Origin of the sequence: Exiguobacterium sp. s21 (genome assembly GCF_018617975.1) — a bacterium.
Taxonomy (GTDB): domain Bacteria; phylum Bacillota; class Bacilli; order Exiguobacteriales; family Exiguobacteriaceae; genus Exiguobacterium; species Exiguobacterium mexicanum_A.
This window is the reverse complement of sequence record NZ_JACSLF010000009.1, coordinates 1-57,671: the sequence shown is the minus strand read 5'-3', so window position 1 is coordinate 57,671 and position 57,671 is coordinate 1. Positions and strand designations below refer to the sequence as shown.

47 protein-coding genes, 2 tRNA genes and 2 rRNA genes (1 of these 51 running past the window's edge) are annotated in these 57,671 nt (G+C 45.8%); 19 read left to right on the top strand and 32 right to left on the bottom strand.

Annotation, left to right across the window (positions count from 1 at the left end; all coding sequences use genetic code 11):
* The 4 genes from KNP06_RS10920 to KNP06_RS10905 form a co-directional block, all read right to left on the bottom strand.
* Window positions 1-35 carry the 5' portion of an ATP-binding domain-containing protein gene (locus KNP06_RS10920; RefSeq protein WP_214788945.1) on the bottom strand. The gene continues 2,005 nt to the left of window position 1, outside the view, so only the first 35 of its 2,040 coding nucleotides appear in the window; the start codon lies at window positions 33-35; its stop codon lies off the left edge, out of view.
* 162 nt (window positions 36-197) lie between these two features.
* A complete protein-coding gene (locus KNP06_RS10915) occupies window positions 198-1,403 on the bottom strand; it encodes a hypothetical protein (protein WP_214788942.1) in 1,206 nt (401 codons plus the stop codon).
* Window positions 1,404-1,421: 18 nt separating this feature from the next.
* Window positions 1,422-2,120 carry a CBS domain-containing protein gene (locus tag KNP06_RS10910; RefSeq protein ID WP_214788939.1) on the bottom strand — a complete coding sequence of 233 codons (699 nt, stop codon included), beginning with the start codon at window positions 2,118-2,120 and terminating at the stop codon, window positions 1,422-1,424.
* Between the two features lie 29 nt (window positions 2,121-2,149).
* Entirely contained in the window at window positions 2,150-4,480 is a 2,331-nt protein-coding gene (locus KNP06_RS10905) for a hypothetical protein (protein WP_214788938.1), read from the bottom strand.
* A gap of 62 nt (window positions 4,481-4,542) precedes the next feature.
* On the opposite strand from KNP06_RS10905, the gene drmA reads away from it, so the two are divergent.
* The 8 genes from drmA to KNP06_RS10865 all read left to right on the top strand — a co-directional run bounded on the left by drmA (window position 4,543) and on the right by KNP06_RS10865 (window position 22,563).
* Entirely contained in the window at window positions 4,543-7,953 is a 3,411-nt protein-coding gene (drmA, locus tag KNP06_RS10900) for a DISARM system helicase DrmA (RefSeq protein WP_214788934.1), read from the top strand.
* Window positions 7,940-9,694: a DUF1998 domain-containing protein gene (drmB, locus tag KNP06_RS10895; RefSeq protein ID WP_214788931.1), complete on the top strand. Its 1,755-nt coding sequence runs from the start codon at window positions 7,940-7,942 to the stop codon at window positions 9,692-9,694. Before drmA ends, drmB begins: the two co-directional genes overlap by 14 nt.
* 133 nt (window positions 9,695-9,827) lie before the next feature.
* Window positions 9,828-10,277 carry a BREX-3 system P-loop-containing protein BrxF gene (gene brxF, locus KNP06_RS10890; RefSeq protein ID WP_214788928.1) on the top strand — a complete coding sequence of 150 codons (450 nt, stop codon included), beginning with the start codon at window positions 9,828-9,830 and terminating at the stop codon, window positions 10,275-10,277.
* 21 nt (window positions 10,278-10,298) lie between these two features.
* Entirely contained in the window at window positions 10,299-14,003 is a 3,705-nt protein-coding gene (locus KNP06_RS10885) for a DUF6079 family protein (RefSeq protein WP_214788925.1), read from the top strand.
* 12 nt (window positions 14,004-14,015) lie between these two features.
* On the top strand, window positions 14,016-16,781 hold the full coding sequence (locus KNP06_RS10880) for a DNA methyltransferase (RefSeq protein WP_251131580.1): 2,766 nt from the start codon (window positions 14,016-14,018) through the stop codon (window positions 16,779-16,781).
* A gap of 15 nt (window positions 16,782-16,796) precedes the next feature.
* Window positions 16,797-18,686 (top strand): BREX-3 system phosphatase PglZ, encoded by a 1,890-nt coding sequence (gene pglZ, locus KNP06_RS10875; protein ID WP_214788919.1) that lies wholly within the window; start codon window positions 16,797-16,799, stop codon window positions 18,684-18,686.
* An 18-nt stretch (window positions 18,687-18,704) separates the two neighbouring features.
* Window positions 18,705-19,367, top strand: coding sequence for a hypothetical protein (locus KNP06_RS10870; protein ID WP_214788916.1), 663 nt, complete (start codon window positions 18,705-18,707; stop codon window positions 19,365-19,367).
* 49 nt (window positions 19,368-19,416) lie between these two features.
* Window positions 19,417-22,563, top strand: coding sequence for a DEAD/DEAH box helicase (locus KNP06_RS10865; protein WP_214788913.1), 3,147 nt, complete (start codon window positions 19,417-19,419; stop codon window positions 22,561-22,563).
* Window positions 22,564-22,569: 6 nt separating this feature from the next.
* Here KNP06_RS10865 and KNP06_RS10860 read toward each other — a convergent pair whose 3' ends face one another.
* The 8 genes from KNP06_RS10860 to groES all read right to left on the bottom strand — a co-directional run bounded on the left by KNP06_RS10860 (window position 22,570) and on the right by groES (window position 36,638).
* Entirely contained in the window at window positions 22,570-24,462 is a 1,893-nt protein-coding gene (locus tag KNP06_RS10860; RefSeq protein WP_214788910.1) for a DUF2075 domain-containing protein, read from the bottom strand.
* Between the two features lie 3 nt (window positions 24,463-24,465).
* The gene (locus KNP06_RS10855; RefSeq protein WP_214788907.1) at window positions 24,466-25,740 is read right to left on the bottom strand and encodes a TIGR02679 family protein; all 1,275 of its coding nucleotides are present in this window, start codon (window positions 25,738-25,740) and stop codon (window positions 24,466-24,468) included.
* On the bottom strand, window positions 25,737-29,831 hold the full coding sequence (locus tag KNP06_RS10850) for a TIGR02680 family protein (protein WP_214788904.1): 4,095 nt from the start codon (window positions 29,829-29,831) through the stop codon (window positions 25,737-25,739). The genes KNP06_RS10855 and KNP06_RS10850 overlap by 4 nt, the downstream gene beginning before the upstream one ends.
* Window positions 29,828-30,982, bottom strand: a complete 1,155-nt coding sequence (locus tag KNP06_RS10845; RefSeq protein ID WP_214788901.1) for a TIGR02678 family protein — start codon at window positions 30,980-30,982, stop codon at window positions 29,828-29,830. Before KNP06_RS10845 ends, KNP06_RS10850 begins: the two co-directional genes overlap by 4 nt.
* On the bottom strand, window positions 30,979-32,454 hold the full coding sequence (locus KNP06_RS10840) for a TIGR02677 family protein (protein WP_214788898.1): 1,476 nt from the start codon (window positions 32,452-32,454) through the stop codon (window positions 30,979-30,981). Before KNP06_RS10840 ends, KNP06_RS10845 begins: the two co-directional genes overlap by 4 nt.
* A 189-nt stretch (window positions 32,455-32,643) precedes the next feature.
* Entirely contained in the window at window positions 32,644-34,062 is a 1,419-nt protein-coding gene (locus tag KNP06_RS10835) for an RNA-binding domain-containing protein (RefSeq protein ID WP_214788896.1), read from the bottom strand.
* Window positions 34,063-34,669: 607 nt separating this feature from the next.
* A complete protein-coding gene (groL, locus tag KNP06_RS10830; RefSeq protein ID WP_131472786.1) occupies window positions 34,670-36,310 on the bottom strand; it encodes a chaperonin GroEL in 1,641 nt (546 codons plus the stop codon).
* 43 nt (window positions 36,311-36,353) lie between these two features.
* Window positions 36,354-36,638 (bottom strand): co-chaperone GroES, encoded by a 285-nt coding sequence (gene groES / locus KNP06_RS10825; RefSeq protein WP_021065365.1) that lies wholly within the window; start codon window positions 36,636-36,638, stop codon window positions 36,354-36,356.
* A 214-nt stretch (window positions 36,639-36,852) separates the two neighbouring features.
* Between groES and KNP06_RS10820 the strand changes: the two genes are divergently transcribed.
* Window positions 36,853-37,548 (top strand): CPBP family intramembrane glutamic endopeptidase, encoded by a 696-nt coding sequence (locus KNP06_RS10820; protein ID WP_251131579.1) that lies wholly within the window; start codon window positions 36,853-36,855, stop codon window positions 37,546-37,548.
* 16 nt (window positions 37,549-37,564) lie between these two features.
* Complete coding sequence (locus tag KNP06_RS10815) at window positions 37,565-37,774, top strand: YdiK family protein (protein WP_131472784.1); 210 nt, start codon at window positions 37,565-37,567, stop codon at window positions 37,772-37,774.
* Between the two features lie 76 nt (window positions 37,775-37,850).
* Here KNP06_RS10815 and KNP06_RS10810 read toward each other — a convergent pair whose 3' ends face one another.
* The 3 genes from KNP06_RS10810 to KNP06_RS15330 all read right to left on the bottom strand — a co-directional run bounded on the left by KNP06_RS10810 (window position 37,851) and on the right by KNP06_RS15330 (window position 39,072).
* Window positions 37,851-38,009, bottom strand: coding sequence for a hypothetical protein (locus tag KNP06_RS10810; RefSeq protein WP_199666979.1), 159 nt, complete (start codon window positions 38,007-38,009; stop codon window positions 37,851-37,853).
* 93 nt (window positions 38,010-38,102) lie between these two features.
* On the bottom strand, window positions 38,103-38,687 hold the full coding sequence (locus tag KNP06_RS10805; RefSeq protein ID WP_114166717.1) for an NADPH-dependent F420 reductase: 585 nt from the start codon (window positions 38,685-38,687) through the stop codon (window positions 38,103-38,105).
* Between the two features lie 118 nt (window positions 38,688-38,805).
* Window positions 38,806-39,072, bottom strand: coding sequence for a hypothetical protein (locus KNP06_RS15330; RefSeq protein ID WP_251129723.1), 267 nt, complete (start codon window positions 39,070-39,072; stop codon window positions 38,806-38,808).
* Between the two features lie 237 nt (window positions 39,073-39,309).
* Between KNP06_RS15330 and KNP06_RS10795 the strand changes: the two genes are divergently transcribed.
* Window positions 39,310-39,492, top strand: a complete 183-nt coding sequence (locus KNP06_RS10795; protein WP_114166718.1) for a PspC domain-containing protein — start codon at window positions 39,310-39,312, stop codon at window positions 39,490-39,492.
* 33 nt (window positions 39,493-39,525) lie between these two features.
* Here KNP06_RS10795 and KNP06_RS10790 read toward each other — a convergent pair whose 3' ends face one another.
* Window positions 39,526-40,872 carry an FAD-dependent oxidoreductase gene (locus KNP06_RS10790; RefSeq protein WP_214711917.1) on the bottom strand — a complete coding sequence of 449 codons (1,347 nt, stop codon included), beginning with the start codon at window positions 40,870-40,872 and terminating at the stop codon, window positions 39,526-39,528.
* Between the two features lie 191 nt (window positions 40,873-41,063).
* Window positions 41,064-41,357 (bottom strand): YesK family protein, encoded by a 294-nt coding sequence (locus tag KNP06_RS10785; RefSeq protein ID WP_114166720.1) that lies wholly within the window; start codon window positions 41,355-41,357, stop codon window positions 41,064-41,066.
* Window positions 41,358-41,807: 450 nt separating this feature from the next.
* Between KNP06_RS10785 and KNP06_RS10780 the strand changes: the two genes are divergently transcribed.
* From KNP06_RS10780 to KNP06_RS10765, 4 genes are read left to right on the top strand one after another with little or no spacing between them, the layout of a single operon-like run.
* Window positions 41,808-42,647, top strand: coding sequence for an SAM hydrolase/SAM-dependent halogenase family protein (locus KNP06_RS10780; protein WP_114166721.1), 840 nt, complete (start codon window positions 41,808-41,810; stop codon window positions 42,645-42,647).
* Between the two features lie 13 nt (window positions 42,648-42,660).
* Window positions 42,661-43,212, top strand: a complete 552-nt coding sequence (locus tag KNP06_RS10775; protein ID WP_114166722.1) for an ECF-type riboflavin transporter substrate-binding protein — start codon at window positions 42,661-42,663, stop codon at window positions 43,210-43,212.
* A gap of 58 nt (window positions 43,213-43,270) precedes the next feature.
* Window positions 43,271-44,968, top strand: coding sequence for an ABC transporter ATP-binding protein (locus tag KNP06_RS10770; protein ID WP_251131578.1), 1,698 nt, complete (start codon window positions 43,271-43,273; stop codon window positions 44,966-44,968).
* Window positions 44,959-45,783, top strand: a complete 825-nt coding sequence (locus KNP06_RS10765; RefSeq protein WP_128124276.1) for an energy-coupling factor transporter transmembrane component T family protein — start codon at window positions 44,959-44,961, stop codon at window positions 45,781-45,783. The genes KNP06_RS10770 and KNP06_RS10765 overlap by 10 nt, the downstream gene beginning before the upstream one ends.
* 67 nt (window positions 45,784-45,850) lie before the next feature.
* Here KNP06_RS10765 and tatC read toward each other — a convergent pair whose 3' ends face one another.
* The 3 genes from tatC to KNP06_RS10750 are packed head-to-tail and all read right to left on the bottom strand — an operon-like array spanning window position 45,851 to window position 47,517.
* Window positions 45,851-46,639, bottom strand: a complete 789-nt coding sequence (gene tatC, locus KNP06_RS10760) for a twin-arginine translocase subunit TatC (protein WP_214788889.1) — start codon at window positions 46,637-46,639, stop codon at window positions 45,851-45,853.
* Window positions 46,640-46,642: 3 nt separating this feature from the next.
* Entirely contained in the window at window positions 46,643-46,861 is a 219-nt protein-coding gene (locus KNP06_RS10755) for a twin-arginine translocase TatA/TatE family subunit (protein WP_131472774.1), read from the bottom strand.
* Window positions 46,861-47,517, bottom strand: a complete 657-nt coding sequence (locus KNP06_RS10750; protein ID WP_214788887.1) for a redox-sensing transcriptional repressor Rex — start codon at window positions 47,515-47,517, stop codon at window positions 46,861-46,863. Before KNP06_RS10750 ends, KNP06_RS10755 begins: the two co-directional genes overlap by 1 nt.
* Window positions 47,518-47,666: 149 nt before the next feature.
* Here KNP06_RS10750 and KNP06_RS10745 point away from each other — a divergent pair, with 149 nt between their 5' ends.
* The gene (locus KNP06_RS10745; protein ID WP_214788884.1) at window positions 47,667-49,568 is read left to right on the top strand and encodes an ABC-F family ATP-binding cassette domain-containing protein; all 1,902 of its coding nucleotides are present in this window, start codon (window positions 47,667-47,669) and stop codon (window positions 49,566-49,568) included.
* Window positions 49,565-49,972 carry a hypothetical protein gene (locus tag KNP06_RS10740; protein ID WP_214788882.1) on the top strand — a complete coding sequence of 136 codons (408 nt, stop codon included), beginning with the start codon at window positions 49,565-49,567 and terminating at the stop codon, window positions 49,970-49,972. Before KNP06_RS10745 ends, KNP06_RS10740 begins: the two co-directional genes overlap by 4 nt.
* Window positions 49,973-50,022: 50 nt before the next feature.
* Here KNP06_RS10740 and KNP06_RS10735 read toward each other — a convergent pair whose 3' ends face one another.
* The 7 genes from KNP06_RS10735 to KNP06_RS10705 all read right to left on the bottom strand — a co-directional run bounded on the left by KNP06_RS10735 (window position 50,023) and on the right by KNP06_RS10705 (window position 53,463).
* Window positions 50,023-50,589 carry a hypothetical protein gene (locus KNP06_RS10735; RefSeq protein WP_214788879.1) on the bottom strand — a complete coding sequence of 189 codons (567 nt, stop codon included), beginning with the start codon at window positions 50,587-50,589 and terminating at the stop codon, window positions 50,023-50,025.
* A gap of 15 nt (window positions 50,590-50,604) precedes the next feature.
* Window positions 50,605-51,627 (bottom strand): tRNA (adenosine(37)-N6)-threonylcarbamoyltransferase complex transferase subunit TsaD, encoded by a 1,023-nt coding sequence (gene tsaD, locus KNP06_RS10730; protein WP_214788876.1) that lies wholly within the window; start codon window positions 51,625-51,627, stop codon window positions 50,605-50,607.
* Window positions 51,599-52,084 carry a ribosomal protein S18-alanine N-acetyltransferase gene (rimI, locus tag KNP06_RS10725; protein ID WP_021065388.1) on the bottom strand — a complete coding sequence of 162 codons (486 nt, stop codon included), beginning with the start codon at window positions 52,082-52,084 and terminating at the stop codon, window positions 51,599-51,601. Before rimI ends, tsaD begins: the two co-directional genes overlap by 29 nt.
* The gene (gene tsaB, locus KNP06_RS10720) at window positions 52,077-52,733 is read right to left on the bottom strand and encodes a tRNA (adenosine(37)-N6)-threonylcarbamoyltransferase complex dimerization subunit type 1 TsaB (protein ID WP_214764626.1); all 657 of its coding nucleotides are present in this window, start codon (window positions 52,731-52,733) and stop codon (window positions 52,077-52,079) included. Before tsaB ends, rimI begins: the two co-directional genes overlap by 8 nt.
* Window positions 52,730-53,179 carry a tRNA (adenosine(37)-N6)-threonylcarbamoyltransferase complex ATPase subunit type 1 TsaE gene (gene tsaE, locus KNP06_RS10715; protein ID WP_214711880.1) on the bottom strand — a complete coding sequence of 150 codons (450 nt, stop codon included), beginning with the start codon at window positions 53,177-53,179 and terminating at the stop codon, window positions 52,730-52,732. Before tsaE ends, tsaB begins: the two co-directional genes overlap by 4 nt.
* A gap of 105 nt (window positions 53,180-53,284) precedes the next feature.
* A tRNA-Met gene (locus KNP06_RS10710) sits at window positions 53,285-53,361 on the bottom strand.
* Between the two features lie 25 nt (window positions 53,362-53,386).
* Window positions 53,387-53,463: transfer RNA gene (locus KNP06_RS10705), tRNA-Met, on the bottom strand.
* Window positions 53,464-53,602: 139 nt separating this feature from the next.
* Here KNP06_RS10705 and KNP06_RS10700 point away from each other — a divergent pair.
* Window positions 53,603-54,382 carry a sporulation protein gene (locus KNP06_RS10700; RefSeq protein WP_214788873.1) on the top strand — a complete coding sequence of 260 codons (780 nt, stop codon included), beginning with the start codon at window positions 53,603-53,605 and terminating at the stop codon, window positions 54,380-54,382.
* Here KNP06_RS10700 and KNP06_RS10695 read toward each other — a convergent pair.
* Window positions 54,377-55,024 carry a uridine kinase family protein gene (locus KNP06_RS10695; RefSeq protein ID WP_214709373.1) on the bottom strand — a complete coding sequence of 216 codons (648 nt, stop codon included), beginning with the start codon at window positions 55,022-55,024 and terminating at the stop codon, window positions 54,377-54,379. The genes KNP06_RS10700 and KNP06_RS10695 overlap by 6 nt on opposite strands.
* Window positions 55,025-55,075: 51 nt before the next feature.
* On the opposite strand from KNP06_RS10695, the gene KNP06_RS10690 reads away from it, so the two are divergent.
* Window positions 55,076-55,453: an HIT family protein gene (locus KNP06_RS10690; RefSeq protein ID WP_214788870.1), complete on the top strand. Its 378-nt coding sequence runs from the start codon at window positions 55,076-55,078 to the stop codon at window positions 55,451-55,453.
* 9 nt (window positions 55,454-55,462) lie between these two features.
* Here KNP06_RS10690 and KNP06_RS10685 read toward each other — a convergent pair whose 3' ends face one another.
* From KNP06_RS10685 to rrf (KNP06_RS10670), 4 genes are all read right to left on the bottom strand, one after another.
* Entirely contained in the window at window positions 55,463-56,401 is a 939-nt protein-coding gene (locus KNP06_RS10685) for a coiled-coil domain-containing protein (RefSeq protein WP_214711861.1), read from the bottom strand.
* On the bottom strand, window positions 56,394-57,266 hold the full coding sequence (locus KNP06_RS10680; RefSeq protein WP_214764620.1) for a GNAT family N-acetyltransferase: 873 nt from the start codon (window positions 57,264-57,266) through the stop codon (window positions 56,394-56,396). Before KNP06_RS10680 ends, KNP06_RS10685 begins: the two co-directional genes overlap by 8 nt.
* A gap of 109 nt (window positions 57,267-57,375) precedes the next feature.
* A 5S ribosomal RNA gene (gene rrf / locus KNP06_RS10675) occupies window positions 57,376-57,491 on the bottom strand.
* 91 nt (window positions 57,492-57,582) lie between these two features.
* Window positions 57,583-57,671: ribosomal RNA gene (rrf, locus tag KNP06_RS10670) — 5S ribosomal RNA — on the bottom strand; the annotation flags it as partial.

Below are 57,671 nucleotides of genomic sequence, written 5' to 3'. Positions count from 1 at the left end.
TCTGATTGACGTGAATGCCCCCGCATGTCTATCATTTCATAGTCGCTTGACTCAAGACCTGGTTTTTCTCTTGTAGTTTTTCCCGTTAAGTGAGATTCAATGACTGAGCAAAAATCATTCAACCGTTTTTGTTCTTGCTCTATAACAACTGTCACTCGCATTAACCCCCTCGTTTACTACTCTATCTTTCTTCTTCGTTATGTGATTACTATATGAGGCCATTTAATATTCTGGTCTTTAAAATTTCGCTGTAAATATTGCAAGTCACTCGTGTAAACAAGATGAGCATTTTTTTGATGTTTATGTAAATTTGAAATGCCAAATAATAAATCGACAGTTCTTTGAAGACCTAATTCAGGAATACATTTTCTGACTAAAATTTCTCTACGCTTTTTCATGGAAATGGATGTGACCTTAATATATCCATAAGCAGCTAATTCACTTTTTTCATTTAGTTGAAGTGGGACTTTTTTATAGAAGGTATTTTGAATCATATTTTCAATGACCACTGTTTCTCGATTCGTTAATTGCAAATAACTCAACATTTTGTCTAGCATACGACCGTTAAACTCTTTTCGGTCCCAGTCTTTTAAGAGCATCCCATATGGAGTAACAGCCCGATACGGCAATTTTAATCCGAGCATTCGTCCGTAAAAACTAATGGCATCTTGTTCGGCAGCAATTCGACTACTTTGATTGAATTTTCTTTTATACTGTTGTTTTGAAAAACATGAAAAGTAAAAACGGATGATTCTAAAATAGACAATTGGATGAATCTCTTTATGCGAATCTGGTAAATTCCGTATCACATTAAAGTTTTTGATCACCCATGTGTTAAAGGATGTATCACCCGAGTAATGGATGACTTGTAATAGTTTTAAAAAGTGATTCAGTCTTCCCTTCTGTTTATTTAATGATTTCCGTTTACCTAATAAGTCGTCCAACTCCCTCTCAATGAGAGTAAAGCGTCCGGTATCTGCGAAGGTTTGGATAAGATTTTCTATTTGGGCGTCAATAGATGTTACATTCGTATCACGTTTTAGCACCTGAGGGACTAATTCCTCTTTGTGTTCTTTATTCCGAAAGTGAATTTTATATGGCGTTTCATGCTTCGATTCGGAAATGCCAAACCTCATCTTTTTCTTCAGTTCGTCTGGATTGAAACGTACTTCCATCTCAATGAATCGTTCCTCATGGGAAATTAATATTTGAAACATATTCGAACGATGCAATGTCACTTTATCAAGAGTCGCTATATGGAATAACTGATTGTTAATAACTCTACTTTCAGTCATATTTGTAAAACAGATGCTAACCGTTCCAATTCCAATATTTACTGCTAGTTGATCTTCTACATAATGAATAGGAATTTTTCGAATAATAGACTTTTTGTATTTAGCCAAAAGTTCGCCCCCTTTCATTTAATCAAATTTCGCTAAATCCCAATGCGTCACAATCCCCAATAACGCTTGATTCGACTTCCCTGATTCCGTAATCAATAATGCTTCTAACTTTTTGCCTTTATTTGCGGCCTGTAAAAAGTAATCTTTTGCTTCATAAATGGTATTTCTTCTCGAAACAAAGCGATACGTCCTGGCAAGTTCATCAACGGAAAGAAGATCGCTCACCCTAGTCTCTTCGAATGAAATGAGATCATCCTTCACTTTTGACGCCAGCCAATTCGTGATACCGCTTTCAGTCACAAGCGAAATAAATTTTCCGTCTGAATTAAAAACAGGAAATTGGGAGTATTGGAATTGATGAACAAACTGGAGCATTTTACTCATCGAATCCGTTTCATTCAATGAATAGACGTCACAGAAGAAGTTATTCATTCGCTTTGGAGAACGTAACTTCTCTTCAATTTCAATAATCTCACTCACAATTTTCTCGTGTGGTTCCGCAATCGGCTCACCGTTCAATCCGCTCCCATGTTGAATGGCGTTGCGCAAGCGGCCAAAACTTTTGAGCCGCTCCGCTTTTTGTCGAATTAAGGGATTTTGTTTAGCCGCCTGATCCACAAGATAGGAGAAGGAGATGTGCTCTTCCTGTTTTAGCTGCTGACGTAACATTGTCTCAATGCGATGAAACCGATCTAAAAAAGTAATAGAGTTTTTCATGAGATACCTCCATGTTTGAAAACCTGATCTCAACGCACCACAAACTCTTCTTGCTTAACAGTTTTCCATGCCTCTCCGTCATACAATTTGAACAACTCGCTAGCCAATTGATAATTCCGCTCAAATGCTACGTTACCTAGATTAAAGAATGGTTTTTTAGACTCGCTCCAATTCCACAAGACACGCTTATCTTCTCGAATTGGCATTTGTCGATCTTCTAATAATGCAGTGAGCGCTTTACGTTCTATCGGTTCAGAGTATCCAAGCATCGCATAGAGGAAATATGCATACTCCGTCTCATCAAAATTCAAAACAACGACATGGGCCTTATGTTCATTAATAAACCGCATCATTATCCGATACTGTTCAAATAACAACGGTGCTAAATGCTTACTATCTGGATGGCTACCACTTAAGATTGATTTCGTTAATCGGGAACACTTCAATCGATGAGGTAACCGTAAAGCTGGGAAAGTAGGAATTGCTAGTACATTCGTTTTAACACCAGCTAGTCGAAAGAAACGTTCGATTTTTTGATCAAAAGCATGTCTTGTAGTCGAACTACTTTTTCCTCGTTCATATATGAGAGACGTCCATGTCAAAAACTGTTCTTCGTCTAAATTCTGATTAATTGATTTAGGGTTAAGGAGCATTCCACCTTCTCGGTACTCGAGTTCCTGAGTTCGGTTAAGTGGGGATTGGCCACCCCATACAATGACACGAACGTCTTCGACTTCTTGTGGGATGAAATGTGGAGCTGGTACGTTACTGCCTTCATATATGAATGGTATTAAGTCTCCCCAAATCTGAATCAATTCTTCGTTCATATTCAGCAAACTATTGGATTCTTGACGTGTATTCCAAAGACCCGGCTCAAAGCGCCATGTGTGAAGCGTATCTTGAATAAAGTAGGGATGTTTGTACAGAATCGCCTCGACCGTCTTCGGTGAATATGGATAATGCTGTTGAACCTCTTCAATTAACTTATCCACAGGAACGGGAGATTTCTGTTTCAATAAATAGTTTACTAAGAGTGAACGTGCGCTCGGATGTTCAATGGATGGATCGAGTTCATGTATTCGGTTAAGCCGCTCAGCTTCTCGCATATCCTCTGGTAGATACGGAGCCACTCTGACAGTCGCTTTGCCCTCCTGAAGATTCTCGAATATCATCTTTTGACCCGGTTTAATTCGATGTTCGAAGAGGAAATCGCTAAAGCTGTGACTTCCTGCTTGACCTTTTGCGTTCATGGTAAGGATAAAAGGACTCGACTGATGTAATACCTCTAGCTGTCCAGCGGCAAAATACTTTGTCAACTCACCAGACACCTGAAACGTAGAATTTCTTCGTTCGAGTGTAGATAAACGAACCGTCAAACGGTTATTGGCTGTACGTTCACGTTTAGTAGGTTCAGTAACTTCTATGTTCTGCTTTAGTCGTGGCGATGGGATTGGAGAAATAATTGTTTTCCCTCGCGTTTTGTTTGAAGCAAGATCTAATTCTTCAGGTTTGGAATCATCATAAATAATCGTATTCTGAGAAATAACAATATTTCGTTCCACCTTTAAAACTTGTCTCAATCCTTCGTAATAAGCAGAGAATATATTTTCATATGGCTGTTTCCGAAAATACTTTTGAATAATTTCTCGAATTTTAATCGGTGTTTCGCGATTCCGTTTCAAGTGCTCAATAATGGCACCTTTCTGTTCTTCAATTTCTTCTAGAATATCTGGTGACACAGTGATGTTGTAATCCATTGGTGGATTATCATAATCATTTAAACTAATCCGTTGATAGGACGTCTTGAAACGGGAATCTACTTTAGGGAAGAACAAGACGTTAGAATCTTGGATGTCATAGTATGATTTCACTTGCGCAACCACATCATGCCTGACGATGTTTTCGAGTTTATTCTTGTACATATAGCGATGGACCAAATCATTTAGCAATTGCCATTCGCTAAGAATGACATACTGTGCGTCTTTATGCCCGTGCTTTCCGTTTAAAACAATAAATCGAGGATCTTTATACAAACTTGCTATTTTATTTTTCAAATCTTTACTCATTAAAATAGGCTCTCGGTTTTGACGTAGTTCACGCTCAAGCGAGTCAAATTGTGACGAAGGATCATTTTTCCGTCTCACGTAATCGCCTTCGCTAATGACCGACGGTACGTTTGCTTCTAACGCTGTAGTTAAATTCCGAACAGCATCTTCTCTCTTACATCCTCGTCCTGAATCCCAAATCATCATCAAATACTCAATTAATTTCTCTCGCGTCAATACATCGGTGTGAAGTGAGTTAAATGCCAACTGAATATAACTAATATTTGAAGAGACTACTCCTGAAGATTCCATCATTTCCCCTCGCCCCTTATATTCAAATGTTTTACAATTAAATTATATAAGAAAGGGGCAAAACAATGAATGATATTATCCAACGCCTAGTTAATTTTTTATCAGGTAAAGATAATCAACAAGCCTCGATTGATGAGGCTTTAGATTTGCTTGAAGATGAGTTCATCGATTTGCGACAACTTCGACAGATTCTAGCACACCAAACAAAAATTCAAATGAATGAGGGCGTTCTCCAATTAATAAGTCAGGAGAAGCCAACTACACAAGCTAAAGCCTTTACACCTAAACAACGAACTGAACTCATTGAGAACCTAGAAAAAAGATTGATAGGACCACAAAATGGTGAACATGAAACGCTCAAAGCTGCACCAAGTTCATTCTATTTGACCGGTCGACTCTTTCCATACGGGGCCTCATCAAACGTTATTCATGAAGAAGAGACGGATCAACCTTTAAACGAAGTTGAAGGCATTACTGTGGAAGGTGAAGCCATTGAAGAAATCATTACCTCTCAAGACCAATTTCGTAACTCTAGCTTGGGTGTAAGCTTTATATTAAATGATATTGTCCCACTAACTTGTCATATCAGTTGGGCACGTTATGAATCCGTAGAAGAAGATAACTCTTTTTATTACAAACGGCAGCCGTTCTCAAAAGTTGTCTCACTGGATTTAAATCAGAGTGGTGAACTGTCAATCGACTCAGATTCAAATCTACTTTTAAAATGGTATGTTCGTTCGGGAAAATCTGGATTAGACATTAGTCTTTATCTCGTCCACAGCTTGGATTTGAGCTCAACTAATCGTTTCCCAAGACAAGAGGAGATTATCTTCCAACCGAAACTATCATTTAGTGTCAATAAGCAGTCGATTGTTCCGCGTCCTGCTTACGGCATGAACAACTTAATCAATTTCTTATATCGCGAACGGACTGTTCCGATTATTGGTCACCAAATCGGTACAGATTGGTCCGTAGACGACACTACCTACTACTTCACAACGACATGGTTGCCAAAAGAAGAAGTGCCTCTCGTTGAACATCAACGTTTGACGGATACGTCGTTCAACATGCTTGATTTGGCCAAACAGCCTAAAACTGAAGTCATTTCTCGGTTAAACAAATTACCAGACGCGTATATGGAATGGATTGCGGATGAATCCGCGAAGTTGGACGGCCTTAGCGAAATCGATCAATCCTTACTTTCGCAACAAGTTGAACAAGCAAGAGAAACTTGCTCGCGTATGTGCGATGGAATTCGTCTTTTGAAGACGAATGACAAGGCATGGACAGGTTTCAGACTCTCGAACTTAGCGATGCATGTTCAACGTGAGCAAGGGATTCATGCCTCGGTATATAAAGAAACAGGACAATACGATTTTGAACCCGTTAAAAGCGAATGGCGCCTGTTCCAGTTAGCCTTTATCCTTATGAACTTACCTAGCAGTTTTGACGAGCACCATGAAGACCGTCAGCTTGTCGATTTGCTATGGTTCCCGACCGGTGGAGGTAAAACGGAAGCCTATCTTGGTTTAGCAGCATTCGTGATGTTTGTTCGCCGCTTAAAGAATGATGCCAGCGACCCAATGAGTTACGGTGGCATGAGTGTCATGATGCGCTATACGCTTCGCCTACTAACCATTCAACAGTTCCAGCGAGCGACGCTTCTTATTTGTGCCATGGAAGCGATTCGTCGACACGAAGATACTTATTCGAATCAGATTCCTGATATTCAATTAGCAGACTTAGGTACCGTGCCGTTCTCGATCGGACTCTGGATTGGTAGTGCGTCCACGCCAAACAAATACGAAGATGCAAAAACTGCGCTACAAAAACTAGCAAGCAACGAACCGCTTGAGAACAGTGAAGTCGGCAACCCGATGCAACTTAGCCATTGCCCTTGGTGTGGGGAGAAATTGACTGTACGGGACTATTCGGTTAATCGAGCTAAAGCGACAATCAAATGTCCAAAGGCAAGATGTACATTCCACAGCGGCATCCCAGCGTATACGATTGACGAGGCCATTTACGATCATTTGCCGTCGCTCGTTATCGGGACCGTCGATAAACTAGCACAAATTGCTTGGCAACCGCGGATTGGAGAATTGTTTGGTCGTAAATCATCCTATCGAGCTTCCGACAACAAATTCATAGACGACTCTCCGACACAAGATTTGCCACGGCAACATGCTTGGCTCCCACCTGCGGATCTTGTGATTCAAGATGAGCTGCATCTTTTAAACGGACCGCTTGGTTCTCTAACAGGTTTGTATGAGTTTGTGATTGATGAGCTCATGGGATTTGGCGAATCAAAACCAAAAATAGTTGCTTCTACTGCTACCATCAGTGGAGCTGAATCTCAAATTCGTGGGCTTTATGACCGACCAGCAAACCAATTTCCAGTCTACATTCAATCACCTGATGACTCATTTTTTTCAAAAACAGTACCAATTGATCAGAAACCAGGTCGTCTTTATGTAGGTATTTCTTCGCCGGGGGTCAGTATGAAAATCCATACTGTGAACGTATACGGAGCATTGATTGCCGCGACACGGAAACAAGAGAAGCAGGCTGAACTCGATCCGTATTGGACTGTCGTTGGGTATTTCAATACAATTCGTGAATTGGCCGGTACGAATACGATGTTTTATGATGAGATTCGGACGTATCTTCAAGCGAATGAAATTGAAGAGCCATTACTCGATTTTGAAGAATTGACGAGTCGTAAAAAAGCGCAGGAAATTCCTGAATTGTTATCTCGGATGGAACGAACATTTGAAAATGATGAGGTATTGGATGCCGTCCTTTGTACGAACATGATTTCCGTAGGAGTCGACGTCAACCGTCTTGGTTTAATGGTCGTCCATGGCCAACCAAAGACAACTGCTGAATACATCCAAGCCACAAGCCGGGTTGGTCGTCAGCATCCCGGCCTAGTCGTGACAATTCTGAACCCTCAACGAACTCGGGACTTGTTCCACTTTGAGCAGTTCAAATCTTTTCATCAGTCTTTTTACCAATACGTTGAGCCTACAAGCGTGACACCATTCTCTAAAGGCGCATTAAAACGCGGTATTACTGGTGTTCTCGTGGGATTAATTCGTCAAACGATGACATCGCCATCTATTTCAAAAGCCAATAACGCAGGTCAATTTGAATTAAATGCTATAGATGCTACAATGATTGACCGCTTCGTCGCTCGTGCCAAATCTGTTTATGATTGTTCAGAAACTGAGACTCGTAAGCTTGTCAGCGAAGTGTTAGACAGATGGAAATCGCTAGCTGCTCGTACAAACCATGAATTAGCTTATAAGCAAAAAATCGTAAATGGTAGACCAATGAATACTTCACAACACTTATTGAAGTACTTCGAAGAAACACCGCTCACCCCCGATGCAATGTTTGCGCTGACTTCTTTAAGAAGTGTAGAACCTGAAATTAAAGTCGAAGAGGAGGTCAATCGCTATGACAGTTGGTAATTCAAAGCATTCTTATCAACGTGGTTCGATTCGCGCAGCACAATTGCTCCATCATTTTGGTCCAGGAGCGATCGTTGATTTACCAGACGGTAGTTTTATTACGAACGCAGTAGATCAATGGGAGTTTAAAAACAATAAAATTCGAGAAGAAGATCACGATGCTGTAATGAGCGCCTTTAATCAGAAACCGGTTCGCCTCTTGAATAGCAACCCTGAAGCAATACGTACAAAAGTATCACGTTTTCCAATCTGGCGCTTCTGTCCGAATTGTGGATTTATGACAGATCAACCGAGACGTACGTTTTGTACGAATCCGAAATGTGAGCCTCTTGGAGTAAAATATGCGCCGATGCGTTTTGTAACTGTTTGTCGAAAGGGACACATTAGCGATTTCCCTTGGGTGAAATGGGCGCATCAAGGGTATGAAATTTGTGATAAACCTCGTTTACGACTGATGACGGATAAAGGCACACTATCAAGTTCTTACAAAACGATGAGAATTCGATGTACCAACTGTTCAACGCCTCCAGTTTCCCTTGCAAGGATTAAAGATAAAGGAGAGCTTGAACGAGTTACTGGTAAAACATGTGCAGGAACTAGACCTTGGATTTTAAATCATCAAGTAGAGACATGTGACGCTGAAATGACGGTAGCGTTGCGCGGAGAGACCAAGTTGCACATTCCAAACGTTCAAAGTGTGATTACCCTTCCACTCAAAACAGCAAGTCAAGACGCTATTTGTCAAGAAATCGATAAAAAATACGAGTCAATGAAACATGCTTGGAACAGCCTCCAGTCTGAACAAAAACCAATAATGCTAAAGTTGTTATTGGCTGATGGAGATTGGGCGGAAAATGATATCCAAAAAGGGGTTCATTATTTAGACTCTAATCGGCAGTTGGATGTCCTCGAATTTGGCTCGATTAAACAACGAGAGCTCAGTGCGTGGAAACATACAAAAACTGCACCGCTTCAAGAACAAGATTGTCAAGCCGAGCGGGTATCTGTTCCTGAAGAATGGACAGACTATATCAGTCACATCACACGCGTAGATTTGATGCGCGAAGTCCGGGCATTGACTAGTTTTAATCGTTTGAAGTACGCAGATTCATTCGTTGAACGTCAAGCAGGAGAAGGTGTTCCCATTTTTAAAAATCAGAAAAATTGGTATCCAGGAATCGAGATTTTTGGTGAAGGGATTTTTATTGAATTGAATCCAGAGATGATTGAAGAATGGGAAAGTCGTGCCTCTGTAAAACGTATCTTCGAAGGCCAATTAGCAAGATTCCAACAAAAACGCGTTAAGCGCGGCCAAATCGAGATCGAATTATATCCACGCCATATTTTGCTTCACACATTTGCTCACGCCTTAATTCGAGCATTTGCTGAAACGAGTGGGTATTCTTCTACCTCTTTACGAGAACGGTTATATTTTGAGAATGGCGCTGCCTCTGTGTTAATCCATACTGCCGAAGGTGACTCTGAAAGCAGTTTAGGGGGATTGATTGAACTCGCCAAACCAGAGAAGATGTCATTGATGCTAAAGCGTGCCATTGAATTAACGGAGTACTGCTCATCAGATCCGACTTGCCTTGAAGGTGGACAAGATCGCAAAGCTGCCGCATGCCATTGCTGTCTTTTCTTAAGTGAAACGTCTTGTGAATGGAACAATGAATTGTTAGATCGGCGGGCACTTCATCCAAAATTATCAGATGACCATCTCGCTTTCTTTAACCTATAACATTTACTTAAATGCTAATCGCTTGTTTGTTTACTATAATAAGGACATCAGCAATAGCTGATGTCCTTATGCGTATTATAAAAATATATGTTAATATTATAAGTTGCATTAGACAACATAAGGGAGGATTCTCATGAATTTAAGCACTGTCGAAAAAATTCAAAGCAGTCTCCCGCAAGTAACTAATCAATACTACAAACTTATGTATGCTAATGAGTACTTACATGGGAATACCATTTCTTACTATGCTAAAAACTTTGAGACAGGCTATTTAAATTTAGGTATAGAATTATCCTTGGCTTTACTCGACATCCCACTTCAACGTCGACCTTTCAAAGTGATAGAAATAGTTGAAAATCTCATTAACAAGCAACACAACAAGATTATTTGTATCGATCGTATCGAAGTCCTATTCGAACCCAGCTTAAAAACAAACCCATTTCAGATGTTTAAACAGTTGAGTAAAAATCATATTTTAATTATTGCTTGGCGCGGAACAGTCAGTGACCAAACCTTAATTTATGCAAAACCAAGTCATCCTGAATATTCCAAGTACACAACAGCTGAAGAATGGATTTTATAAAAAACTGAAGGAGTGCCTCTTATGCTATATAAAGATTTACTTCAATTTGAACCAATCGAGTCAATCATTAAACTGACTGATGCTAATGAAGAAGACTACGCCAAAGGAATGCTTCAATCGTATGTCATTTCTGAGCGTATGGCAGATCAGTTAGCAGATGAAATTATAGAACACATTCAATTCGAACGCCCGCTTGAAAACAAAGGTCTTTTTATCGTCGGTAACTATGGAACCGGTAAATCACACTTAATGAGCGTTGTTTCTACGCTAGCAGAGCGTGAAAGTTCTAGCCAGTATATCACAAATGAAAAAGTTGCTACTAAAGCAAAAGACATCGAAGGGAAATTTAAAGTAATTCGTATTGAGATTGGTTCGGTACAAACACCTTTACGTGACATTTTAGTTGATGCTATGGAGACTCATCTATCTGACTGGGGGATTGACTATAAGTTCCCTTCGGACATGAAAATAGCTAACAATAAAATTGCACTAGAAGAAATGATGGGTTTATTCAATGAAAAGTATCCAGAGGATGGATTACTCCTTGTCATTGATGAATTATTAGATTACTTACGCGGTCGAAAAGAGCAAGAATTAACCCTTGATTTAGGTTTCTTGCGCGAAATCGGAGAAACCTGTTCAAAAACTCGACTACGCTTCATGGCTGGTATTCAAGAAATGTTATATGGAAACGCACGTTTTAGTTTTGTAGCTGACTCGCTACAAAGAATTAGTCAGCGCTTCGTTCAAATTAGTATTGTCCGTGAAGATATCGCGTTTGTTGTTTCAGAACGTCTTTTAAAAAAGACAGATGAACAGAAATCGTATATCCGTGAACATCTTAAACAATTCACAAAATTGTATCATCGTTTAAATGAAGATATGGAAACATACGTTAACTTGTTCCCAATTCATCCTGCCTATTTGACTGCTTTTGAAAGTGTAAACCTAGTTGAAAAGCGAATCGCACTCCAAACAATTAGTGCAGAAATCAAAAAAATCATTAATCAACCATTGAATGAACATAATCCTGGTTTGATTTCATATGATAGCTACTGGACATACATCGAATCGAATGCCACAAATAAGTCAGATCAGCACATCCGTGATGTAATGAGTAAGCATAAAACCTTATATCGAGCGATTGATCAGTCGTTTCCAGAAGCTAAAAAACGGAGCTACCAGCAGACCGCGTTTCGAATTATTAATGCGTTAGCTGTTGATCGCTTAACGACCGATGACATTAACGACAAAGTCGGATTAACGCCTGAGCGTTTACGTGATGAGTTATTTCTTTTGCCACCTGTAAATATTGAATTCTTATTAGAAGAAGATGACCCAACAGATTTTTTAAAAACCAATGTTGAGGCAGCCTTAAAAGAAATTCAGAAAACTGTAAGCTACCAGTACATTTCAACAAATGAAAGCAACGGTCAGTACTATTTGGATTTAAAGAAAGACATCGACGTGGACAGTCTAATTCAAGCTCAGGCTGAGACGATTGAAAATAACAAGTTGGATCGTTACTATTTCGATCTGCTTCAACAGACGTTGGAACTAGACGATAACACATACATTAGTAATGTTAAGATTTGGAGTTATCAATTAATGTGGGAAGCTAACCGTATTGAACGTAAAGGTTATCTTTTCTTCGGAGCTCCAAACGAACGATCGACAGCACAACCAGAACGTGATTTCTACTTGTACATGTTACCTCCTTATGAGAAACGGTCATTTAAAGATGAACAAAAGCCAGACGAATTATTTTTTGAATACGATCGTAGCGACGGCGAATTCGATCGTTTGCTGAAACTTTATGCTGCGTCTCAAGATTTGGCACTCGATGCTTCATCCGGTACAAAGAAGTTGTATACGTCTAAAATTGACACGTACCGTCGCCAATTAGTAAGACGATTAACGGAGCAGTTTAACCAAACGGTTCAGGTTATTTATCAAGGAAAAAAAGCAATAATTGCTGATACGATTCCGTACATGTTAAATACAGTTTCAGTCAAGAAACTAATTGATGCATCCGCAGAATCGCTATTGACAGATTGGTTCTCCAAAAAATATCCTGAGTACCCTTCATTTGGACGAATTTATCCTGGAGTAACTTTTGAAAACATGCGTCAATATGTGTTCAAAGCGTTACAGATGATTAACGGTGAGCCTCAAAAGATGGGCGAAGAATTACTATCTGGTTTCATCTTACTAGATAGTAAAAATCAATTTACAACCAGTCACTCTGGATATATCAAGTGGATACAACAACTATTAGATAATAAAGAGCATGGTCAAGTCATCAATTACGACGAACTAATTGTTACCGAGCGAATTAAAGGAACTGAAGATATTCGTTACACGAAAGAGTTCCGCCTAGAACCTGAACTTTTTGTTGTATTGCTTGGTGCAATGTTGCAAACAGGCAAAATTGAAATTACAATCGACGGTAAAACGTACGATGCAATGAACTACAGTGAATGGATGCGTATGGATATAAATCATCAAACAGGATTTAGCCATATTCGAAAACCATCTGGGCTCCCAACCGCTGCAATCAAAGCATTAAGTGACTTATATATGATCCCACTGTCCAATTTTGAAGAAGAAACACTTCAACGCTTTATTAGAAAACTAAATGAGAAAACGTCGGAGGTCATTAAAAATATTCTTGAAGTGAATCAAAAGTTAAGAGATGAACTTCAAATTAAAGGCCAATCAATTCTTTCTTCACGAGAGATTCAAGAAAATCAAAGTATTCTAAATAAACATAAAGAGTTTGCAGAAACGTTACAACGCTATAACACAAAAGCCAAATTGAATAACTTGAGGTTCAGTGAAGAAGACATTAAAAATCAAGAGGAAGCTTTGGAAGTACAAGTAAAGCTCAATAAACTTTTCTCTGATGTCAATCAATTGCAACCACTGCTACATTATTTAGACTTGGCTCAATCAGCAGAATCTTTAGACTCTGAATGGAACAATCAAGTTGATATTACAGTCGTTGAATTGGCACAAACTCTGCGAGACGGAACTAGCATAGTTTCAATCAAAACACGATTAGAACAATTGAAAGAAGCCTATATTCAAAAGTATTTATCAGCACATTCAAAAGTACGACTTACAGCTACTGAAAATGCTCTAAAACAGAACTTGTTAAACGATCAAAGACTTCGAGATCTAGAGTCATTAGCGGAACGGATTTCTATCTATCAAAGTGCTCAATTAAATCACTGGAAGCAACAGCTAATGAATTTGATCCCTTGCTATGAAGCAACTGAGGAACAATTACAAAGAAATCCATTATGTAATTGTAAGTATCGAATAAATCAAGAGGAGCATATTAACAAACGAACTTTAACTCAAGCCGAAGAAAATCTTCAAACTCTCTATGATCATTGGATTGAAGAACTCGCTAAAACCCTGTCATCGCAAGACATTCAACAAAACGTTTCATTACTCAAAGAAACACAGCAAAAACAAATTCAGGATTTTATTTCGTCTCATAAATTACAATCCCCAATTGAAATTTCGTTTTTGCAAACAGTGAGTGAGTTACTTTCAGGAATTACAAAAGTTGAATTCACATTAGAAGATTTTGAAAACATGATGGCACACGGTAGTCCACTTACCATTACCGAAATGAAAAATCAATTTGATCAATTATTGCGTGAAAAGATTGGGAACCAATCATCACAAAGTATTCGCGTATTGTTGAAGAAGTAAAGGAGAATTATGATGTCTGAACACGAACAATTATCATTTTCTACTGGAAACGAGGCAAGCGACGACTCTGTCGTTTGTCTCGGTTTGACATTTAAAAATGATGACGAAAGAAGAGAGTATTTTAGAGAAGAACTACGTAAAAAATTACCTGAGTTAAAACAAATTGAAGGGTTCCCAATTGGTGAGGATGAAGATATTGTCGCTCTCTCTGATCCACCTTATTATACTGCCTGTCCTAACCCATGGATTCATGAACTAACAGAAAAAACAGACTCTACTTTTAAAAATGTAGAACCTTATTTTAGTGATGTAAGCATTGGTAAGAGTGGTGCAATTTACAATGCGCATAGCTATCATACTAAAGTACCTCATAAAGCTATCATGAAATATTTATTGCATTATACTAATCCTGGTGATGTTGTACTGGACGTTTTTTCTGGTACAGGCATGACTGGAGTAGCCGGTTATTTATGCGGAAGTCGAAAAGAAGTAGAATCACTAGGATTCAGTATTGATTCTAGCGATGTAGTTTCTGATGAAAATCATCAGTACAGACTGGGAAAACGTACTGTGATTTTGAATGATTTATCGCCTACAGCAGCACTTATATCTTCTAATTATAACCGGGAAATAGACACATATAATTTCATGCTTGAGTCTGAAAAATTACTCAAGGATATTTCTAATATGTTTGATAAACTATTCACAACTACAGACGTTCTAAACGGAAAGCAAATCATTGGAAAAATTAATTATGCGGTTTGGAGCGATAACTTTGAATGTCCTCAGTGTAACTCAATATTTAATTTTTTTGAAACAGCTGTTGATAAAAACGAAAAGAAAGTTAGAGATGTATTTAATTGTCCTGTCTGCACAGCAGAACTTAAGAAAAGAATTTTAAATTATGCTTATACAGAAGAATACGATGAAGTTTTGAAAAAAAATATTAAAAAAGCATCACAGAAACTCGTATTAATTAATTATAGCTATAACGGCAAGAGCTATAATAAAATTCCTGACGAATCCGATTTTAGTCTAATAAATTCTATACATTTACTAGATTATGACTTACAAATTCCTACATCAAGAATGATAGAAGGCGATGAATCACGTAGAAATGATAAATTAGGTATGACTCATACACATCATTATTTTACAAAAAGAAATTTATTGGTAATCTCTTATATACTTGATAAAATAAAAAACAGTCCGTACCAATCAACATATCTAGGAATATTACGCAGTAGCTTATCTTACTCCACAAGGATGGTCAAAGTGAATATTTCTCGGTTACTAAATGAAGGCGGTATATTCTCTTTTGGAGCTGTAACAGGTACTCTTTATGCACCAAGTGTTAATGGTGAGCGCCCCGTAACTAATGCCTTTAATAGTAAATTAAAATCAATAGTTAATACTATTCCAAAGGATAATAAAAATATTATTACAAATCAGTCTGCATTAGATTTAAGAAATATTGAATCAAATTCTATTGACTACATTTTTATTGATCCCCCTTTTGGAGCTAACCTAATGTATTCAGAGTTAAATTATATCTGGGAATCATTTATGAACCTTTACACCGATTCAACTACTGAAGCAATAATAAACAATTCTCAAAAAAAACATTTACCAGAGTATGAACAATTGATGACAGGAGCACTAAATGAATTATTTCGAGTATTGAAACCACAAAGGTGGATAACAATCGAGTTTAGTAATTCTAAGTCAAGTATTTGGAATTCAATTCAATATTCTCTTCAAAAATCGGGTTTTATAGTCGCGAACGTCTCGGCCCTTGATAAAAAACAAGGAAGTTTTAAAACTGTAACTTCCACTGTTGCAGTCAAACAAGATTTGGTTATTTCGGCATATAAACCATCCAATGAAGATTCAAAAAATATTATGTTAAATTCAAACTCTGAAGAATCCGCATGGTTATTTGTTAATCAATATTTAGAAAGATTACCAATAGTTTTAAATGAAAACAATCTTGAATTTTTAATACCTGAACGAACCCCACGTATTCTGTTTGATAGAATGGTAGCATATCATGTACAAAATGGTCTTCCTGTTCCAATCTCATCAGGAGATTTTCAACTCGGTATTTCCAATCGATATCTTATGAGAGATGGAATGGCTTTTTTAGAATCACAAGTAGCTGAGTATGACAAAACCAGAGCGAAATTTAAAGAAATTTTTCAACTTACTTTGTTTGTATCAGATGAAAACAGTGCTATTGAGTGGTTGCGTCAACAATTATTAAAAACCCCCCAAACTCGTCAGGACCTTCACACTAAGTTCATGAAGGAAATTCAGCATCTAGCAAAACATGAAAAATTACCAGAATTAGATGACTTGTTAGCTCAAAATTTCTTACGTTATGACAACCAACTAGAAGTACCATCACAAATTGTTTCCTACTTCCGGAGAAACTATCCAGACTTAAGAGGGTTTGAATCAAATGATGAGAAGTTAAGACAAAAAGCGATGAATCGTTGGTACGTTCCTGATCCAAATAAACAAGCTGACCTTGAGAAACTTCGTGAAAAATCTCTTTTGCGTGAATTTAATCTTTACGTCGATGAAATGACGAAATCAAAAAAGAAACTAAAAGAATTCCGTACCGAAGCAATTCGAGCTGGCTTTAAAAAAGCATGGAGCGAAAAAGACTATCAAACGATTGTCGACATTGGGAACCGTCTGCCTGAAACCGTTATTCAAGAAGATGACAAACTTCTTATGTACTTCGACAACGCCCAAATTAAGCTAGGGCTATGATAGGAGATGAAAGAAATGATGAATGACTTGCATCGCATACAGTCATTTCTGCTTCAATCTAATCCGTATTATGTCGTTCGAGACATGAATCAGTTATTTAACTCACCTTCTTTTCGAAATGTGGTAACCAATCTAGGTTATACCATTCATGTGGCAGACGATCCGATAGCAATTCGACTTGCCTATGAAACATTTCGTTTGAGCAACCAAAAGGGAACGTTCCTTTTAGTCATTTCTCAGGATTTTTCTTCTGTGCCTTTTGATATTTTAAAAAGTAGTCTTCAAGTTACTATTACTTGGGGACTACTTTTTCCTCATTTAAATGAATCTGCTTTACAGCAATTTAATAGCGAGGAATTACTTCAATTATTAGATGCGCATGCATACATGCCTAAAACGATGCAATCTTATGAAGAGTCGATGATCTATTTATTCAACAAGCTGTACGATATTGATTTAAAACGATATTTTAGTCATCCGTATGAATTCTATGCATATGTAGCATCATGCTATGAATCTCGTGGAGGCTTTCCAGCTCAATTCAAAACATTCTTGAAGGAAGCTCACTCTTTATCACCACTCTGGACATCTCATCAAGAATTGTTTGAGTCTCAAATCAAGTTGCGTAAGTTGCTAAATCAACAATTTATGAATGATGTTACTCAATACGACATGTTGCAAAGAGAGAATTCATCTTTTTACGAAGTTACTTTTCCCGGACTATCTTTTTATCTACGACCTGAGATTATGGACCAGTTGACAAAATTGCCAGTAGAGAACAAAAAAAGATACCCAGTTGAGATTCAATCGCTCCTAGTAGAACAAAGCAAACAAACTGCAGATATGATTCCACTTGTTGAATTACCGGTTTCAAATTATCAATCATTTACGTTAAATGATTGGAAGACGTATGGAAAACAAATCGGTCAAACACGTGCTTCTTATCTCTTAAATGATCTTTCGCTCCCCGTTGAAACTGTGGAGAATATTAGAACGGCAAACTCTCAATTTGAAGATTGGCTAGTGTCCAGTTTCGAATCTTTGCGCTCTTTACCAAGTGTGCCATCGCCAAAATTGTCTCATCAAATTCCTCATTTCCTTTCAAAATCTTCAGCAGATAAAATTGCGTTAATTGTGATGGATGGAATGAGTTTTACGATGTGGGAAGTCATAAAACCAACTTTATTAAAAAAAGGATGGTCGTTTGAAGAACACAGTGTTTTCTCGTGGGTACCTACCCTAACAAATGTTTCGCGACAAGCTATTTTTTCCGGTAAAGAGCCTCGTGCATTTGCAGATAGCTTTTCAACGACAAACAAAGAAGCTCAACTATGGAAATCTTTTTGGATCGAAGATGGCTATCAACAAAATGAAATTTTTTATCAACGCGGTCTTGGAATTGAAGAGTATACAACAGAATCCATCCTCAGTCTTCGTTCTCCTTATGCCCGCGTATACGGTTGTGTCATTGATGTGATTGATCGATTCATGCATAGTGCAATACAAGGACTTGTTTCAGTCTTTCGAGAAACTCAACTTTGGCTGCAAGGAGGATACCTTCTATCTTTGCTTCAGGATTTACATCAATCAGGATACGAAATTTATCTTACAGCTGACCACGGTCATATTGAAGCTACTGGAACTGGACGGATTAATGAAGGAATTCTTGCGAACACAAAAGGGCAGCGCGTTCGAAATTATGATACTATGTTAATTCGAGAACGAACTCACGTAGAACACTCATCTTCAATTGAATGGAATTCCTCAGGTCTCCCACCTACAATCTATCCGTTACTTGCGAGCGGTCATTCAGCGTTTGTCACGAAAAATGAACGTGTCGTGACGCATGGAGGCATTCACATTGAAGAGGTAATCGTTCCGTTTGTTCAACTAATACGCGAGTGATAGAAAGAGAGGCTCTTTATGAATCCGATTGGCTTCATTAAACCTATACGTCCTGAATATGTTCAATTTTTTATTCATATGAGACAAGACCCAACATATACATTGGATGAAGACTTAACGCTGTTCATAAAAGGGAAAGAAACAAAAGATCAAATTAAAAGTATCTTGAATCGTACACTATCCAATCAAGATGACGAATCTCTTTTTCGCTTTCAATCTTTCTCTATTTCCAATCAAGCTTTTTACTATTATGCTTTGTCATGTCTCGCTTATCCGTTTTTTAGAGATACTGTAGAATACATTGGAAAACAATTTCGCCTTCATGAACATGTGACAACTCGTCAAGTTCAGCACTATTTAAAATCAATATACGGAAACAGACGTCGGGTTGAAGTAGCTGTTGCTTCTGTTTTATCTACTTTACATTATTGGAATTTAATTGATCGTCCTAAGATTGGCGTTTATTCTAAGGTTATCCATGAGATTGATTTCAAATTTCATATTGCTCTAATGATCGAAGTGTTAATGCAATCTGCAAACAATTCTTCCATTTCGAAAGAAACGCTCGAATACAATTCGATTTTCTTCCCTTTTCACTATGATGTTACAATTTCAGATGTGAAAGAAGAAAATTATCGAGTTATTCCTACTATTCGAGATACCATCATTGAACGTGCATAAAAAGTCTTTTACAGTTAACTGTAGAAGACTTTTTTCGTTGGAGGGTATTATGACGATACAAATCGGAACAATTATTAAAATCCCACTATTTGAAGAACCAATAAAGTTAATGAAGTGTGAGCCATACGGAGAACAATATCATTCTTTACAAGCAATCGGTGTCCAAACTAATCGTTACTATCATCAACTCGTAAGCAACGATTCGCTACTTGGAATTGACCAATCCCCATCTGGACATATACCTGAAAAATGGTCTGATATTCTTCCCTTATTAAGCTATCATTTGTTAAAAGGCGAAGACCTTGCTAAAGAAAATTACTTATCACACTTTAAGAACATATTGCCATTTCCTCACCAAATTGAAGCTGTTTATAAACAGTTTTTAGAAGCAACTCCGGTCCGCTTCTTGCTTGCCGATGACCCTGGAGCAGGTAAGACAATTATGTCGGGGATGCTTTTAAAAGAGCTGACGATTCGTCATCATCTTAAGCGTGTATTGATCTTAGCACCACCTCTTGTCCTTACACAGTGGCAACAAGAAATGAGCGAAAAGTTTAATGAAGCATTCACTATCATTTCTCGATCTACTTTAACGACTGAAAAAGTAAATTCTTTTATGAAGCACTCTCATTGTTTAACTTCTTTAAACTGGGCAGCTCGTGAAGATATTCAAAAGTTAATACTAGAAGCAGATTTTGATTTAGTCATCATTGATGAGGCACATAAAATGGCTGCCTATCAAACAAATAGCAAAAAAACTGTGAAAACTAAATTATATGCGTTAGGTGAAAAATTACTTCAACGTACCCCTCACGCTCTATTACTAACAGCCACGCCCCACAAAGGTGATGCACAAAATTATAGACTACTTTTAAAATTGCTTGACCCAATCGTTTTTCATGATGCTTTAAGTGAAGAAGCACTTAATCAAACAAGTAATCCGTACATTGTTCGGCGACTAAAAGAAGACATGGTTGATTTGAACGGAAAAAGTATATTTCCTAAAAGACTAACAAAAACAATTCAATACGAGTTAAGTCAGGAAGAGCTTAAATTGTACAATACTGTGACATCTTACGTGACTGATTACTATGATAAAGCTTTGGCAAACAAACAAAATGCCACAACTTTCGCACTCATGATTTTACAACGGCGATTAAGTTCATCGATGTTTGCGATTGAACAGTCTTTAGACAGACGACTTCAAAAATTAACGTTCTATTTAGAATTAAATGAACGCGATCGAAAAAAACGAATGACAAATGTCGTAAAAACATATCAACAAAAAAGTGAGGACGAATTTACGCTTAATTCAGCCGAGGAATTAGTTGACGACATTATTGAATCTGTTGACAGGAATCGCATCCAAGAAGAACTCAATATCGTTCAAGAGCTAATTTCAGAAATTAAACAATTTCGTCGATATCATACCGAACGAAAATATATTGAATTAGAAGATCTATTACTAGGCGTAGATGGTTTATTAAATCAAAAGGAGAAGTTATTGATTTTCACTGAATCTGTCGACACCTTAACCTTTTTGAAAAAACGTCTATCATTCCATGTTGATCACATCGCAATCTTACAAGGTAGCCAATCGATGAAAGAGCGTTTAACACAAATTGAGTACTTCAAAAAAGATGCTCAAATCATGATCGCAACTGACGCTGGCGGAGAGTCAATTAACCTTCAATTCTGTAATCAACTTGTGAATTATGACATTCCTTGGAATCCTAACAAATTGGAACAACGTATGGGCCGAATACATCGCATTGGCCAACAGAACGATGTATTAATTGTGAATATGGTCGCAAATAACACACGTGAAGGTTATGTTCTGACAAAACTTTTTGAGAAGCTAGAGTCTATGAAATCGAGTTTAGGACAGAACAGTGTCTATGATTTCTTAGGCGATGTGTTAGGAAATGATTTTTCATTAAGTCGCATTATGGAAGATACTGTTGTGTCCCGAAAAAGTCTATCCGACTTTGTAGACGAGCTCGATAAGCAGCTAACTGACGAACAGCTAAAACTTAAGTACTCTGCCGATCAATGGAACTACTTGACTTCAAACTATGATTTACAAAAGATAAAAAAGGATTTAGTTTGCTCAGAAGTAAACCAAATACCTCTTAACCTCCACCAAAATTTTATAATTCAAGCACTGAAACAAGAAAACGTTGTGGTTGATGAAAACGAAAACTACTTTCTAGTTAATTATTTACCACCGTCTTTCAAGAAAAATTATAAAGAAAGTATTGATTGGTCAATAGACACACCTTTCTCAGTTTTCAATCAAGAAGAATTGGATGATCTGTCTCGGATTACAAAAACTCACTTTCTATATAGATGGATGTTAGATTACGTAGAAACACCTGCAATTCGATTACCTGCTCAAAAATATACGTTTGATAACAATCTACTTGATTTGAAAAATATCTGGATGTTCCGGATTGGATTTAAAAATAGTAAGGAAGAAACAATGAATGATACCGTTTTAACAATTGGAGAAAAGAGCGACGGGACTTTGATTCAATTGAGTAATAATTGGTTGTATACAAGTAATCTTTTAAGTTTGACTACAATTGATGAAGCTAATTATGGAGAGAACGTTATAAACTTTTTGACAAAATATATTACGGATGAAGTAAAACCTTTAGAAGAAAAGAAGAATCTATACACGGTCAAATTGAGACAGTTTATTAGCCAGTCTTTAGAAGAACAAACTAATCAGCTGTACGATCAAATCTTCCAACTTCAATCCAATATGAATACCACTAATTCTAAGACATTAAATAAATTGAATGCATCGGTTAAATCGCTTCATCAAATTAAGAATGCTAAGCTCGAACAATTAGATCGACAACGTATGATTTTAGTTGATTACCCTAAACTCATCGGACAATTTGAATTCAATCCTTTAAGTGAACTTGAAAGTAGTTCTCGAATTAATCCTGAGGAATTCGAACAACTTGTTCGTGAGTATGAATTGAGCCACGGTCGTCAGCTAAAGCATGTATTTAATCCATTAGGTGTTGTTGATTACTACTCAGAATCTCCAAACGGTGATGGTCGATACATTTTGTTGCTTTCTAAAAACACCAACATTAACAAAGAAATGTTGAAGGCATTAACACGACCCGTTTACGTTTACTTAATTGATCAATGTAAATTCATAACCGAAACGAAAGTGTAACTAGAGTCAGATTCCTCTAGTTACACTTTTGTATTCATGGCTAGTAGAATCTATTCGCTGCTTCATATACTTTTGCAATTCAGGATCGCAACAATACACGTAACAGCCCTTCATCCCACGAGTCATTAATGTTCGATACGTATTTTTCACGAGTTTTTCAAGAGCGTCCACTTCATTCTTCTTCGGTTTTGCAGGTCTTGCCCCGCTATCTTTGAATTCTTCCCGTCGCACAATCAATTGTCTTGATTGTGGATCATATCCTAAATCCGGTCCGATAATCACACCTGCGTATGTCATTTCTAATCCTTGTACTGTATGGATGCATCCAATTTGTTCTCTTCCATCTGGATGAATGGCCCAGTCCAGACGTTTTGCATCATTCCATGCCATTGCAAAATCATGTTCAGGAATCTGAACATCTGGAACAAGTTGTCCATCTATTCGTTCTTTCGTCCAACTCCATGCATAGCCTGCAGTCACACGACCATCACGTTTTGATACAACCTCATCCATCAATTGTTGTGGCGAATCCAACACTCGAATATCATATGATCCATCTAATTCAGTCGTTGTTTCATTATTAAAAAGTTCGCTTAACCATTGGATGTAGTTACCTGACCCGCCACATCGAAATTGAGAATCTAGTGTTAATTCATGAATAATAGCGTCTTGTCTCTTAGCTTCTTCTTTGATTAACGTATATGATCCAACGTCTTTCTTTGAAATCATTTGCTCATCGTCAATGAAGAAGACACTCATTTTCGCACTCCGAATAATTTGAGTCGCTTGATTCTCTCCTGCAATTTTCCGTTGCATATGTCCATGATTTTTCAAACGGTGTGCCTCATCACAAACTAATACGTCAATTTTATTTATTTGAGTATCCACGTAAGAACCCGAACCTTTAAACATATCTCGAATTTCAATCATACTTTTTTGTCTTACTAATTTTTTCCGTAAAACTTCTCGGAAAGCTGCATTCGGCGTAATGTACTCGACTAATGCCTGTTCATTCACGAGTGCCTTTAGAGCATTTAAACCGATTACAGATTTACCCGTTCCCGGTCCCCCTTTAATTAAGACAACGTGCTTCTCGTCCGTATGTAACACGTGCTCAGTATAGATCGTTAAAATCTGTTCATAGGCCACTTTTTGTTCATCCAATAATATGAACTCTTCATTCCCTTCAAACATCAGATTTAACGTCTCTACTAATTTTTTTGAAGGTCTCAGTTTTCCGGTCTCAATTTCCTTAGCAATGTCTGCGCCTTTACCAGCCCCTACTCGTTTTGTGACGTAAGCAGCTAAGCGCAAATCATCCATTTTGAAATAAATTGGTGCTTCTTTATAGTAGTGACTGTATCTATCATTTAATAAAGGTTCAGCTTCATTTTTTCTTGAGCGAATATAATTATGTAAATAAGCACATGAATCAAGCGTTATATCAGACTCGGTCGGATCTACCGATTCGAGATAATTTTCTAAGTACCGTCGATACGATAAAGCTTGATAAGAAGGGTGGACTGTCGATTGGGTTCTTCCGCGAAATGCAGTTTGGACAATACCATCTCCGTCAGCAAGTTCCGCCTTCGTCCATTGCTTTAGTTCTACAATAACTGCATTCTTCTGACCATCTTCGTCTTTCCCCGCAATAATAAAGTCAATTCGCTTTTGAGTTGATGGCAAATTAAACTCAAGTAGAATATTTACGTCATCAGGTATTGATTTTCCTCGAATGACTCGCATCATTTCTGAAAGTGAATTTTCCCATGAGGTCATTTCGGAAGCACTAACGCGTCGATTCATCTTTTCTTCAATGTTCTTACTAAGAATATAACTAATTTCTTTTTCTAAAATATGTTCAACAAAAATACTTTTAGGTTCGTTGTAAATAATCATAGTTTACTCCTTCTTCATATTTAGTGTAGATACCATTTTCTCCATCAACGCTTCCTGATACCCCGCTCTCCCTCGCCGCTTCATCTCTTCCACCACGTCTTGCAACTCCACGTCCGTCACCCGTTCTAGCTTCACCAATCGTTCCTCAGCCAACTCAACACTCGGCTCAGACGCAACATAACTCTCCAAGTCCATGCACCAATAATCGAGCTTGTCGCCGTAACGTTCTTTCAACCGTGCCGCCATCTGCAATCCTTCCGGGTCAAAGTCTCCGGCATATTTCAACTGACAACCCGATGCGACAAGCATATCGAGTAAGCGATAGGCCGCGAGTTTGAACTGACCGTGTGTACAGACGAGCGGTGCATCCGGCACGTCATCGAGTAAGCTTGAGAACACACCGGAGTTCTCGACGATCCAGACGGTATGTCCTCGGCTTGGTCTCACCCAGTCCACGTTCAACAGCTCACGCATCGGAACGTTCAAGACGCTATGCATCCATGCCGCTCCGTGCCACATTGGATGCTCCGTTCCCTCACGCTCCGCCATCATATTCGCACACGTCACAAAATTGGTAATGTCGTCCCGTAACAACTTAAATTCCAGTAACAGTTCGTTCACCCGCTCCGTATCGCTCGGCGGCGGACCCCCTTGCCCCCGTTTGACGTGCAGTGCGTGAATCAAGAGCCGCCCTAACTCGTTCGTCCGGTCGAACGCATGCGGATTGCCGAGGATGCGTTGTCCAAACACCGGCAACCGCTCATAATCGAGCGGCAACCGTTCCATCGCTTGCGCCAGTTGCTCGCAAGACACGTCAAATCCATCGGTCTCAACCATCCGATTGATCCAGTGCGTGTCTGCCGTACGCCGCTCTAAATAAGTGAACCAAAACGTGAGGCTCGGATACGTCCGCTTGAGCTCACGAAACCGCTCCGCTCGCTGTCCTTCCATTTGGGCAAGGGCTTCTTGTTTCGTCACGAGCGCTTCTCCGAAATACGCCTCAAGCAACTCGAGCAACGTCACGCCTTCAAACTTGGTCGTCTGCAGTTTCTTCTCGAACGCTCGGAGCGTCACCGTCTTCTTCAATCTGAGCGTCGCGACCTCGTCTCCAAAAAAGCGGGCAATCGCTTCAAGTTCATCATGTCTAAATGATTGAATCGAAACCGATCCACCGACTTTTCCGAGCGAGGCATACTTCTTCCGGAACTGTTCAAACAGACGCGAGAAGCCGGTCGACGCTTTGAAGTAGCGTACGGCTTCGTCGACTAACGGCTTCATAACAACGTCTCTTCTTTCGCATGCCGTTTCTCGCCGTCCCACACGTAATGGAGGACGGTGACGTAGTCGGCGTTTTTCGGACGCAACAGCTCACAGATCGACAGCGACGAAATCGTGTCGTAATCGCCCCACAGGATTTGCGAGTTCATAATGTAGTCGAAGCCGAGTTGCTCCACAATCTCGAACATCTCACGGATATTGTTCTCGTCAACTCCTGCGAACGCCTCGTCGAGCGAGATGATATACGGCGCCGTATCGGCCGCTTCTTTATATCGGGAGTAACACGCTGTGAAGAGAGGGATGTACATCGCCATCGCTTTCTCCCCGCCGCTGAACTTATCGAATTTATTGTTCGTCAACTCGCGTTTCGGTTCATTCGTTCGATCGAAGTACAAGACGAATGAGAACCACTTCCGGTAATCGAGCACTTCACGGAGCACTTGCAGGAGCGTCTGTCCTTTGCCGTCTTCTTTAATCATCCGCTTCGCCTTACTCAGTTTCGACCGGAAGTGGGCCGTAATCCGTTCGAAATCCTCGTCCTTCAACAGCTTCGCATCTTGTTTCAAGATGTGGACCAAGTCTTTCGTGTCGAGCTCTTCCTCGCTCTCCGCCGTACGCGGCCGCCATTTGATTGAGAACGTAAGTCCCGATGACGTATTCCGGCTCTCCATCAACTCATTCATTTTCCCGGTCCATTCTTCGGCCCGGCGGATTCGAGAGCGAAGTTTCGTCCCGACCGATTTGAAGAGGATCTCTTCATATAGTTCCTTGTCACTCTCGTTCAAGATGCTCTCTTGGCGTGCGAACTCTTCCTCGACCGTTCGTTTGACCGCTTGCGGGCTCGCCTGTTGGCCCCGCAAATCGAGCGAGATGATGCGACGCGTCGTCTTCTGTTGCCACATCTCGACTTCTCGTCTGAACCGCTCATCGACGCCCTGCATCCACGCTTCAAGCGGTAGTTCTTCGGTGAAGTTACGCATTCGGTATTCCATCAAATCATTTTGCTGGTCGATGAACGCTTTCGATAGATGTTCGTCGGCTTTTGAGGCGCTGTTCGTGAGTCGTTTCCCGTACACCGCTTCAACCGTTCGGGACAACGTTTCGGGATCACTCCCGTCCACGTCGAGTGAGACGATTCCTCGTTTCCACTCCGCTTTCAGGGCCGTCTCCCATGCTTGCCGCATCTGTTTTGACAACGTGTGGCTATGCTGCTTCTCGTGCAACTTGTTCGCGTCCGCATCAAGTTGCGCTTGGCGCGTCGCGACGAGCTGTAACGATTGGCTCCGTTCATGTTCAATTCTTGCCAATTCAGCTTGGACGTTTTGGATTTGTTGACGGATGTCGTCAGCGCCCTCTCTCGCCAGTTGGTCCTCGATTTGTGCAATATTTTTTTGAACCCGGACCATTTTGTCCTCGAGTTCATTCAATTCACCCATGAGTTCGAGAATGTCTTCTTCCGCTTCCGCCAGGGCCGCCTCCATCGTGTCGAGCCGTTTGTTCGAGGCGACCGCGTTGTCGTGCTCCCGATGTGTGTCGAGTAGTAAATCTTTATAGCTCCCCATCGCCCGCTTCGCTTGTTCAAACGCGGCTTGCGTCTTTTCTAGTTCGAACGGTTCAGCCAATGTATATACTTCACGCTTCAACACGTTGAACCGCTCACTCGTCTGTTTCAACATGTCTTCGATTTGACGGCAACGTCGCTCCAAACTCTCGATTTCAAATCTGATCTTTTGGATTTCTTGATGACTCATCCGCAAATCCCGGTCGGACGGGAATGCCTCCCACGCCGCGTCAGCCGATTGGATGTGTTGACCCAACTCCGCCTGCTCACCACGTAGCGTCACGCGCTCGAGTTGAAGTTGTTCGATTTCGTGCTGTAACTGTTCAATCTTCGCTTCCCGATATCGTTGACGGGCAGTTCGCCCAAGGAAACGGACGTGTTCGACCGGTACCGCATGTCCGCTCAATTGACCGAGCCGATACGTCCCGTCTTCTCCGATGGACGTCTCGCCATCACCGATGAGGATACTGCGGAGCACGTCGTCGATTCGGTCCGAAGCAATCCCCGTATCCCCTGGGCTCGGTTTCAAATAATCGGCCAACGTATGCGCCATCATCTGTGGCGCCGGCAACAAGACCCGGTCGTATGTGACGTCCGCCTCGGTGACGAGAGCGTCTAACATCCCGCTGTCCATGAGCGCGGCTTCAATCCGTTTTTGAACGTCTTCCTCCACCCCGTCCAAGAACTCGACGACTGCATATAACGGAGCGAACACGACGCCGTCGGCTCGCATCTGTTCCCGGGACGCTCTCGTCATCGGGTCGATGTCCGGTTCGGGATCGGTCTTCCTTCTCCACTCGGCAAGCGAGGTCTCCATGTTTTGAATGTTCGTATCGATCACGCGTTCGGCCGCTTTCTTCGAGGCCGCTTTTTCACGTAGCCGGTTCTGGTAACCGACCACGTTCGGTCGAACGAGACGCAACACATCCTCATACGTTGACGGGTCATAGTCGTTTCGAAGCGTGCGCTCGATTTGCCCGACCGTCTCTCCTTCGACGCCAAACTGAGGATGCTCCTCGGTCCACCGATATACGTCTGCGAGATGACGCTCCAAGTCTTGGTCGAACGTCTTTTGCCAATCGCTCTGCTCGTGTTTTTTCTGATCACGCGCTTGTTGCTCGTCGGCGAGTTGCTTGTTTTCCGTTTGAAGTTTCCGTTTTGTCTCTTCGAGCGCGCGCATCCCTTCCGCCACTTTGCCGAGCCGTTCCGCGTGCTCCCCTACTTCGTGTTTCCACGTCAGGAAATCGAAGTCAAGGTTTAAGCGACGATAATCGGCGACATTCAACTCATGACGGTCGAACGCCGCCTGTTCTGCGTCGTACGCCATATCATCAATCAAGTCATCGATTGTTTGGAGTGTCGTGCGATGGACAACCTGTTCTTCGGCTTGCCGCTGTTTGGCGTCATAGATTTTTTGAGCGGTCTTCGCGCGTCGCTCGTCCTGCCGTCGATAATCAGCCGTGATGTGCTGTAACGTCTCTACCTCTTTCTTCAACTCGGCTTCTAAGTTCCAAACTTTATGGGACGCCAAGCGTTGACGCTGACGCTCGGCCGTCGCTTTGTCTTGGTCGAGCTGTTGAATCAATTGTTTCAGCGTCTCGACCTCATGCGCCCTTGACGTCTGGAGTTCACGTAAATCCTCAAGCTCTTGCGCTTCCGTCGTCTCTCGTTCGGTCGCCATCCGGTACTCGACGGCGAGGTCGGCCACATGCCGCTCATTGTACGCATCGTAAGTGCGGCTCAATTTCTGAAGCGCGATGAGTTCACGCTCGAGCTGCTCGAGTTGTTGCTTCGTCTGATCCATCTGTTCGATCGTGTCGGACAAATGGCGTAAGTCGTCATCTGACAACGGTGGCAACGCCGCCTCGAGAATTTCGTAGATGACGGTCGGCCTGAAGTCTTTCGACAGTTTCGGGCTCCGCAACTGGATGAGCAACTTGATCAACTCTTCATAGGCATCGATCGACTCGAAGCCGAAGACGTGTTTGTTGACGAGCTGCATATACTCGCCTTGCGTCGTCACGACTTTTCCCCCATCCCCGATGACCCGTTCGAGCTCGACCCGTGAGTACGGGATTTTACTCGTCTGTGTCCCTTGGCGGTCGAGTTTATACAACTCGATGTCGATGTTAATGCGGCGGTTGTCCGTGATGACGAATCCCCAGAATTTGAGGGGCTTCCCACGCTTCGCTTGAAGTCCGATCCCGGTCGTCACGTATTGATTCGTCTCGGCCTTCTTGTATTCGATGAACAAGTAGCCCGTCCGCTCTTCCCGGTCGACGACTTCTTTCTCGCCGAGTAAATAGTCTTCCATCTTACGTGCCCTCGAACCGAACGGGTCGAGCCGGTCCGGTGACTTCTTCCCGTCAAGTAACACGGGCAGGAAGCTCTGCATCGTCACGGATTTCCCTGATCCGTTACTCCCTCGAAGCAACAGCTTCCCATCCGAGAAATCGAACGTCTCTTCTGTGTAATACCAAAAATTAAGCAAGCCTGCCCGGTTCATTTGCCAGCGATTCTGCGCCCTCATTTCGCCAACTCCTCTTCAAATTTTTCTGGATAAATCCCGACGGTGCGACCGAACCCCGACTGGATGACAAGGATCCCTGAATCGGTCTCCACGTATCCGAACTCCCATTCCCGCAGGAGCGAGACGAGTTCTAGCGCCACTTTTTTCGGGGTGTCTTCACGATATTGTTTTGGCCAGCCCGGTCCCCATTTAAGCTGGACTGCCTCGACGATTCGCTCGAATTCAGGCAACGTGACCCGAATCTCACCCATCTCGTTGACCGGCAGTTCAAGTTTCCGAAGATGACTTGCCACATGCAAGGCGACGCCCGTGATTCCTTTTTGATTCGGGAACAACGTGTAGCGCTGTTTTTGGTCAGGAAGGACGAGCATGGCCGCATTTTTAAACACTTCTAACCGGAACGGTGTGAACTTCTCGAACTCATCTCCGAGCCGGTTCCTGAAGTTACGGATATAGGCGAAGTCCAGGTCGTCTTTGGACTCCCGGTACACGATTGGCGAGAACATGAGCTTGCGATACACACGTTTCCGGCGCTCATCTTCTTTTTGACGGCTCCACTCGCTCGTCAAGATGTCTTGAATCGTCTCGTAATTGAATAAGTCCTCTGGGTAAGACCGCATGAAATAGCGGGCATGGACGCTCACTTCGTACAACACTTCTTCCGTCTCGCTCATCGCGAACAAGTCGACGTCCCCGTCGACCGCACGAATCAATTTCAGCTCATCGAGTTGTTTGAGCGCGCGGACGAGCGATTTACGGTGCCGATAGTTCGTCCAATCGAGCGGCAAGTCGCCAGGGTACATCTCTTGGATGTCTTCCGTGATATGAGACAGCAAGAACTGCTCATCGACCGACTTGCTCTCTGTAAATGCGAGCGCGCAACAAAAAATTGCGTAGTCCATCGGTTCGGTGAACGCTTGGATGCCCATCCAGGGCTTCGGGTCGACCGGGAGCTTCTCAAGTTTGATGAAATGTTGATGGACGATCAAATCAAAGCCGAATTTCTCGGTCACGTAACGTTTCAGTTGATGTTCACGTTCTCGGATTTTTTGGTAGACGGGCGGTTGCTCCGCTCGCAACACCCAAAACTGTTCAAAGAGGATTCCAAGCGCCTCTTGCATCCGTTCATCTATTTTTGTTTCCTCACTCATGACGTCACTTCCTCATCGATGAAGTAATATTCCACGTTCGGCATCTCAAGTGTCCCGTCGGTCGCCCGCAAGATGACACGCTCTTCCTCGAGCGTCACCCGCACGCGGCGGCCGTACTCCGTTTTGATGACCCGGTCATCCCGTACCATCGCTTTACCGAGCCACGACAGTAACAGCTTTCGCACGTGCGGCTCGATGACCGGGAGCGCCTTGATCGAGATGACGCCTGCTTCGATGTATCGTTCGATCGCTTCTTTCTCTTCTTCGAGTTGCTTCAAATGAAGTCGGCGCATCTCCGCAATCTTGTCAGATCGGTCGATGATGGCCCCGGCTTTCGTCGATTCTTTAAATTTCGTCGTTCGTGGTTTCGTCTCGTGCTCGATCGGTGCCTCGTCCCACACGTCGACGTACATATCGTCGGTCGGAACGTGGTCCCCGTAAAGATGACGCGTATGGAACACGCCGAACACGACCGAGGACAGCTCATGGGCCGTTTCAATCGTCTCGATCCCATCGAACCACTTTGCCAAATGCTCGTAATCACGGCGCCGGCTCCGAAATTGTTGATGCCGTTCGCTCATGCGTTGCACGATACGAGTGATGCGGCGGATGGCCTCATTCGTCCGTTCTTGCAAACGTTCAAACTCACTCTCGCCATGTGTCGTCTCGAGGAACCACGCTCTCAAGTTACGCCATTTTTCGACTAAGTCAACCATCGGGTCCGTGTCATCTTCTTCAAACCGGAACGCCTGATGTTGGTGCCGAACGACTTGTTGGAAGAACGGATCGAGCCGCTGCGTCGTAAGCGACGTCAGCAAGTCCTGAATTTGCATCGCCGTTCGCTGCAAGGCGATGATGAAGTCGCGTAAATACGTCGTGAAGCGGTCCTTATAGACGAGGAACGCTTCCGTTTTCATCTTGTCGACGACTTTCTCACTGTGGATATAGGCGATATAGTCCGACGTGTTTTGCGTAATTTGACGGAAATAGAGCATCGCGTCTTCCCAAAGCTGGGCGCATTCAGCATCGGACTGTCCGTTTACTTTTTCGATGGCGTCGAGGACGTGATAGAGCCGCTCGAACTGTGTCTTCTCGAGCGAGCCGCCGAAACTGTCACCGAGTTGCTCGAGTTGGATCATCATCCGCTCGAACTCGACCGTGTACGGCGTGCATTGGTAGCGGAAACTTTTCTTTTTGTATTCTTCAATCGTCTTCGCCTTTCGGTGCTCTTGACTGGCAATCAAATTGCCCCATTTGACGAGCGACTCCAAATCTTGATGCAACCCATCCATCGTGTATTCTTGGAATTCTATGTACTGACTTAAATACTCATAAATCTCTTCCGGATATAAAAATTCACGCATCCGTTCATGTTGGATGTAGAAGTAACGTAAAATCGGACGGTAGCTCCATGCCTTCTCCGCCGTCAAATACGTCGCTTCTTTTATTTTCTTTTGTAGCCCTGGTTGCATACGGTTACTCCTCTCTATGTTCTCCATGATTAAGCATAATACAGATCAGGGAAAGCGGAAATAGAGCATTCCTGTTTTTGGAAAGTGATGAACAATTTTGTGCAAGGTCTATGAATGACAAATAAAAAAGCCTAATAATTCAGCATTGAACTGAATTCTCAGGCTAGCTCAAAATCAATTTTGATTTTTTCAAAAATAGTCTTTATTGATTTTGTATTTTTGGTTAGGGCTCGTCGGCTTTTCTGGAATCGTTCGCTTGACGAGTCGTAGCTCAATTAACGGATTTAAAACACTTTTTCTGAAAGTTACCGGGTCTTTTAACCCCACCACTTGCATAAGATATTTTGACGTATACGCTTCACCGTTTTCTAAATAATGCACTAGCGCTCTCTGAGAATCACTTAAGTGAAGCAGATTCAACATTGCGTCTAAATCTCCTTGACCATCGATTTGTACTTTAAAGATATCCTGATTCGAGATGATAGGACTGGATCCATACATAATTTTCGTGTATTTAAATATTTTGTTAACACCGGATCCTAACTCATCAATCAACCCTAAAATGTTAAAAACTCTGGCGATAGTCGGATTTTTTGGATAGGGAGCAATCATTCCCTCAGTGATGATACCTGGGTGAATCGGTTTGTTCGCATTCTCAAAAGTTAAATGATCTTTGTAGACAGTGATTTTCGATACAAAAGCATTCGAATATTCCCGATGAACAAGCAAATTCACTATCAGTTCCCTGAACAAAATGTCCCGGATATTAATTCGCTGATCACCCTCAAGGTGGAATTTGTCAGATGTATGCTTTTTAATAAAACTCATCAATCGACTATAGCTCTCAATCAAATTTGTTCTTATATTCTCACGATCGTCGTATCGTTCTATGTCTTTCTTTTTAACTAGAGCATCAATTCTAAAATACGGGAGTACGGCAGAAATGACTTCGTCTTTACCAAATGTGATGACAGCTGCCAAAGTAAAACCTTCTTCACCAGTTGTATAGTCTTTACTATACATACCTAAAGATTTAAGGATTTCAAGGTGATCAAACGTTGTCCAAGCCCTATAATATTCTTGTGCTAATGCCGTTTTCCTCAGTTGTTCAATCAAATCGATTCTTAAGTCTTCCATGTTCACATGAGGGAAGATTTTTCTCTCAGTATAATCAGCTTGTTTTCGATTATACATTTGTTGTACTTGAATCGTATTATGTGTAATGTCGATATCAGCGTCTTCATTCCGGTCGTAAATTTTTGTACGATTCAAGCGATGAACTTGAGAACTACTCGGTACAAAAATATGCAAAATCGTTTTATCCTCGATTTGATACTCCTGTATATCAAGGTAGAGAGGCGGTTCAATTTTTTGAGCTGACTGAGTGGTTGTTACAAAATCTTTTTTCATTTGTGCAACTGCTTTAGGGTCAACGCCAGTGATGTCACCTTCGTCAGATACTCCTAAATATATATTTCCCCCTTGTCGATTTGAAAAAGAGCAAACTGTATCATACAGACTTTTCGGAAGTTTATTATGCGCCTCTTTGAATTCGACAGTAATACTTTCACTGCCCATACTAATCTCATCTATTAGCTCTTTCCTCATCTTCCGCTCCCCTTACCTATTTCTATGTTATTCTTCACGAATCATAACCCTCAACGCAAGACTATTATACCCTCAATTATTTTACCATTGGGCTCACAAAAGTTTAAAATCTTCTTATTTCCTCTAACATACTGCATTTGTTATTAACTCAATTAGGTGAGTACGTATCTGATATTTTGGCTCAGCTTAGTGGGGCTTGTTGGGAACTTGGTAGCTCCTTTTTTCAGCATAGTGAAGCTTGATGGGAACTTGATGGCTCCTTTGTACAGCTTAGTGGGGCTTAACGGGAACTTGGCGGCTCCTTTGTTCAGCTTAGTGAGGCTTGATGGGAAATTGGTGGCTCCTTTATTAAGCTGAGCGAGGCTTGATGGGAGCTTGGCGGCTCCTTTGTTCAGCTTAGTGAGGCTTGATGGGAACTTGGCGGCTCCTTTGTTCAGCTTAGTGGGGGTTGATGGGAACTTGGTGGCTCCTTTGTTCAGCTGAGCGAGGCTTGATGGGCCCCAATAAGCTGAACAAGAATTTTATGACTGTAACATGAACTATGTCAAAGACAAAAAAACCACCCACCAGCTTTCGCTGATGAATGGTTTTCGTTAAAGCGTATGACTTACATCATACCGCCCATTCCACCCATGCCGCCCATATCAGGCATGCCGCCGCCAGCTCCTGCTGGTTCTGGCTTGTCTGCAATGACCGCTTCCGTAGTGAGGAACATGGCTGAGACAGATGCTGCGTTTTGAAGCGCCGAACGCGTCACTTTCGCCGGATCGACGATTCCGTGTGCGATCATGTCGACGTACTCGCCAGTTGCGGCGTTGTAGCCGATGCCGACCGACTCGTTTTTGAGCTTCTCGACGATGACCGAACCTTCTTCACCCGCGTTTTCCGCGATTTGACGGACCGGTGCTTCGAGGGCACGAAGGACGAGTTTGACACCTGTCGCTTCATCCGCTGTCACTTCTGCAAGCAACGCACGAACGGCTGGGATGACGTTAATGAACGCCGTACCACCACCTGCGACGATCCCTTCTTCGACCGCTGCACGTGTCGCGTTGAGCGCGTCTTCGATGCGGAGCTTACGTTCTTTAAGTTCCGTCTCTGTCGCTGCGCCGACTTTGACGACGGCTACGCCGCCTGCAAGTTTCGCAAGACGCTCTTGGAGTTTCTCACGGTCGAAGTCAGATGATGTCTCTTCGATTTGGTTGCGAATCGTTTGAACGCGTGCTTTGATTGCCGCTTCGTCCCCAGCACCTTCGACGATCGTTGTCGTGTCTTTCGTGACGACGACTTTCGATGCGCGTCCGAGCTGTTGAAGCGTTGCCGACTTGAGCTCGAGGCCGAGGTCTTCAGTGATGACTTGGCCGCCTGTGAGCGTCGCGAGGTCTTCGAGCATCGCTTTACGACGATCGCCGAATCCTGGTGCCTTGACTGCGACCGCGTTGAACGTACCGCGGAGCTTGTTCAAGACGAGTGTTGCGAGCGCATCGCCTTCGATGTCTTCCGCAACGATGAGGATTGGTTTCCCTTGTTGTACGACTTGCTCAAGCACTGGGATGATCTCTTGGATGTTCGAGATTTTCTTATCGGTGATCAAGATGAACGGGTTGTCGAGCACCGCTTCCATCTTGTCTGAATCTGAGATCATGTATGGTGACAAGTAACCACGGTCGAACTGCATCCCTTCGACGACGTCAAGTTCTGTCGTGAAGCCGCGTGATTCTTCAATCGTGATGACGCCATCGTTGCCGACACGCTCCATCGCTTCAGCGATCAACTCGCCGACTTCTTCGTCCGCTGCCGAGATGGCCGCGACTTGGGCGATCGCTTCTTTCGACTCGATTGGTTTCGAGATTTCTTTCAACTCTTCGAGTGAACGACGAACTGCTTTGTCGATTCCTTTACGAAGAATCATCGGGTTTGCGCCCGCTGTCACGTTCTTGAGACCTTCACGAATCATCGCTTGAGCGAGGACTGTCGCTGTTGTCGTACCGTCCCCTGCGACTTCGTTCGTCTTCGAGGCGACTTCAGCAACGAGCTTCGCGCCCATGTTTTCGAAGTGGTCTTCGAGTTCGATTTCTTTCGCGATCGTCACGCCGTCATTCGTGATGAGCGGTGAGCCGAACTTTTTCTCAAGGACAACGTTACGTCCTTTCGGTCCGATTGTTACTTTTACCGCGTCAGCGAGTGCGTCGACACCGCGAAGCATCGCATGACGTGCATCTTCTGAGAATTTGATTTCTTTTGCCATTGTTCATTTCCCCCTAAACAAGATTTTTGAAAAATGGTGAGTCTTAGCCTACGATTGCGAGAATGTCGCTCTCTCGAACGATTAAGTATTCTTTGCCTTCATGCTTCACTTCGGTACCCGCGTACTTCGAGTAGATGACCAAATCATTTTCTTTGACGTCGAGCGCGATCCGCTCACCTTGGTCCGTGACGCGGCCTGTACCGACTGCGAGGACGCGTCCTTGTTGCGGCTTCTCTTTCGCCGTGTCAGGAAGCACGATGCCTCCGATCGTCTTTTCTTCTTTCTCCACGACTTCGATGATGACGCGATCGCCTAGTGGTTTTAACATAGAAAAAACCTCCTCCGAATATGAATGATGTATCGTTGAATCGTAAGTTTTAGCACTCATCAAAAAGGAGTGCTAACACTGATTAGTGTAGTATGAGACGACTGAAAATGCAAGCGGGAACATCAAAAAAAAAGCTTCCACTCGCGGTCAAGAGACCTTATTTGTTACAATGGTGAAAAGGAACGTTGACTCTTAGGAATAAGGACGTGTTGAATTGGCTACACTAAACTCAAACCAATCGATAAATACCCGTTTTTCGATGGCGCCTAACCTTCGGATTCGGCATATCATCCCGATTCTGCTGTATGCGTTTGTTCAGTTCTTTCCGGTATTGATTAGCGGAGTGCGTCCGGAATGGATTACGCCGACGGCAACCGGGCTCTGGTTCGCCATCGGATTCAGCTTGACGATCATCATCTCGCTCTTCTTGCTCTGGCCCGACTTGAAGCTGTATAAGCAGCAAGGCATCCAGTCGAATCTGAACGACACGGTCAAATGGATCGGGCTCGGGATCCTCATGCAGTACGGGCTCGTCATCGTCGCCAACTTGATTGAGACGTGGATCTCCGGTGACGTCATGGGCTCCCAGAACACCGAGCAAATCGCGGACATCGTCCGTCTCGTCCCGGTCATGACGCTCTCGGTCGTCTTGCTCGGACCAATCATGGAAGAGATTCTGTTCCGTCATATCTTGTTCGGCAACTTGAGTGCCCGCTTCGGGTTCTGGATTGCCTTCGCGGTCAGTTCGCTCTTATTCGCGCTCATTCACGGTGACAACAAGATTCTCGTTTACGTGGCGATGAGCTTCGCCTTCACGGTCGCATACGCCAAGACGCGTCGCTTGATCGTACCGATCGCGATTCACGCGTTCAACAACGCGCTCGTCATGGTCGTATTATTCTTAATGTAGAAATGAGGTGGCATTGATGCCGCGACACTTAAAAGTTATGTTTTTGTTCAGTCTCTCGTTCGGGATTCTGTTCACCGTCCTCGCCTACTACTCGGTGCAGGAGTACGGCTTCAGCTTCTGGACGTACTTCATCATCGCCGTAGCCGCGTATGACTTCTTCAAGGTGTATCAGATTTTAACACTTGCCCGAAAAGCCAAAAAAGAGAACAACGATAAATCGGCATAAGAAAATCCCAAGCGACTCCGCTTGGGACAGAAAAGACCGGTCAGGCCTAAGTCTGACCGGTCTTTTCTATGTTCTTCTATAACACGATAAATCCGACCGTCAACAGTCCATATAGGAAACCGAGCACAATCATACTGATGGCAATCGACTTATGTTGCGGATATTTATGTAACACGACCGCTCCCGCGATCACGTGGATAAACGCGACGATAAATGTCAAAATGGCGAAGCCCATGTATATCCTCCTACGACAATGAAATTGGTGTTCATCCCTATTATACGTGTACCTACGCAAGACGGCCACGCACTCGCGTGGCCGTCTTGATCGTCAGAAATTATTCTCTTTCAAGTAAAACGCGAAGTTCCGGTGCTTCCGTTCTTTCGTCGCGTAATGAATCCATAGCCAAGCGAGCGACTCGAGCTCTCGCGCTAGTTTCAAGTGACGGAGCGTATGGGCGTCGAAACCGATTTTCGAGGCGAGGTCTTGGACGGCCCGGACCGATTCCTGCTCGTCACCGGCGATGAACATCATCGACATGTTCGGGTTCTCCAAGTTCTCGACGCCAGTCTGGTTGAACGCCTTGACGATGCGGACGTGCGGCGCGAGTTCTTGCAGATGTTCGGCCCCTGATTTCCCTTCCGGCCGCTCAATCGCGTCAAACTCTTTGGCAATCGGATTCGTCACGTCGATGACGATCTTGTCGTCCAAGTCCCGGAGCGATTGAATCAAATCGACCGCTGCCGCGAACGGCGTCGTCATTAACAAGATTTGCGCGTTCGACGCCACTTCCTGGAGCGACATCGTCCCTTCGCGCTCCGAGCGCGTCCCGTACAACACTTCATAGCCGACATCTTCGAACTTGCGCCCGAGCGTCCGTCCGACTTTCCCTGCTCCTAAAATGCCAATCTTCATGTAGTTCGACTCCCCTTCACAGTTCTTCGTCCGTCCGTGTCACCGTGCCGCCAAGTTCAGCCGCGAGTCCATCGAGCACCGAGTGATCGAACTCTTCCCCGATCGCCATCACCCCGGTCTATCCGGGCTCGATATTCCCGACCGTCCGTTTGAACGTCTCTTGAATGCTCTGGACGTGTTTCAAACCTTTCGTTCCTCCGATGAGTCCTTCCGTGAGCGTACCGAACAGAATCCCGACGGCCATACCGATGAGCGCGCCTTTGGTCGACTTGTTCGTCGGTGTCAGTTGAACGGCATCCTCGAACGAGAAGGCACCGTTGTCTTCACGCTTGATGATGACGAGTTGTTCGAACCCGACGAGTCCTTCGGCGTGATACTTTTTCAACTTGCTGAACGCTTGATACGAGATGGGCTCCTCTGGAAACGTGAACGTGACGATATGGTACGGTTATTTTTCCTTCTTAGCCATATGGGCTCCTCCTTTGACAGGACCAGGTGACACATTTGCTTTCTCTTACCACTTCCCCGGCTTCAGACGAAAAAAAACCTACGAAACCTATACATTTCCAGTAAGTCTGTATGGTAAAATTTTCATATCACATGTGAGATAGGAGTCCTGCTTATGCAACGTCCGCTTCGCAAATCCGCCACGAACCGCTCACTCTTGGGTGTCTGTGGCGGCATCGCTGAATACTTCGACTTGTCCCCGCTCGGTGTTCGTCTGCTCTTTTTAATCGTACCGGGGAACGTCCTCATCTATATGATTCTCGCCAACTCGATGAAGAACGCCCCACGCTATCTATAAAAAAACTCGGAAGCCGCGGCTCCCGAGTTATTTTTATGCGTTGACTTTATCTTTCATCGCTGCGAGCGCCCCGCTGTTGATGAAGTGCCATGGCTTGTTGTAATGCGGTTGGAAGAAGAAGTCGACGTAAGCGAGCTCTTCGACCGTCATCTCGTTTTGGATCGCGAGCGACAACGTGTTGACCGATTGCGTCATGTCCGCTTTCGAGAGAACTTGTCCGCCGACGACGCGATGCGTGCCGACTTCATAGACGAGTTTGAACTGGACCGGTTCCGCCGTCGGCATGAACTCCGGACGGTACGCATCTTCAATCACGACGCTCTCGACGTCAAGGCCGAACAGACCGGCCGCTTCTTCCGTGAGACCTGATGAAGCGATGTTCCAATCGTAGAGACGGAGACCTGACGTCCCTTGCGTCCCTTGATAACGGACCCGCGGTGCAATCAAGTTCTCAGCGACGAGCGTTCCCATGCGGACGGCGTTCGTCGCGAGCGGGATATAGGCATGTGTGCGCGCCGGGTTGTAATAGACGGCACAGCTGTCACCAGCCGCGAAGACGTCCGGGTTGCTCGTACGCATATACTCGTCGACGATGATGGCGCCATTGCCGAGCATGTCGACTTGGCCTTCAAGGAGTCCCGTGTTCGGGCGGAAGCCGACACAGAGGATGACGAGGTCGGCCTCGAACTCGCCTTTATCGGTCACGACGTGCGTGACGTTTCCGTCTGTCCCACGGAACGCTTCGACCGTCTGGCCGAGCTCGAGGTCGATTCCTCGTGCCGTCATGTCCGCTTCAAGTTGGTCGGTGAACGACTTGTCGAGATACTTGTTCAAGATGCGGTCGGCACTATCGATGAACGTGACGTGTTTGCCGTACACTTCGAACGCCTCGACGAGTTCGACACCGATATAACCGGCACCGATGACGGCGATGTTCGTCGCGTCTTTTGCCCGCTCGATGATGCGTTGGGCGTGACCATAGTTTTTGCAGAGCTCAATCCCAGTCATCTCGATGCCAGGAAGCGTCGGGACGATCGGCCATGAACCAGTCGTGACGATCAAACGATCGAACGTGTCATACACTTCTTCCCCGGTGTCGAGGTTTTTCGCATGGACCGTCTTCGCTTCCGTGTCGATATTCAACACGTCGTGCTTCATGCGCATTGTCGCACCGAGTTCTTCGAGCTCAGTCGGTGACGCGTAGAAGAGCTCTTCCGCACGTTTGACGACACCGCCGACGTGGAGGGCGATCCCACATGAGAGGAAGCTGACGTTGTCGTTCCGCTCATACACCGTGATGTCGAGATTGTCGTGCTTGGCGAGTAATCCTTTGACTGCTGCTGTTCCTGCGTGTGTACATCCGATGACTGCGATTTTCATATGGTTGTCTCTCCTTTGAGTGTTAGGCAAGTTAGTGTTTGTGATAAATATCACATTTACTTTCTGAAATTAGTGTACTATTTCACAAGACAGTTTGACAATACCTTTGCTCAACTTTTCACGTAATTATGTCTAAAGTTTGAACTCCTTGTGTGACAACAAAAAACCGTCCCGCAACCGGAACGGTTCATTCATGAATGGGTCTTGCGTCTTGCTTTAAACCAGCGGTAAGTGACGACGCCGATATAGATGATGAAACCGATCACGTACAAACTGAAGCCAATCAAGCTCCAGCCCATTTCGTCCCAACCGCGGACGAGGACGAGGCCGATGAGGAACACCACGTACCCCATCACGAGCAGCGTCAACGAGAAGATAAGTCTTCTCCTGAATCGTGACTTCAAAAAGTTCAGTCCAACAATCAATAGAATCGTCGTCATCACACCAACGATAATGAGCGCGTCCCCATAGTACTCCCAAGCCATCGCTTCTCCCTCTTTATCCGATATGATGCTGTATATCCTTGTCAGTTCTAGTTTAGCACGTCAGTTGTCGTAAAAATAAAAAACGCTTGCATCCTACTTCAACTGGTTGTAAGATTAGTTTAAATTTTCAGACTAATTGTATAGCATGCGCGGATAGGAAGAGATAGTGACCGAGATTGTATAGAGAGCTTCTGATGCTGGAAATGAAGCGAATCTCCCACTTGAAGATGGTCCTGGAGCAGTCGACAGAACGCGGGCAATCGCTCGTCAGTAGAATCGACCGGTATGGCGGATACCGTTAGCATTCCTTGGAGTCTTGCACTCCTTGAGGTGGTTTGATGCGAGTCAGACCATGAACGAAGGTGGTACCACGTGATCAGACATCACGTCCTGAGCAATTAGGGCGTGGTGTCTTTTTTGTGGGCGCATGTCCAGAAGGAGGAGACGAAGATGACAGAAGCATTGGTGTTGCAATCGGATTTTGGTGTGAGTGATGGGGCGGTCAGTGCGATGTATGGCGTAGCCCATAGCATTAATCCTAGCATTCGTATTTTTGATTTGACGCACGACATCCCACCGTTCCACATTTGGGAAGCCTCGTATCGGCTCGTCCAAACCGTACCCTATTGGACGGGACAGACCGTATTCGTGTCGGTCGTCGACCCTGGCGTCGGATCGAACCGAAAGAGCGTCGTCGCACGCACGCGTGCCAACCAATATGTCATCACCCCGGATAACGGGACGTTGACACACCTTTGCCAAGCCGGATTAATTGCCGAAGTGCGTCAATTGGATGATCACAAACACCGCCTGCCGCACATGGGCGAGTCGTACACGTTCCACGGCCGAGACATCTTCGCGTTTACCGGGGCGCGTCTCTCGAGCCACGCCATCACGTTTGAGGATGTCGGTCCGCTGCTTCCACTTGAGGAGATTGTTCTGCTCGACCGGACACCGGCACAACGACAAGGCGACCACACCATCGGTATCGTTGAGATTCTCGACATTCGTTTCGGAAATGTATGGACGAACATTCCCGTCTCCCTCGTCCGGGAAGCCGGCATCGACATCGGTAGCCGTGTGACTGTCACGGTCGACCATCGCGGCCGCACCATCTACGAGCAGTCTCTGCTGTTCGGCCGGTCGTTCGCCGATGTCCCAATCGGTTCGGGTGTCGTCTATATCAACTCGCTCGATCAAGTCGCCATCGCCCTCAACCAAGGCTCATTCGCGCATGCATACGAAATCGGCATCGGTAACGACTGGCGAATTTGTCTGAAAACCAAATAAGGAGGAATTTTTCATGAACACATTTACAACGAAACAAATCGTGGCGACCGGCGTCGGCGCAGCCGTCTTTATCATCTTAAGCCGATTCGCGGCCATCCCGACCGGTGTACCGAACACATCGATTGAAACGTCTTACGCTTTTCTAGCCTTTATGGCCATCTTATTCGGACCTGTCACGGCTGGCTTGATTGGATTGATCGGACATGCCTTAAAAGACGCAATTCTTTATGGCTCACCTTGGTGGAGCTGGGTCATCGTCTCCGGTTTCGTCGGATTCGGGATTGGGCTCGTGGCGCGTCGCATCAATATCGAGGCAGGCGGCCTCACGACGAAAGGCATCTTGCTCTTTAACGTGACGCAGGCCATCGTGCAAGCAATCGGTTGGATTTTGATTGCACCGGTCCTTGATATTTTGATTTATGCGGAGCCGGCGAACAAAGTATTCGTCCAAGGCGCAGTTGCGGCCACGTCGAACATTTTGACGGTCGGAGTGATTGGCACGTTGCTCCTCGTCGCTTATGCCAACACACGTAGTAAAGCAGGAAGTCTCAAACGAGAAGCATGATTAAACGAGCTGCCATGATATGAATCATGGTCAGCTCCTTTTGCTTGGAGGGCTCGACATGACCATTCAGTTCAACCGTTTTTCATTTACGTATCGCAGTCAATCCGAACCGACACTGCGCGACATCAATTTGACGATCGAAGAAGGAGAGCGCGTCTTGATCGTGGGACCATCGGGATCGGGCAAGAGTACACTCGCCCAATGCATCAACGGACTCATCCCGTTCTCCTACCCTGGGACGTGGGAAGGAGACGTTCTCATCAACGGCATCGACGCACGGACGCTCTCCCTTTTTGATCGTTCCGCTTTGATTGGAACCGTCCTGCAAGACCCAGACACCCAATTCATCGGCTTGTCTGTCGGTGAAGATATCGCGTTCGCCTTAGAAAACAAACAAGTCGCTCGTCCTGAGATGCATGACACCGTCGAACGTGTCGCCCGTCTGACCGACGTCGCCCACCTGCTCACTCATCGACTGAACGATTTATCCGGCGGGCAACGACAACGGGCCGCCTTAGGGGGTGTTCTCGTCGAAGATGCCAATATCTTGTTGTTTGATGAGCCACTTGCCAATCTCGACCCGCTCGCCGGAAGCGAGGCGATGGCACTGCTGGATCGCTTGCAACGTGAAACGAAACGGACACTTGTCGTCGTCGAACACCGAATCGAAGATGTGTTGTCCGTCCCATTCGATCGAATGATTGTCGTCGTCGACGGTGAGATTGTCGCCGATGGGCATCCCGACGACGTGTTGAGCGACGGCAGCCTCGCTCGCGCCTGTTTACGGGAACCGCTCTATTTGAGTGCGGCACGTTGGGCGGACATATCAATCCGGCCAGACGACAAACCGAGCCAACCAGAAGCCTTTCTGGACCGGTTCGAGCGGCAACCGATCGTATCAAGACTGAACACTCAGACGCTACCCGTCCCTTCTGAGGCGTCTCCTTCACTAGAACTCAATCACGTCAGCTTCCACTATCGGACAGACGAGACCGTATTAGAAGAGGTATCGATGCGCTGTGAAATCGGTACGTTGACGACACTTGTCGGCCAAAATGGCGCCGGCAAGTCGACGCTCGCCAAAGTATTGAGCGGATATCAACGAGCCACGAACGGACAGATTTGTTTGAACGGGACAGACGTGACGAAACAGTCAATCGCCGAGCGGGCCACACGAATCGGGTTCGTCCTGCAAAATCCAAATCATATGATTTCGAAACAGACCGTACGCGAAGAAGTCCGGTACGGGATGCAGGCACTCGCGTTAGACGTGGACGAAGAAGAGCGCCGGCTCGAGGAGACTCTTCGACGTTGCGGGTTATATCCGTTTCGCAATTGGCCGATTCAAGCGCTGAGCTTCGGTCAGAAGAAGCGTGTGACCATCGCCTCGATTCTCGTCCGCCAACCTGACGTATTGATTCTCGACGAACCGACGGCGGGACAGGATTATCGGCATTACTCCGAGATGATGGACTTTTTAGAGCGCTTAAAACAGGACGGGATGACCTTGCTCATCATCACACACGATATGCATCTCGTTCTCGAGTATAGCGACCAAGTCTGCTTGCTTCAGGCCGGCCGGATTCGTTATGCGGGCGAGCCGTTTGCCCTCTTCGCCCAAGAGTCGTTGTTGCGTCATGCCCATCTCAAACAAACATCCCTCTTCACCGTGGCGCAGCATCTCGACATCGAGGTCCGGCCGTTCCTTCATTCGGTGATTCAAGCTGAAAGAAAGGAGCGCTCGCAATGGGAGTAGAAATGCTTGGTTATATCGAGAGACCTTCACCCGTCCATCGTCTGACAGGGACGACCAAGTTAATCGGTTTTCTTTTGTGGACAACGGCAACGATGTTCACATACGACACGCGCGTCCTGCTTCTGTTAGGGCTCGCGAGCGTCGGACTGTTCCTCGTGTCTCGCATCCGGTTTCGCGAAGTCCGATTCGTTCTCGTGTTCACCGCCTTGTTCGTTCTGATTAACGCCTTTGCCGTCTATCTGTTCGAACCCGAGCAAGGTGTGGCCATATACGGGACACGTCACGTCCTGTGGGAAGGCATCGGCCGTTTCACGTTGACGGCAGAGCAACTGTTTTATTTGTTCAATCTCATCTTGAAATACAGTGTCATCGTGCCGGTCGCCGTCTTGTTTCTCGTGACGACCCATCCGACCGAGTTCGCGTCATCGTTGAATCGAATCGGTGTACCGTATAAAGTGGCGTTCGCGGTCTCGCTCGCGTTGCGGTATATTCCGGACGTCCAACAAGACTTCCGCACCATCGCGGACGCGCAAGAAGCGCGCGGCGTCACCGTCACGCACGGTCCACTTTTGAAACGAGCGAAGCATAGCTTGAATATCCTGCTCCCGCTACTGTTCACGAGTCTCGAACGGATCGAGACGGTCAGTAACGCCATGGACTTGCGTGGCTTCGGTGCCGAGCGAAAACGGACGTGGTACAATCAGCGCCCGATGACGCGTGCCGATTTCTTGGCGATCGGCCTTGTCTTGTTGCTGACGATTTTCTCGTTCAGTGTGACATTTTATGACGGCAGCCGTTTTTATAATCCGTTCTAAACAAAACAGGCACGGTCGCCCTGTATCGGGAGATCCGTGCCTTTTTGTGTATGCGAGGTCGCCCCGCTTACTTCTCATTCATTTGTTTCATCAAATCCATCTGTTCTTTCACCATCGCCTCTTTCTCACGTCGGAGCACGCCCCGGTACGTGATACGTGAAATCGATAAGCTGATCTCATACAAGAAGAAGAGCGGCAGTGACACCATGAGGTGCGAGGTCAAATCCGGCGGCGTGATAAAGGCCGCGACGACGAACAAGGCGAAGTAGGCGTACTTCCGAATCGATGACAGGAAGTACGGCGTCACGACACCGATGCGCGTCAAGAACATCGTCACGACCGGCAACTGGAATAACAGTCCGAATGGGATGGTCAGTTGCAGCAAGAACGTGAAGTAGTTCGACGCCCCGATGATTTGCGTCAGACCAAGGTCTTGCCCGAGGTCCGTCGAGATATCGAGGACGAGCGGGAACAACCAATAGTAGGCAAACGCCAAACCGACGAGGAACAAGATAAAGATGATCGGAATATAGGCGAGCGTCGCTTTCCGCTCGTTCGGATGCAGACCAGGTGCGACAAACGCCCACAGTTGATACAGTAGAAACGGACCAGCCGCGACGAGACCGATGACGAGCGCCAAGTTCAAATAAATCATGAGCGGGTCCGCGACCCCAAAGGCGTTCAATTCAAGCCCTCGTTCGACGAGGTCGGCCTGGAGATAGGTGAGCACATATTTGACACTCGGCAAAGCAATCAAAAAGAAGGCAAAGACGACAAATGCCGACAGCATCAGTCGTCTCCGCAGCTCTGTCAAGTGGTCGGACAGTGCCCGTTCTTGATCAGGTTGATGGCTCATCGCTTACTGCTCTTTCTTCTCAATTTCTTTCTTGTCTTTCTCGTCATGTTCGTTCATCATGCCGTTTGTGGCATTTTTGAACTCACGGAGCGTTTGTCCGGCGGCGCGTCCGAATTCAGGCAATTTCTTCGGCCCGAAGATGATGAGCGCGACGATGGCGATAATGAAGATACTCGCTCCCCCAGGAATACCGACGACGAGCAACGATGATAGTAATTCCATTATTGATGGACCCCCTCAGCAGATGGATAGTGTTGCATAAAGTAAATGAGCGACTGGAGTTCGATCGACAAGTCGATATGATGGACGCGGACCGTGTCCGGCACAGTAAGCCTGGCCGGAGTGAAGTTCAAGATGCCTTTGATGCCGAAGCGGACCAAGTCATCCGCGACAGGCTGCGCATAGCTAGACGGCACCGTTAAGATGGCGACGTCAATCTTGTTTTGTTTCATGATCTGTTCCATCTCATCCACGTGATGAATCGGGACACCGGACATCGTCGTGCCGACTTTTGTCTCGTCTGCGTCGAACCCGACGACGATATGTGTGTTATTGTTTTTAAGGAAGTTATAGTTGACGAAAGCTGTCCCAAGATGACCAACCCCGACCAAGGCGACGTTCGTAATCTCGTCCTGATTCAGTGTCTTACGGAAAAAGTCTAACAGATACTGTACGTTATAGCCATATCCCTTTTTACCGAGCGCACCGAAGTACGAGAAATCGCGACGGATCGTGGCCGAATCGACCTTGACCGCCTCGCTCAGCTCAGCAGAAGAGACACGCTGTTTTCCTGATGAATGTAGGCTTTGGATAAACCGATAGTATAGTGGCAACCGTTTGGCTGTCGCTTGCGGAATCTTTGGTTCGTTTTGACTCAACGGAAAGAGCCTCCTTTTTACGACGCGTTTCAAACGAATCTAATTTCATACACCTTGATTGTAAACGAATTCACATGACCACTCAATGAATATACCTGAAAAGGGGAAGAAATAAAGTATACTAAATAGAGAGAAAGGGGTTTTTTCACTTGATCCTACTGCAAGTCAATAACTTATCGAAATCATTCGGCGTCGAGCCGATTTTAGAGAACGTCAAACTCGAAATTCAAGAAGGCGAACGCGTCGCGCTTGTCGGCCGTAACGGTGCCGGCAAGTCGACATTGCTCAAAGTCATCGCCGGGGAATACAACTATGACTCGGGCGATATCATGAAACCGAAAGACGTGACGATCGGTTATCTCGCCCAAGACTCAGGGTTAGAGTCGAACGAGACGATTTGGAACGAGATGCTCACCGTCTTCACCGACTTAATTGAACAGGAAAAAACGCTCCGCCGCATGGAACAAGACATGGGATCTGAGTGCATCTTGAACGACCCGGCCGCCTATGAGCGCCTGCTGTCGTCTTACGATGAAGAACAACATACGTTCAAAGACCGCGGCGGCTATCAATACGAGGCGACGATCCGCTCTGTGCTTCACGGGATGCGCTTCTATCCGGACGACTTCGAGCGCCGTATCGATACGCTCTCCGGTGGACAACGGACACGTCTCGCCCTCGCGAAGATGCTCCTGCAAAGTCCAGACCTGCTCATCTTGGATGAGCCGACGAACCACTTGGACATCGAGACGCTCGGCTGGCTCGAGAAGTATTTGAGTGGCTATAAAGGCGCCGTCCTCATCGTCTCCCACGACCGCTACTTCCTCGACCGTGTCGTCTCGGTCGTTTATGAGTTGTCACGCCATCGGAGCCGTCGCTTCGTCGGCAACTATACGAAGTATCTCGAACAGAAGGCCGCCATCTACGAGCAAGAGAAGAAGCAGTTCGAGTCGCAACAAGAAGAGATCGCCAAGATGCAGGACTTCATCCAGCGTAACATCGCCCGGGCGACGACGACGAAACGGGCCCAGAGTGTCCGCAAGCGTCTCGAAAAAGTCGACCGGATGGAAGCGCCGGACGGTGACGAGCGCAGTGCCGTCCTCTCGTTCTCAATCAAACGCCAAAGCGGGAACGACGTGTTGAGCGGCAGCGACCTCGCCATCGGTTATGAGGAGCCGATCGCCCATCATCTCCGCTTCCAATTGCAGCGTGGCGAATCGGTCGCCCTCGTCGGTCCGAACGGAGTCGGCAAATCGACGCTCTTGAAAGTGTTGACGAAACAACAGCCGGCGCTCACCGGTGACATCCGCTACGGCACCGGCGTCGAGATCGGCTACTACGACCAGGAACAACAGAACTTGTCGGATGCCAACCGCGTCATCGACGAGATTTGGAACGACTGGCCGCTCATGCGCGAACAAGAAGTGCGGAGCCTGCTTGGACAGTTCCTATTCAGCGGTGACGACGTCATGAAGCGCGTCCATGAACTGTCGGGTGGAGAGCGGGCCCGCTTGACGCTCGCGAAACTGAAGCTCGAGCAGCCGAACTTGCTCATCTTGGATGAGCCGACGAACCACTTGGACCTCGACTCGAAGATGATTCTCGAGAACGCCCTCGTCGACTATCCGGGCACGATCTTGTTCGTATCGCACGACCGTTACTTCATCGACCGGCTCGCGACACGTGTCTTAGAGATCACACCGAACGGCATCGACGAATACCTCGGCGATTACTCGTATTACGTTGAGAAGAAAGAAGAACTTGAAGAACTGGCCCGACTCGCCCGTGAAGAGACGAAACAAGTCATCGTCAAGAAACAGCGCGCCGACAAGGAACAACAACGCGAGGAACGCCGGATGAAACAACGGATCGAGGAGATCGAGCTCACGATCGAGCAACACGAGGCCCGTCTCGAAGAAATCGAGCAACTGTTGTGTGAACCGGACGTCTTCAACGACTTCGCCCGGGCACAGGAACTATCGACCGAGTCCGATGCGACGAAAGAATCGATCACGGCGCTGTATGCAGAATGGGAGGAGCTCCATTCATGATGCGATTCCGTGCGATGCGAATCGAATGGATGCACGCCTTCCTGACCGGTCTCGCCTACATCGTGCCGACCGGGACGGAATACGTATCCGAACTAATTCGTGGGGAACCGACCGTCGTCCCGTCGTTCTTGTTTTATTTCCTCCCGGTCGTCATCGGCTTCATCATCCAGACGTGGAGCGGGATTGTCATCAGCTTGTTGAGCGGTCTGCTCGTGAGCACGCTCTTTATCCGCCTCGTCGTCTGGCCGGTCGATGTGACCGTGCACAGCTTTTACACGCCCGGCTCGGTATGGGGCCACTTCTATCAGTCGACGCTCCTCATGTGGGTGCTCGCTTTAATCGTCTTTATCGTGAGTTGGGTGAATATGTGGTATAAACAAAAGAAACGTCATCCGGACGTATAAAAACAGGGAAGCCGTTCTCCATGATGGAGATTAGCTTCCCTGTTTTACGTTTAGAAGTAACGCAGCGGTTGGAAACCGCGCGTGTGGAAGTCGAGCTTGATGCCGTCTTCCGTGATGAAGAACACGTACTCGTTCGTATCGACGTCACGGACGAACACTTTGTAGAATGTGAGCGCCTCTTCGTCGTTCGTCACATATTTTGCCTCATGCGTCGAGATGACTTGGGCGAACAGTTGCTGTTCGTCAAACTCGTTGACAATGTCCTCGAACTTCGCCGCCTCTTCTTCGGTCGCTTCTCGTCCCGGCGCAATCTCGTAATACGCATCGCTCGCTTTCGGTTGAACGCCGAGGTTGCGGTCGACGACGATGACGCTTTCGATGTCTTGATCGTCTAAGCTCTTATAGCCATACAACGTCTCGACGAGCGTGTTCTCACCCGTGACCCGGCCGATGCCTTCGAGCGATTCCGCTCCCGTGAGCGACCGGACGCGTGTCGCTTCCGGCACGATTTCTTCTTGATAGGCGATATTATAAGCGCGGATAATCTCCCGTACTTGCAAAAACGTCGCGACGACGAGCAGTACGACGAGACCTCCAATGATTATGCGTTTCATCATCTGTATATTTTCCCCCTAGACTGTCATGCTCTCTTCTAAGGATAACCCAGGAACCGCATTCATCGCCAGTGTATCGCGCTTTCCGCGCACATACGCGTGATGTGCCGCGACCCCAATCATACCGGCGTTGTCTCCGCATAGATCAAGTGGTGGGATGACGAGGCGGATGCCTTCGCGGTCCGTCGCTTCTTTGAGCGCAGCGCGGAGCCCACGGTTGGCCGCGACACCGCCCGCGACGAGCAATTGCTTCGCTCCTTTTTCTTTCACGGCACGAATCGCTTTCTCGACGAGCACTTCGACGACACTCGCTTGGAAACTGGCCGCCAAGTTTTCAGGGATGACCGTCTCCCCGCGTTGTTCGGCGTTATGGACCGCATTAATGACCGACGACTTGAGTCCGCTGAAGCTGAAATCGAAACTTCCTGCTTCAAGCCGAACCCGCGGGAACTTATACGTGTCTTCACCGTCGGCTGCGAGACGGTCGATGGCTGGACCGCCCGGGTAAGGCAGGCTGAGCGTCCGCGCGACTTTGTCGTACGCTTCTCCGGCCGCATCGTCACGCGTCTCACCGATGACTTCGAATACACCGTGCTCGGGCATATAGACAAGCTCTGTATGTCCGCCTGAGACGACGAGACAGACGAGCGGAAACTCCATCTCCTCGACGAGTTCGTTCGCATAGATGTGTCCGGCGATATGGTGGACGCCGATGAGCGGTTTATTATGGGCGAAGGCGAGCGCTTTGGCCGCACTGATTCCGACGAGGAGCGCCCCGACGAGACCCGGTCCTTGCGTGACCGCGACGGCGTCGACGTCTTGCATCATCACGCCCGCTTCACTGAGGGCGTCATCGATGACGTAGGTGATCCGTTCGACGTGGTGACGCGAGGCGACCTCGGGCACGACCCCACCGAACCGTTTATGACTTTCAATCTGCGACGAGACGACGTTCGATAAAAGCGTCTTACCGTCACGCACGAGCGCGACGGACGTCTCATCACAGCTCGACTCAATCGCGAGGATGAGCGATGTGTCCATCTGTTTCACTTCCTAACTTCGCCCAGTAAATATAGGCGTCTTCATTATTATCTTGATAGTAGCGTTTCCGGCGACCGGCATTTTCGAACCCGAACTGTTCATACAGCTTTTGGGCACCAATGTTCGAGACACGAACTTCGAGCGTGAGCGCCGCGAGTGACTTCGAGCGGGCGAATTCAACGAGTTGCGTCAACAGAAGATTGCCGATGCCTTGCCCCCGATATTCCGGTAAGACGGCAATGTTCGTGATGTGCCCCTCGTCTACAATTTGCCAAACCCCGACGAAGCCGACCACGCGTCGTTCATGCACAGCGACGAAATAGATCGCTTGGTCATTGCGGAGCATCTCGTTCATGAACGCTTCTTTCGTCCACGGAATAGCGAACGAGGCCTCCTCGACCTTGGTCACTTCTTCGACGTCGAGCCATGTCATGCGCCGGATTTTAATATCAGCCATTGTTTTGTCCCTCGAGCCATTTCGCTTCCGCCTCAGCGAGACGAAGATACTCGGGCTCAAACGCATGGACATCATTCGTGACTTCACCTAAGGCGACGAGATCGCTCGCCCGGCCGTAGCTATGCGCGGCCGGTGCTTCGGTATAGTCGTAAGACGCGAGTGCGTCACGGAACGGCTCCACGTCGCCGACGACGACGAACGGTCCTGTGATATTGACTTCGAGCCAAGCGGCGACCGAGGCGTGACGGTCGGGTGTGACGGCCTCGTTCTGTTGATAATGCCCGATATAGGCATTCCCTCGGCGGGCGTCGATGAGCGCGACGACTGGGAGCTCCGTGTTCGGGGCTGCCGCCATAAGACGGAGCGCCGAGACCCCGACGAGCGGAATCTGAAGAGTGTAGGCGAGCGTCTTCGCTGTCGTGACACCGATGCGAATCCCCGTGTATGAACCTGGTCCCGTCGTCACGACGATGCGTTCGAGTTCGGTCGGTGTCCATTTGACCGCGCTCATCAGTTGTTCGATCATCGGCATGAGCGTGACGGCATGGTTTTTCGAGACCATGACCGTCGCCTCGGCTTGAATCTGTCCGTGCTCACTCAAGGCGACAGACAGACGTGTCGTCGACGTGTCAATCATGAGTTGTTTCATGCGAGCACCTCCTTCACGAGTGCATCGTACGTGTCGCCGACGGGCGCGAACGTCAGTTGACGTTCCTCGTCCCCGATTCGCTCGATTGTGATGGCGAGCCGTTCCGTCGGAAGTGACGACTCGATCAAGTTCGACCATTCGACGATGGCGACACCATCACCGTTGATGTATTCCTCGAGGCCAATATCGTCCCCCGTGTCTTCGAGACGATAGACGTCCATATGATAGAGCGGCAAGCGCCCTTGGTATTGTTTCATGATGGTGAACGTCGGGCTGTTGACGTTACGCGTGACGCCGAGGCCTTTACCAAAGCCTTGGGTGAACGTCGTCTTGCCGGCACCGAGGTCGCCGTCCAACGTTATGACCGTTCCGGCTTTGACGAGCGTGGCGAGTTTTTCTGCCACCGCCTGCGTTTCGGCCGCAGAATGGGTAATCAATGTATACATGATGTTTCTCCTTTAGTGGTTCTAGCGATACGTACTCATTGTACACTCAATTTTGCGCAAAAAAAAACACGAAACGTCATCGTTTCGCTATCTCATTTAAAAAATTGGTTGCGGGGGCTGGATTTGAACCAACGACCTTCGGGTTATGAGCCCGACGAGCTACCAGACTGCTCCACCCCGCGACGACATATGAAATTAAATAAAAATTGGTTGCGGGGGCCGGATTTGAACCGACGACCTTCGGGTTATGAGCCCGACGAGCTACCAGACTGCTCCACCCCGCGATGGTTTGAATTGTTTCGACATCCTCTATAATAAGTGAAGTAGTTATAAAATGCAACCTTTTTCTAAATGTTTTTTGAGAATTGGAATCGGGAACATGATAAGGAGTGTAACTTACTAGAGAAAAGGGGCGCGACCGTCATGTCGAAATGGGGTAATCGCTTTAAAAAATGGTTCTTTTCCGAACTGGATGCATCCGTCTATTTTCACACCGTACCGTTTCTCCCGAACGAAACCGTCCATGGAACGTTACGCGTATCGAACACCACTTCACATGTCGTGCGACTACAGGAGTTGACGCTTAACTTTTTGACGACCTTCAAAGACATCACGCTCGAAGGGAATGAGTTCAACCGCGAGGCCGATCTTCAAGAAGTCCCAATCCCTCTATCGGTCGTCCTCGAACCAGGTGCTGAAGAGCATATCCCGTTCACGTTTGATTTAACGATGTATGCCCCGTCGACAGCGGGCGCTCCGTATAGTGTGGAAGCGACCGTCTGGGACACGGACGGCAAACGGGTTTGGTTCGATGTTGTCGAGAATGTCGAAGTCGAACCGCTCCCCGCTTTGAAACGCTTGTTAGAGGCGACCGAACATGCAGGCCTCGAGCTCATGTTCGTCCGCAACGTCATCGACCCGCTCGGAGAAGAACGACCGTATCCGTTCGTCGAGAAGTATGGATTCAAACCGGTCGGTGACTGGGCCGACGAGTTCGAAGTCGTCAAATCGTTCTGGCGTGTCGACGAGGACGGGGTCGACGTCTATTACTGGCTCGACAACATCGAGAAGCAACGCACACTTGAATCGATTGCGAACGACGTCACGTTACGCCATCGCTCGCTTACGTGGGACCAACTCGAGCGCGAACAAGATCGGCTCGGGCTCGGGATCCAAGAAACGTTACGCAGCCACCGCTCATGATGAGCGGTTTTTTTGTGGGCTCCGCTCAATCGTCCAAACATTATCGCTTGTCGAGACGACCGTCTGGAACTTCTCACGATGCGGATGCATGAACAGTTCATATTGAAACCGACGCTCGTCGTGCGAGGCTTTCAAGTAGCCCAGGTCCATCCCACGCTCTTGGATGTCCCGAACAGAACGACGGGCGAACTCAGTGTCGCTATCCGTATACAAATAGACCGATACATCGAAATAGTGAGGTTCGAGGAAGGCGACACTCATCCCTTCGATGATGGTGATTCGTTTTGCTGGATCAATCCACGTCCGTTCGAGATACGGGACGTCGATCGTATAAAAGCCGATGCCTTCCCGTACCATCCGGACATCACGCTCGAGTGACAGCAAGTGATGCGCGGAAGGATGACAGGCCGTCATCTTGTAGTGATGCGTTTGACCGTCGACCGTATAGTCGAGCATGGCACTCTTCCGTAACATCGAATCCGTGATGTAAGGGTCGGTATTGATATAGTTCACGTCCCCGAGACGCGCACGTAAAGCATCAGCGAACGTCGTCTTGCCGGCACCTCCGTGTCCCGAAATCCCGATGACCGTATGTCTTTCTTGCCCGACTTCGTCGACGATATAATCGATCAAATCATTCATTTGAATCCCCCTTTTGGTACACTTCATATAGAAAGGAAGTGTACCAATCCAATGTCCACTTGTCCATTTTGTCATCCACAGCTTGATCCATCACAACGAATCGTTGCCGAGAACGAGACCTGCTACTTTTTAATGCATGATCGTGAACAGGACGTGCTCGTCGGTTCAGGCGTCATCGTACCGAAACAACACCGAGCGACGACGTTCGATCTCACGCCTTTCGAATGGCATGATACATACACACTGCTCCACGAAGCGAAGGTGTTCCTCGAAGAGACATATGGCCCTGACGGCTATACGCTTGGTTGGAACGTCGGGACCGCTTCAAACCAGACCGTGCCTCACGCGCACTTGCATGTCATCCCGCGTTACACGGCAGGTCCCCATGCCGGGAAAGGGTTACGCCATTGGTTGAAACGACCAGAATGACCAAACAGCTCACCGCGTAAGGATGAGCTGTTTTCGTTTCGCTTCTATTTCTTCGAGTTGTCGCTCCAAACGTTCGACTTCTCTTGTCATTTTCTCGATCAGTTTAGCGATTTCGCGATCGAGCCCGTTCACTTTATCCAGTGACTCGTTGATTCGTCCATGCATCGTCCATTCCGAAAAAATATCGTCGAGGAAATAGTCAGCGAACTGGATCAGTGATCCGCGTTCAATCTGTAATCCGCTGACGACGCCTTTCACATCAGCCAACTCCCGCGAGAATCGCTCGAGTGCGGCTTGAAGTTCATGCATCTTCCGCTCTGAAGCATCGATGGCATCATGTTTCATCGCTGTCGCAATCAAGCCCCCTCCAAAGAAGGTATCATATGTCGACCAACCTTTCGCACTATCGAGATGTTTAAGTGTTTTGGAGATGGCCGTCCGTGCTGAATGTCCAGCACCGATAGCTTCTTTATATTCAACAAGCACCTCATTCGTCTCTACTTGTTGATTGGTGAGTCGATATAACGCTTCTCTGACCTCAGGATCTTGCTTCAAGTGGGCTTCTTTCTCTTTGACAAACGCTTCCCACTCTGCGTCAATCCCGTTATACCTCTCAAAGGTTTCATATAAATCACGACGTTCAAGCCCTAACTCATCGACCATTGCCTCGTGTTCTCGTAACTTCAATTCGGCCCGGGCCGCCTCTTCTAATTCAATCGTTTTTTGTTCGTTGAATGTTCCCCTGAGTTTACGCCATGCGTTGACGAGCGAGAATGAATCTAAGTCATAGACATCGCGTTGTTCTTTCGTAAACGAATTGAGAAGTTGCTTTCGTACAGCTTCATGTTCGGCAATTTGCTTGTCGAGTGTTTTTAATTTCCGGGCGAGTCGGTCCCGTTCTGCCATCTGTTGTTGTAAGTCGTGTTGGGTTTGGTAGAGATCACTCATAACGTTTCATTCCTCCAGTTTCTTTTCGATAATGTTCTAACAGGTCTTTGACGTGTACCCCATCAATCGTTAAGCCGTCAATCGATGAATCCTCGATCTGGACCCCATCAAGCCGACAGTTTTTCATAATCGTGTTCGTCAGGTTTGTATGGAAGAACGTCGTCGCCCGTCCTGACTCGTACATGGTGACAAATCGATATTGTGAGCCGGAAAGATTCAAGTCGTCGAACTCGGTTTCTCTGAAGTTAATATTGCGGAATTGGCTCCTCGTGAAATTACAATTGCTGGCCCGTAGTTCTGAGACGTTACTATTCGTGATGGCGATTTGACTCGCATCCATTCCATACGCTTGGGCACCTTTGATCGAGCGCTCTTCATATCGCAATGTGATTGCTTCATCTACGGGTTGCTTTACTCGTTTGACGAAACAGACCTCTTCGCTTGATTCGAAGACGGATTGGTAACCGACTGCCCGATAAAATGCCACATTGTGGGGTTGGGCTGCTGATGTCTCCAACTCCCAAATTCGTACAGTCGGATGAAGCTTCTCGATTGACTGTAGTACCCGTTTTCCAATCCCTTTACCTTGTCTGTATGGATGAATAAAGATGCGGTCAATCCGTCCGTAATCTTTCCCTGTCAACGTCACGACGGCTCCCCCGACGACTTGTCCTTCATGTTCGATGACATAACACATCAATTGTTCAATCAAATACAGGCTCATCGCCTCGTCATCATAACCCGGTGGTTCAATATTTAAGTCCCGATATGGTAATCGGAGACGATCTGCCTCTTGTTTAAAACTCGCTCGTGAAACCTCAGTGAACGCCTTGTAGTCTGAGACTGTCGCTTCACGGATTTGCATACTTGACTCCCCCTCTTCTGTCTCTTCATACGAGAAGATTAGATGAAAAGTTTCAAAGGAAACGACAAAAAAGGACGACCAAGCATCTGCTTGATCGTCCTTCGCGTTGGCCTAGCAACGTCCTATCCTCACAGGGGGAGACCCCCAACTACTTTCGGCGCTGAAGTACTTAACTTCCGTGTTCGGCATGGGAACGGGTGTGACCACTTCGCTATCGCCACTAGACAATTTTTATATTAGCATTATATATCCCATTCGTCAACACTTTTATGAAAAAAAGAACGACCAAGCGGATGCTTGATCGTCCTTCGCGTTGGCCTGGCAACGTCCTATCCTCACAGGGGGAGACCCCCAACTACTTTCGGCGCTGAAGCGCTTAACTTCCGTGTTCGGCATGGGAACGGG

What these genes read in the sequence shown, in the direction of transcription:
- KNP06_RS10910 (WP_214788939.1), bottom strand. Translation starts at nt 2,120, where the DNA reads ATGAAAAACTCTATTACTTTTTTAGATCGGTTTCATCGCATTGAGACA.
- KNP06_RS10905 (WP_214788938.1), bottom strand. Translation starts at nt 4,480, where the DNA reads ATGATGGAATCTTCAGGAGTAGTCTCTTCAAATATTAGTTATATTCAG.
- drmA (WP_214788934.1), top strand. Translation starts at nt 4,543, where the DNA reads ATGAATGATATTATCCAACGCCTAGTTAATTTTTTATCAGGTAAAGAT.
- drmB (WP_214788931.1), top strand. Translation starts at nt 7,940, where the DNA reads ATGACAGTTGGTAATTCAAAGCATTCTTATCAACGTGGTTCGATTCGC.
- brxF (WP_214788928.1), top strand. Translation starts at nt 9,828, where the DNA reads ATGAATTTAAGCACTGTCGAAAAAATTCAAAGCAGTCTCCCGCAAGTA.
- KNP06_RS10885 (WP_214788925.1), top strand. Translation starts at nt 10,299, where the DNA reads ATGCTATATAAAGATTTACTTCAATTTGAACCAATCGAGTCAATCATT.
- KNP06_RS10880 (WP_251131580.1), top strand. Translation starts at nt 14,016, where the DNA reads ATGTCTGAACACGAACAATTATCATTTTCTACTGGAAACGAGGCAAGC.
- pglZ (WP_214788919.1), top strand. Translation starts at nt 16,797, where the DNA reads ATGATGAATGACTTGCATCGCATACAGTCATTTCTGCTTCAATCTAAT.
- KNP06_RS10870 (WP_214788916.1), top strand. Translation starts at nt 18,705, where the DNA reads ATGAATCCGATTGGCTTCATTAAACCTATACGTCCTGAATATGTTCAA.
- KNP06_RS10865 (WP_214788913.1), top strand. Translation starts at nt 19,417, where the DNA reads ATGACGATACAAATCGGAACAATTATTAAAATCCCACTATTTGAAGAA.
- KNP06_RS10860 (WP_214788910.1), bottom strand. Translation starts at nt 24,462, where the DNA reads ATGATTATTTACAACGAACCTAAAAGTATTTTTGTTGAACATATTTTA.
- KNP06_RS10855 (WP_214788907.1), bottom strand. Translation starts at nt 25,740, where the DNA reads ATGAAGCCGTTAGTCGACGAAGCCGTACGCTACTTCAAAGCGTCGACC.
- KNP06_RS10850 (WP_214788904.1), bottom strand. Translation starts at nt 29,831, where the DNA reads ATGAGGGCGCAGAATCGCTGGCAAATGAACCGGGCAGGCTTGCTTAAT.
- KNP06_RS10845 (WP_214788901.1), bottom strand. Translation starts at nt 30,982, where the DNA reads ATGAGTGAGGAAACAAAAATAGATGAACGGATGCAAGAGGCGCTTGGA.
- KNP06_RS10840 (WP_214788898.1), bottom strand. Translation starts at nt 32,454, where the DNA reads ATGCAACCAGGGCTACAAAAGAAAATAAAAGAAGCGACGTATTTGACG.
- KNP06_RS10835 (WP_214788896.1), bottom strand. Translation starts at nt 34,062, where the DNA reads ATGAGGAAAGAGCTAATAGATGAGATTAGTATGGGCAGTGAAAGTATT.
- groL (WP_131472786.1), bottom strand. Translation starts at nt 36,310, where the DNA reads ATGGCAAAAGAAATCAAATTCTCAGAAGATGCACGTCATGCGATGCTT.
- groES (WP_021065365.1), bottom strand. Translation starts at nt 36,638, where the DNA reads ATGTTAAAACCACTAGGCGATCGCGTCATCATCGAAGTCGTGGAGAAA.
- KNP06_RS10815 (WP_131472784.1), top strand. Translation starts at nt 37,565, where the DNA reads ATGCCGCGACACTTAAAAGTTATGTTTTTGTTCAGTCTCTCGTTCGGG.
- KNP06_RS10810 (WP_199666979.1), bottom strand. Translation starts at nt 38,009, where the DNA reads ATGGGCTTCGCCATTTTGACATTTATCGTCGCGTTTATCCACGTGATC.
- KNP06_RS10805 (WP_114166717.1), bottom strand. Translation starts at nt 38,687, where the DNA reads ATGAAGATTGGCATTTTAGGAGCAGGGAAAGTCGGACGGACGCTCGGG.
- KNP06_RS10795 (WP_114166718.1), top strand. Translation starts at nt 39,310, where the DNA reads ATGCAACGTCCGCTTCGCAAATCCGCCACGAACCGCTCACTCTTGGGT.
- KNP06_RS10790 (WP_214711917.1), bottom strand. Translation starts at nt 40,872, where the DNA reads ATGAAAATCGCAGTCATCGGATGTACACACGCAGGAACAGCAGCAGTC.
- KNP06_RS10785 (WP_114166720.1), bottom strand. Translation starts at nt 41,357, where the DNA reads ATGGCTTGGGAGTACTATGGGGACGCGCTCATTATCGTTGGTGTGATG.
- KNP06_RS10780 (WP_114166721.1), top strand. Translation starts at nt 41,808, where the DNA reads ATGACAGAAGCATTGGTGTTGCAATCGGATTTTGGTGTGAGTGATGGG.
- KNP06_RS10775 (WP_114166722.1), top strand. Translation starts at nt 42,661, where the DNA reads ATGAACACATTTACAACGAAACAAATCGTGGCGACCGGCGTCGGCGCA.
- KNP06_RS10770 (WP_251131578.1), top strand. Translation starts at nt 43,271, where the DNA reads ATGACCATTCAGTTCAACCGTTTTTCATTTACGTATCGCAGTCAATCC.
- KNP06_RS10765 (WP_128124276.1), top strand. Translation starts at nt 44,959, where the DNA reads ATGGGAGTAGAAATGCTTGGTTATATCGAGAGACCTTCACCCGTCCAT.
- tatC (WP_214788889.1), bottom strand. Translation starts at nt 46,639, where the DNA reads ATGAGCCATCAACCTGATCAAGAACGGGCACTGTCCGACCACTTGACA.
- KNP06_RS10755 (WP_131472774.1), bottom strand. Translation starts at nt 46,861, where the DNA reads ATGGAATTACTATCATCGTTGCTCGTCGTCGGTATTCCTGGGGGAGCG.
- KNP06_RS10740 (WP_214788882.1), top strand. Translation starts at nt 49,565, where the DNA reads ATGATGCGATTCCGTGCGATGCGAATCGAATGGATGCACGCCTTCCTG.
- KNP06_RS10735 (WP_214788879.1), bottom strand. Translation starts at nt 50,589, where the DNA reads ATGATGAAACGCATAATCATTGGAGGTCTCGTCGTACTGCTCGTCGTC.
- tsaD (WP_214788876.1), bottom strand. Translation starts at nt 51,627, where the DNA reads ATGGACACATCGCTCATCCTCGCGATTGAGTCGAGCTGTGATGAGACG.
- rimI (WP_021065388.1), bottom strand. Translation starts at nt 52,084, where the DNA reads ATGGCTGATATTAAAATCCGGCGCATGACATGGCTCGACGTCGAAGAA.
- tsaB (WP_214764626.1), bottom strand. Translation starts at nt 52,733, where the DNA reads ATGAAACAACTCATGATTGACACGTCGACGACACGTCTGTCTGTCGCC.
- tsaE (WP_214711880.1), bottom strand. Translation starts at nt 53,179, where the DNA reads ATGTATACATTGATTACCCATTCTGCGGCCGAAACGCAGGCGGTGGCA.
- KNP06_RS10700 (WP_214788873.1), top strand. Translation starts at nt 53,603, where the DNA reads ATGTCGAAATGGGGTAATCGCTTTAAAAAATGGTTCTTTTCCGAACTG.
- KNP06_RS10695 (WP_214709373.1), bottom strand. Translation starts at nt 55,024, where the DNA reads ATGAATGATTTGATCGATTATATCGTCGACGAAGTCGGGCAAGAAAGA.
- KNP06_RS10690 (WP_214788870.1), top strand. Translation starts at nt 55,076, where the DNA reads ATGTCCACTTGTCCATTTTGTCATCCACAGCTTGATCCATCACAACGA.
- KNP06_RS10685 (WP_214711861.1), bottom strand. Translation starts at nt 56,401, where the DNA reads ATGAGTGATCTCTACCAAACCCAACACGACTTACAACAACAGATGGCA.
- KNP06_RS10680 (WP_214764620.1), bottom strand. Translation starts at nt 57,266, where the DNA reads ATGCAAATCCGTGAAGCGACAGTCTCAGACTACAAGGCGTTCACTGAG.